This is a genomic window from Bradyrhizobium sp. 141 (genome assembly GCF_023074055.1).
GTDB lineage: Bacteria > Pseudomonadota > Alphaproteobacteria > Rhizobiales > Xanthobacteraceae > Bradyrhizobium.
Window position 1 is genome coordinate 1 of the sequence record NZ_JADPKR010000031.1, and the last position, 47826, is coordinate 47826.

The window sequence follows — 47826 nt, forward strand, 5'->3', positions numbered from 1 at the left end:
GGCAGATGTACGGGCGCGCTAAGCTCGATCTCCTTCAGGCAAGGCTGATTGGCGCGCCATAAAAACAATCACGATCATCGAATATGCGTCAGAGCCAATTTTGGACGCCGATCCCCCGGCTCAGGGGGTCAATATTGCAGGCCGAATGACACTCAAGAGCCAATTGGCCGTCGGCGGGCGGCTCGTCAGCCCCGTCGGAGCTCGCGAAGACGAACAGTCGCTGCTGCGGGTCACGCGCCAGAGCGAAGCGGAATACGACGAAGAAACCTTCGGTGCCGTCCGTTTCGTGCCGCTGATCGGAGAGCACGGATGGGCCGAGGACGGCACGCGCTCCGCCAGCAATCACATCCCCGGGCGCACACGCTTCCGCTCGCTGCCGGAGATGATCGGCGCCGCCCTCGAGCCCTTGCCGGCCCTCGAAGATCCCGCCTTCGGCGCCCTCCCTGGATCGCTTCGCGCAGTGCCGCGTCATCCTGCTGGGCGAAGCCAGTCATGGCACGTGGGAATTCTACCAGGCGCGCGCCGCGATCACGCGCCACCTGATCGAAAAGCACGGCTTTACGGTCGTCGCGGTCGAAGCGGATTGGCCGGACGCCGCCGCCATCGACCGCTACGTTCGCCATCGGGCGTCGCGCGGCTCCGACGAAAGGCCGTTCGAGCGCTTCCCGACCTGGATGTGGCGCAACACCGATGTCGCCGCTTTCGTCGAGTGGATGCGCAAACACAATGCAGGGAAGCCCGCCGGCGAACGGGCCGGATTCTTCGGCCTCGACCTCTACAACATGCGAAGCTCGATCGCGGCCGTTCTCGCCTACCTCGATGGCGTGGATCCCGAAGCCGCGGCGGCAGCCCGCGAACGCTACGGCTGCCTGACCCCTTGGCAGCGCGAACCTTCGACCTACGGCCGTGCCGTCCTGACCGAAGGCTATCGGAAATGCGAGGCGGAGATCCTTCGGCAGTGCCAGGATATCCTGAAGAAGAAACTGGACTACGCCGCGGACGATCCGGACGGATTCCTGGACGCAGCGCAGAACGCGCGGCTGATCGCCTCGGCGGAGCGCTACTACCGCATCATGTACTATGGCGGCGCCGAATCCTGGAATCTGCGCGACACGCACATGTTCGAGACCCTGGGCCATATCCTGGACACACAAGGTCCCCGATCCAAGGCCGTGGTCTGGGCGCACAATTCCCATATCGGAGACGCCCGCTTGACCGAGATGGGCGCGGTCCGCGACGAGCTCAACATCGGTCAGCTCTGCCGAGAGAAGTTCGGCGACGCAGCGTCCCTGATCGGATTCGGCACCCATACCGGCACCGTCGCCGCCGCGTCGGATTGAGACGGCGAGATGGAGGTGATGCAGGTGAGGCCCTCTCGGCCGGACACCTATGAGCGGCTGTTCCACGATGCAGGTGCGGCGAGCGGCATGGTCGAATTCCGGCGGGACGAGAGCCTTCGCCGTCGTCTGATCGAGCCGCGCCCGGAACGCTTCATCGGCGTCATCTACCGCCCGAACACCGAGTTGCAAAGCCACTATGCGGAAGCTTCGCTGCCTCAGCAGTTCGACGCGTTCTTGTGGTTCGACGAGACGCACTCGGTCCGTCCTTTGGAACCAGAGCATCGCCCGACCGGCGTTCCGGATACCTATCCGTTCGGGCTTTGATGGCGAGGCGGCGTACTGCGCTTCCCTGTCGCGGGAGGTCGTGAAGGCGACGGATTGGCGGGGTGCAATTACAACGATTCCAAAGGAACAAGGGCAGTCGCGGTCGAGTAGACGCTCCAGTGAGGACGGCCTTGAACGAACCGCTCAAGATTCTGATCGCGGAGGACGACTTCCAGATTCGGGAGATGCTGGAGGACGCATTGAGCGAGGGCGGCTTCCTCCCGGAAGTCCTTTCCTCGGCGGAGGACGCGGTCACCCTTTTCAAGGGCGAGGTCGCCAGTTTCCGGGCGCTGGTGACCGACGTGAACCTCAAGGGCACCATGACCGGCTGGGACCTCGCGCGCATCGCCCGAGAGCGCGACCCTGCCTTCCCCGTCGTGTACATGACCGGGACGGCCGCGGATGACTGGGCCGGGTTCGGCGTACCGAACAGCATCCTGCTCACGAAGCCGTTCGCACCGGCGCAGCTCGTCACCGCAGTCTCCCAGCTCCTCAACGCCGGCGGGCCGCCGGTCTAGCCGCCCGGTCGGACGAACGGGAACGTTCCGCCACGACGGCTGTTGCCCCACCGGTAGGCCCGGAGGCACCAGCCGAGCCAACTCATGACGACCGCAGCCAAGAGACACGTTGCAGCCGCCGAGCGGGAACGGTCGGCCCAGCCGGCCAAGTGGACCGTCATCTCGGGGATCGTTCTGCTGATGGCGGCAGCCCTGACCGCGGTACTCGCGCCGGAAGAGCGCCGCCCAGGCCAATCCCCCGGAAGAAATCCCTTGCGCGCGAGTGGCCGCAGCGAGATTGCGCCCCGCAAAGCAGCCGCGGAGATCGAGGACCGGGATGGCCCCCGGGCATGACCTACTACAGCCTTCTGGCGATCTTTCCCGCGCTCGCGGCCCTGTCGCGATCTACGGCCTGTTCTCCGATCCGACCGCCATCGCCAGGCATCTGGACCAGGTCTCCGGCTTCCTGCCCGGCGGCGCGGTGGACGTCGCGCGGGACCAGCTCACGCGGGTCGCCTCGAAGGACGGCGGGACGCTCGGGGCGACCTTCGTCATCGGTCTCGGGATTGCGCACGTAGCACCGGGGCTGGCGCATTTCAGTGCGGCAACGCATATTTCGAGCCGGTGGGCCGCCGAGAAATCGGCGGCCATTTCGCTTTCGGGAGGGCCGTTCCACGGCCGGGAGGCTCGTCGGCTCCGGTTCGGGCAAGGCTGCCGCTGCGCAGGCTTCCGGCTAGACCAGGCCGCCTCACTTCAAGCGACGGGAGCGGCTTCGGCAGCTTGCTCGCGTCGAACTTCGGGACGGCGCGTTCCATCCTGACCTCGGGCGACGGCTCCAAGCGAGGCGGATGAGCGTCGCCTCGAACGTCACAGCGGGCGCTGCGTCGGTCGTGCCGGTGCATTTCGCGATCTCGCCCTTCGACACGCCTCTTGAACCAGGGCGAATAGGTGCCGTCCTTGAACATGAGGACGCTCTCCGGAGTTCGAGGCTGCGGTGCCCGGATTCGACGCCCGTTCGGTTAAGGGTCGGTAAAGCGCGGATCGCATCCCTGCGAGAGGCGTCGGCCCGTTCAGGTCGGCGCCACACCCAAGCGAGCGCACGGCCTTACTCCCTTTCGTGCCCCAGCAGCTTGTGGGTGCTTCGATTCACGAAGTGCAGCTTGCCGCAAGCAGGACAGTCCACGATGGCGAACGACTTGCCGTCCCTTGGGGCTCGTCGGCGATCCAACGCTCGACGTTCTCTCCGGAGACGGGACATCGGAACAGGAAGTGAGACATGCCGGTACCCTGCTCCAGCACCGCACCGCCGCCATGAGGCAGATCAAGTTTTCGGCGCAATCCGCCTTCCCCTCCACATCGGACGGCCGCCAACGCCGCAAGCCGCGTTTCCGCCGACGACAGACGCCTCCGCCGGGCCTTTGACCAGACACGGCAAGGCTTGGGACCGGCTCCGGACGAGGTCGGGATGCTTCTCGGAACCGAAACCTTTCCGCGTCCCGGTGAATTGACTGCGAGGCTCGGGGCTTCGCAGATGTGCGAGGCGCGCCATGAATTCGTTTTCGCCGGGCGAGACGTTCTGCACCGTTGCCGTCATGACGGCCACGTTCCTGGTCGAGATCGCCTTTTTCGCCCTGATCGGGGTGTTCTGACTTCCGCTAGTTCCGTCACCATCAGGCACCCGACGAGAACGTGCGCGAAGCGGCCTTAGATTCCACCCGTCGGGTTCGCTGCCGGCCGCCGCGATCAGACCGGCCTCGTCCGGATCCAGCTTCATCTCCATCCCGAAGCCGTGCTCGCGATTGGCGCCGCGCTACGATCGGCCAGCACCCGATAGACTCGCGCCTCGCCCTCGACGCCGCGCAGCGGCGCGTCGAACTCTTCGACATTGTGGCCGGCCAGCAGTTGGCGAACGGCGGGGACCGTATAGAGCGCTTCCGTGAGACAGATTTCGCCGGCGTCGGCGAATGATTGCACCCGTGCGGCAATGTTCACGGTCTGGCCGAAATAGTCGAGATTCTCGTTGAGGGTCACGGCGATGGAGGGCCCGCAGTGAGCGCCCATCTTGAGAATGATGGCGGGCTGGCCGTGCTCGCGGTTGAACCGACCGATTTCCTGCAAGATGTGGAGCGCGGCTGCCATGGCATCGACCGGCCGGAAGAATGCTGCCATGACGGCATCGCCGATGGTCTTCACGATGGCACCGGCATGCCGATGGGCGATCGCGTCGAGGACTGCGAAATGTTCCCGGACCAGGGCATAGGCATTGAGATCCCCGAGACGCTCATAGAGCGCGGTAGAACCCTTCAAGTCCGTGAACAGGAACGTCACCTGCCGGACGCCGAGGCCCTCCTCCTCATCCACGCGCTCGGAGCGGAAGAGCTTGCGGAAGGTCTGACGCGTCAGCAGCATGCCGCCTGAGACGTAGGGGTCGAATTCGAGCGTCGGCTTCTCTGGCATGGCCACGATTTCGGGCGGCCAATTGATCAGGAGCAGCGAACCGCGCTTGGGTCCGGTGTTGCTGATCTCGAAGATCGCAGGTCCCGGCGGCACGGCCGAAACGGCGGGCGTGAAACGCTGCCCGTCATAGGCGATGCGAATGATCGTCGGAGTGTTCGGCATCTGCACGGTGGGAGGGAGCACGACCGCAAGCGTGAAGCCGGCCTGCGTCTGGACGTTGACGCCCGAGAGCGCGCCCGGCCCAATCTCGGCCTGCAGCGTCGTCGTCAGGCCGGATGGCAAATAGGTCATTCCGCGAACAAGACTGCGCAGGATATCGACAAATCGGGTTTTTCCGCCGGGCAGCCGTCCGCTGTTGGCGAATTTGAGCTTCCAGTGCAGATCTTCGATCGAGAGATTGTCGACGTCGTGCAAAGCGAGCCGCCGGACTTGCCGCGAGACGGAGAAGGAAACCTCGATGAAGTCGTCGAGCTCGGTCTGACCCTCGATATCGCACAGCCCGCAGACGAAATGACTCCGGAGCGCACGGAGCCTCCCGAAGCTTTCCAACACCAGGCCCGAGTGGGGGCAGAGGATGTCCCAATGCATGTCGACCAGTCCGGCGCGAGCCGCGTGGAGGAACAGATCGACCGACTCCGGCTCGGCCACGCCGCGATCGCGGGCGAACGCCAGCGGATTGGCGCGGTACAGGCTGACCTCGTCGCCGCCGCGGATCAGCGTTTCGAACTTTGAGATGACGCGCGGGCTCCAAGTGCGGGCCTGCTCGATCTGCGTCATCCTGTCTTCGAGAAGCCGTTCGTCAATGGATGTCATCGGTCAGCTCCTGACGACGACAATCTATCAGCTTCGCCGGGTTGTCGCGAGCCATCCGCTGCGGCCGGCCCGCTGCACTGCAGGATTTTCAATCCGCTCATGGGTCAGCGGTGGTAATCGAGCTGATTGTAAGATTTCCGCTCGCGGCTTCGCTGTGCCTGCATCCGGACGGCTACTTCTGTCCCGACGGGACCTGGGCGTTGCCCGATGACGCATCCCCGCCGAGCACCGAGCTTGCCGTGACCGCCATGTGGCCGGCGACGCCGCCGACGAAGGCGCCCTTGAGGCATCCCTTGGCTTGCACCGGCGAGACCAGGACGAGTGCGAACCGGCAGGCAATGGCCGAGATCGCTCTCATGATCCTTCTCGGAACAATGATGTGTCGGTGGGTCAAGTCGCCTGAATGATGACCGTTCCGTTCGCCCGCGGGTTGACAACAAACGCACCACTTCAATGCCGCGATTGTCCACTCGATAAAGCCGAGGTGTGCCGTCAGCTCCGACGACCACAAGTCCGGCCATCCTCAGTACCTGGAGATGCTGCGAGACTGCGGGCCGAGACACGTGCTCACGCGGCCTGCAGAGAACCCAGAAAACGCGCGACCTCGAACTTTAGCTGTTCGGATTGGGACGACAGCCCATTCGCCGCCTCGAGCAGCCGTGTTGTTGCGCCGTTGTTCTCCTCGGAAGCGCGATTGACGCTGACGATGCTGGCGTTGACGTCCTTAGTGCGGTCATTGGCCTGCTGCAGGTTGCCGGCAATATCCCGCGTCGCTGCACCTTGCTGATCGACTGCAACTGCGATCTCGCCGGAGATCTTGTCGATCTCGGCGATGGTACCACCGATCGCGCCGATCGCATTGACGGCATCGCCTGTGGCAGTTTGGATGTTCTGAATCTGCGATGCTATTTCCTCGGTCGCCTTGGCGGTCTGTTGCGCTAGTGCTTTGACCTCACTTGCGACGACCGCAAATCCCCGGCCATGCTCGCCGGCGCGTGCGGCCTCAATAGTCGCGTTCAAGGCCAACAGATTGGTCTGGCCGGCAATGTTCTGGATCAGGGTGACCACTTCGCCGATCTTCTGCGCACCCGTTGAAAGGCCTTCCACGACGGCATTAGTCCGCCGTGCTTCCGCGGCCGCCTTGCCGGTGATTCGGGCGGCGTGCGCCACCCGTTCGGCGATGTTGTTGATCGAAGCTGTAAGCTGTTCGGTGGCGGAGGCAACGGTTTCCACGTTCATGGACGCCTGCGTCGATGCGGCGGCGGCGGCTGCGGCCTGCCGCGCGGTTTCGGCGTTGCCGTCGTTCATCGATGCGGACAGACCCTGCATCTGGTTTGCCGCCACGGCAACTGCCTCGACGACATCGCTGATCTTGCGCTCAAATCCAACGGAGAGTTCTCGTCGTTTTGCATCCCGCTCGAGCTTGGCCCGTTCGATTTCGATACGACCGGCATTGGCCTGCGCTTCGGCAGCGCTCGCGATTTCGGCCTCCGCAGTTTTCTGCGCCGCCGTTTCGAACAATTGCGACAGCGTATGTGCGAGCCAGATCAATATGCCGGCTTCGATAAGCAGGATCGTGGCGTGGAGAACGACGCGGCCGAGGTCCGCACCGCCGGGATACACGGCCGCCGGCAAAATGTAGTTTAGCGTCAGATGATGCAGCGCCACTGCGACTGTGCCGGCCACTATTGGCCGGAAATCACAATAGGCCACCAAGGTTGCAAGCGCTGCAAAGAAGTACATGTGCATGTCGACTTGCCAATGATGCCCTGCGAACTGAAAGACCAGCATTGACACGCCGGCCATCAAGGCCACAGCAAAGACCAAGCGGGTTGAAGTGCCATTCCCTCCGATACGCCACGACAGCGTCGCCGTCAGGGCCATCGCGACCATGAAGGAGCAGGGCATAAGCCAATTGGTACCGAGCGTCATACCAATCATAGCAGCAAGCGGCACATGCACCCAGAGTACGGCGAGCAAGATCGTGCTGGCCGACTGGCGCAAGCGTCCCAATTCATTGCCTTCAAAAGTCATTCTCTGTCCTCAACCCATTGTCAAATCGTCTGCTTCAAATCATTCGCTCTTAGGCAGGCAGCCAGCGCCTGCGGGTCGAGCATCAGCCAGGCGCCGGCTTGGCGCAGCCGTGTCAATCCGTCATGGTCGTCGGGCCGCACCACCAAGAGAACGGGTATGGCGGTCGTCCGGACAATGGCGGCATTGGCGGATGCCGCGGCCAGGAAAACTTGCTGGGTGCCCCACCATGGCGGGAAAGCCACTGCCACCAGCGCGGCACCCGGTCGCACCTGCAGCGAAAGTGACGCGATGACGATCCAACTCGCGATCAGCAGCGCCGCCGCATTCAGCCACGTCGGCCACTGCGTTCTGCGATTGATTTGACCGGATACCATTTCAGAAGAATAACGCGACGAGCCTAATTGAGGGTAAACCCGTAGGTTGACGGATTACGCCGATGCTCGCCAGTAAAGGTCGTCAACTCCACTTACCGACCTGCCGTGGGAGGTTGTCAGCAGTGCCGCTACATTTTGTTGCCTACCTTTGAGCAGGTCTACTTTGCCGTCGAGGGACTGCTTCCGGCCTCGCAAACTTTCGCTTCACGCGCGGGTTTCAAGAAAGCGGCGCGTCCGGCGACCAACAGGCATAGCTGAACCTGGGGTCCCTGCTCCAGGTCGCGGCATTCATAGAGTCATCGCAATGCCTGGGACTGGCCATTCCGACTTTGTTTGCTGTGCCGATATGAGCTCTAACTTGCGATCACATTGCGCCAGCGATCTTCCTTAAGGCCTTTCCTCAACGCCAGGATCGTAGACGCGACCTGAGTATCAGGCACCGGACGACTGATCAGGTACCCTTGTGCCTCGTCGCAGCCTTCCGCCCTCATCTGGTTCAACTGCTCTATCGTCTCGACTCCCTCCGCTGTCGTGGTCATGCCCAGGCTCTTTCCAAGGCCAATGATGGATCTGACAATCAGCCTCGATCCAGTCATCGCGGCCGCATCCCGGACGAACGATTGGTCAATCTTGAGTTTGTCAAACGGAAAGCCGCGGAGATAGCTGAGGGAGGAATAACCTGTTCCAAAATCATCCAAGGCAATTCGGAGGCCGTGAGCCTTCAGCTTATGGAGCGTTGCAATCGTCTCCGCGCTGTTCATGAGGAGAACGGATTCTGTGATTTCGAGTTCAAGTCGGTGCGGAGATAGCTTCGAATTTGCCAGTGCGTTGACAATGATCTCGATGAGGTGCGGATTTCGGAATTGGACGGCCGAGACATTGACCGCGAGCTTGATCTCATCCGGCCACATGGCAGCCTGCTCGCAGGCGCGATTGAGCACCCACTGCCCTATCGGATTAATCAGACCAGTTTCTTCTGCGATCGGAATGAACTGGTCGGGAGGTACCTGCCCCCTTTCGGGATGAGCCCAGCGTAACAGGGCCTCAAAGCCACTGAGGCAGTCGCCTTGCAGGTCATACAGCGGCTGGTAGAACAGGGCAAAGTCCTCATTGTCCATTGCCTCGCGCAGATCGAGCTCCAACGCCCGGCGCTGCTGCAAGCTCGCATCCATGGCTGGTTCGAAAAACCGCCAGGTTGCCCGGCCATCGGCCTTAGCCCGGTACAGCGCCACGTCGGCATTCTTCAGAAGCTTGTCGCCAGTGGCGCCGTCGGCGGGCGCCACCGAAATTCCAACGCTGCATCCGACGATGACAGGATGTCCATTCAAGTCATAGGGTTCGGCGACCTGCTCGACGATGCGACGGGCGAGACGCTCGGTGTCGCCCGCATGCTGGATGCTCGCCTGGACGATCGCAAACTCGTCCCCGCCCAAGCGCGCCACAGTGTCGATCTCCCGGACGCATGCGCTCAAGCGGTCCGCCACTGCGCAAAGCAGCGCGTCACCGACGGGGTGGCCCAAAGTGTCATTGACCTGCTTGAAATTATCGAGATCCAGACAGAGCACGGCAAAACCAGAACCGCGGCCCGCCTTGGCGATAGCCTGCTCGATGCGCTCGGCGAACAATGATCGGTTGGGCAACTTCGTCAGCACATCATGGCGCGCCATGAAGGCGATTTGAGATTGAGCCCGCTGTTTTTCGGTCACGTCTTCGCAGGTGATGAGCCAGCCGCCGTCAGATGTTGATCTGTGGCCGATCGAGACAATACGTCCGTCGCTGAGGTGCTGGAAATAATTACCGCTCTGGCACGGCAGGAAACTCTCGCGCTCCGCCAGCAGATCGGCCAAGCTCTGGTCGCCATGGTTTCCGGCTGCGACGCTTAGCCGGAGCACGTCTTCGAAGCGCATGCCCGGCCGGAGCAGCTCGGGCATGATATTGAAGATTTCGCAGAACCGGCGGTTGACGACCTGGAGCCGTGCCAAACTGTCGTACAGGCATAGCCCCTGTGACATATGCGTGAGCGCCGCATCCAGCTTCAAATTGGTGGCATGCAGCTCCGCCTTCTTCTGCTTTAGAGCGGTGATATCGCTGAAGACAACGATGATGCCGCCTTCCTGGGTCGGGCTGCGACTGACCCGCAACCACCGTCCATCCGGAAGCTGGGCTTCGCTCGCCAATTCCTGGACCGCACCTTCCGCGATCTGCGTTGCCTTTGCTTCTGGATCGTGGACCATTGCAGACCACAAGGGGTCCGGTGATAGGAGCTGGGGCGCGCTTCCAATGAATTCGCTGGCCCGTGAGTTCGCTAGGGCGATCTGGCCGTCTCGATCCAGAAGTACAACACCTTCACGCGAGTTCTCAAGCGCATCAGAAAGCCTTGTTTGCGCGGAACGGCGCTGCGAGACCTCTCGATCAACCATCGCCCTGATATTATTCCGCATTGTCGCCATCGCGGTGAGAAGTGTCCCTAGCTCATCGATGCCGCCCTCGGGAATCTTTACGGTCAAATCGCCGTCGGCAATCTTCCTCGCCGCTCTGGATGCAGTAGCCACAGGCCCGATGATGCGACGGAGCAATAGCCATGAGAAGGCTGTGGATAGAGCGAGGGCAATGCTCAGCCCGATCACATTGAACTGCAGATCTCGCTTGATGGCGGAGAGCGCCCGCTGCCGGAACAGGAAACCATCACCGGCCGTATAGTTGACAAGCAACTCGACCTGCTGATTCACGGTCCTCGAGAGCTGATCAAGATGGTCGGTCAAGGGATCCCGGACATTTGCGTCAGGGTTCGTGCCATTCTCGACGGACGGCTCCATGCCATGACGATGGAGCGCCACCCAAGCGTCGGCCGCCTCCCGGACCTTGGCGGCGGCACCCGCGGCGCGCGCGGATTGTGACCGCTCCGCGGCGATGGTCAGGTCTTCCGAAAGCGACTTGGCCAGCCGCTCGATTTCGTCGTCAAGGCGGGCGCGGGTTGCAGGCTCCTTGGTCATGCGTCTTTGTACAGACGCCACGCGCATTGCGGCGAAGTCCGCGCCGGCGGCACGCGCGTAATTGATCGACATCAGCGATTCATCGAACGTCCTGGCGACCAAATCCCCCGCGTGGCGGATGCCAAGGGTGGCGTAGCCCCCAAGCGCGACAACGATCGCGCTCATCGCAAGACAAAAGATCAGGATCTGAGTTCGGATCGACCCGTTCGCGCGGGCAAGCCGCGAAAGCCATGTGGTCATGGACCGAAGCATCATGAGGCTGCCAGTCCTCCGATTTGCAAAGCGATTGATCACAACGCCCATTTCGGAATATCCGCGCCAATAAAGGGGCTGGCGAGGCGCCCTGCGCGCAGTCAAGTCTCTGCGCGAGGCATTTCGCCCATCTCAAATTGCTCTAACAATGCCTACAACCAATGCTGAAATCGTTAAGATCGGCTTGCGATAAAGGGCCGGGACAATTGGGTACCTAGAATCATCAGTGCGACGGTCCGCTTCAGTTTTAGGGCGCTCAGATTTTGAGGAGTATTGGATGTTTTCATTGTTGTTGCGCCGTCTCCCCCTCGGCAAGTTTGCGTTTCAGATCATGGGGGTAGTTGCTGCGGGATTGCTCGCTGGCGCCGCCTTGGGTGCAAATCCCTATCTGATCACGCAAAAGGATCAGGAATTCCGCCCGCGCGAGATCATGATAAAGCGCGGTGATGCTTTACGGTTCGTTAATGATGACGGCGAGCTCTTGCATCACGCCTACTTGAGCTCCGACAAGTTTGAGTTCGATTCCGGCGATCAACAGCCAGGCAGCCAGTTCGACGTCGTCTTTGCGGTCGGCGGTGACTATACTGTCTTGTGTGGCATCCATCCAAAAATGAAGCTCGCCGTCCAAGTCACCAAATAGCGCGCCTAGAGAATCGATGTATTGAAGATCGTCGCATGCGCGACATAGTAGGCAGAGACGGTGACGGTCAGCGCCGCGCCCAGCCCGACCGGCGCCAGCCAGGGCACGCGACGATCGCTCACCGCGGGCTGCCAATCGTCAGCGATGATCGCCAACAGAACGGCAATGATGGCCGAATGCCCGATCGCATCGAGCTTGCCGAATTCAAGGCACGCGCTGATGAACATTCCGGCAAGCACTGCAGCCGCCACACGCCGGGCCAGCGGGGTCCAAACGAGCGCAAACGCGAGCGTGAATTCCACGACACCGGAAGCGCGCATATAGAACTCGCTGTCGAACCCGAACGTGAGACCGGGGTGCTCGATCAGAAGCGGAAAACTCCATTCCGGATAGGCCCATTTTTCGACCGAGGCCCACATCAAGGTCACGGCGGTCGCATACCGAACGACATCGAGCGGCCGCATGCCGAAGACGTCCTTCTGCAATCCAACCAGCGCCAAGTAGGCCGCAACGCCCAGAAAGATCGGGTAGTCGGCGAGGTGAAACGTGCCGTAATCGCGCAGGGCGATCCCGAACAGAGCCACGATGCCGGCGGCAGACAGCGGCAGCGTGTGCCGCGACAGCACGCCGGCGGCGATGGCGAGCTGCAGGAATCCCACCAGCGGCGACGTCGTTTTCAGTTCGGGCGTCAGCATGATACCGCCTACGGCCCAGACCGAGATGAAGAAAAAGCCGCAGACGACGCGGATCATCTCTTCGGTGTGCAGCCGCAGTCCCTGCGTGACGCGATCGAGAGACCGGGTCATGGCCTCGCCCAACGAGGTGCGCTCAACCAGGCAGCCGGCAAACAGCCAAAACAAGGCAAGCCCAACAAGCAGTTCCAAATCCTGGCACAGGACATTCTCGAGGCCGCGGGGCTGCCCGGCAACGTCATAGGCGCAGAACCACTTGACGTGGGCGCTGGCGCCCTGCGTCCCTGCGACACAGATCGAAAGCCCCATGATGCATTTAAGGAGGTTTCCACGAAACGCCGAGCCGAGAGCTCGGCTCCGATCCCCAATCATTGCAATAACCGCCCGCCTTTAATTATCCGTTCAGTATACCTGAAGTTTTGATCGTTTCGCCACACCTACATCCGCGTGTTGCTTCGTGGTTAACGGCGGCTCTCCCCTGCCGTTTTGCCGAAGCTTCTCGCAAGTCCTTTCAAATTTTACCGATTCCAAGGAGGGCTCCTCAATCTCGCTGGCGTAGTCAACGACAGACCAGATCAGAGATTGGGAGCCGGGGCATGTTCGGGGCGATCAGTGCTGCAACTGTGGTGGTGGGCTCAGCACTTGCATTCGGGGCAAGATGGCGTCCAGCGCGCGCCGAAATGCTCCAGACTTGCGCCGGCGCGGTTATGATCCTCGGCTTCGGACTGCTGGGCGCGGCCCTGCCGCATCTGCCCTGAAGACGTCGGCACGCCTGCCCGGCAGTTATCGCGGTAGCCTAGGAAACGCTGTAAGTGGCGAGGAGGAATTGAGGCTTTGAAGCAAGGCGATGAGGTCCTTCTTCTCGCCCGGTGTCAAAGACAGAGGTTTGATCGAGGGGGAGCGGCTTGGACGGTCAATCCCACCCTTGTCGTAGAGTTCGATGACATCTTCCAAGGTCGCAACCGATCCATCATGCATATAGGGCGCGCGGCGGGCGACGTCGCGTAACGTCGGCGTCTTGAATGCATACCGGAGCTTTTCGGACCTCGGGAAGAGCCGTCCGCGCCCTACGTCTTCGTTCTTGGCGGTGCCGATGTCGTGAAACGATCCGTCCGTGAGGGAAGGTCCCTTGTGGCAGGTCGAACAGCCCGCCTTGCCGTTGAAAACCTCAAACCCGCGTTTTGCTGGCGTGCTGATGGCGGTCTCGTCGCCGATGATCCAACGGTCGAACGGCGACTCGCCGGCTACGATGGTACGTTGAAACGTTGCCAACGCCGCTTCGATCCTGGGCCGGTTGATAGCATCATCCCCGAACGCGCGAGCGAATGCCTCGCCATAGGTGGGGATAGCCGAGAGGCGCGCAATCAAGTCCGCTTCGGTGAGATTCATGTTCACTGGATTTGTGATCGGACCGAAGGCAACCGATTCGATATCCCTGAATTTCCCGTCCCAACCCAACGGCTCAATGAAGGCCACATCGATCAGGCTCGGCGCACGAAGCGGCAAGCCTTTCGGATCCTCGCCGATGGCGCGCGCGAGGCCGTCTGCCCAGGAAAGTGACGGGTTGTGGCACGTCGCACAGGAGCGCGTTTTCGATCCCGAGAGCAGCGGGTCGAAAAACAGCATCTCTCCGAGAGCAACTTTCGCTTCGGAATAGGGGTTGCTACCCGGAAATGGAATGGTTGCCGGCCGACGATAGCTGGCGCGGACGGCTGCGAGCTCTTCCGGCTCTGCCGTGGCCAAAGCAAAAGACAGGCCCACCGGCAAAAACGCCGCCAGACACGCCAAGCCGATCCAAAGCCTCAACGGACCCATCGGATGAGATGCTCGCTTATGACTCAAAAAATGCTAATGCGCCCGCGCATGCCGATTGGCGCTCCGACCGGACCGGCGGCGGAATGGCACAGAGGCCAGGAGCCGTTACGCGAGACAAGCGACGGCTCCGGCATTCTCTTGTAAACGTACTTACTTAATGATGCGCTAATTCGGGGGCGCGCAATTGCCTTGATGTCTCTGCACTAAACAGACGCCTGACGCGCCGCCGCCCGCGGGCATTCAGCCGAGATCGACGTAAGGAAGTGGAAAACTAAGCCCGGTCGAGACAAGCCCTGATCGTATTCAGAACAAACCCTGAAATTCGAGCATAATCGCAGCCGCCGTATTACTACGGTCCTACCTGCAATACGGGCGTAAATTGACGCAGATCAAGAAGCCGCCAAAGTTCTGCGTCCTAATCGCCAGCGCACGCGAACAGCTATGGCAGCGCGGACCATGAATAATGAGGCGCAAGTCCGTCTTGTCCCAAGGTTGCAAGTTGCAGGTAAATAGCCCTCACGCGACACTGTCGATTATGGACTCTGGTGATCATGGCCCATTGGATCGCAGGGGCCGTTCCGTTTCGCCCCGCGTCAGCGCTGGTGACCAACGCCGATGCCGAGCTGGTGCGCTTTCGCCCTCAGCGCGGGGACCGACCGCTTCAACTGCTTGGAGATCTTGGCGATCGGCGTCTTTGACTTCGAATGCGCCTTGAGAGCTTTCACGTCCTCGCGGGTATATTCGCGCCGCATCGCCTTCTTGGGCTTCGCCATGCTGTCCTCTCAGTGATGGTCGGGGTGCCCCCAGCTCGGCTGGTCTGAGCTGCGGGGCTGGCCGGATGCGCGCCGATCAAGGTTCGAAACCCGGCGACGCAAACGGCAAATGCCAGGCGGAGCGCAAACGTTCCGCGAATCCAATGCAGGGCCGGCGAGCGCGCCGCGCTTATCAGAAAACAAACCATCGCCGCTTTTCCCCGCCCGGCATGCCGAAAGGTATTGCCGGCCGAGCCGATGCACAATCCAAAGTCGAGGAGATGGAGCATGGCTTCGCTCAGAATGTCATGGCGGGCTTCTCGATCGAGGAGGTGCGCCAGCTGGTCGAACTGTGGGAGGAGAGTCAGGAGATCGCCAACGGCCCAGACCCGGAGTGGAGCGCCGTGGCTTCCTGGAGCGCCGCTATTGCGTCGATCGCCTCCGGCGCCTTAGCCCTGATCTCGAAGCGGCTGAACGCAGGGTGCGCACGGTTCTTAACCTTGACCCAGTCGCATGCCGCGGCCGGTAGCGCCGCTCGCGGTGCTTTGAGACAATTCCCTCAAGCTTCACCGGCACGCCGCCTCGAACAGGTGGCCCGAACCCGCCGGGCTCGAACGGCGCCACGAAGATATCCTCGGGCCTGCGGCGCCACAGCATACTGAGCTTGCCCTTGCGCCGAACGGCGGAAGCTCGCGCAAGTTATCACCGTCGACCACAACCAGATCGAACGCATAGAGCTGACCTCCTCATTGTGCCGGCCGGAGTGCGAACCAGCGGACAATTCAGGCGCAAGGCATTCCGTTCCCTGCCAAAGTACAAATCCCAGGTGCGCGACCGCGTCGGGAAGGATGTCTTCACAACCAACGCGGGCACATCGCAATTGTACTTCGGGTTCAACGTCAAGCTGTGTTCCGTCACCATCACGATTCGCCTCCATAAATCGGCCGCTAAGTTGCCGCTACCTAAGGCCTGGAATGCGGTTGGAAGTCCCCAATGAGGCTTGCTCGTGTCGTTATCGGCTTAGCGCTCCTGGCCGGCGGTCTGTACATTCTTATCGGCGAGCATTTTGCGGGAACATCGGCGGACGCCACTATCAACGCGCGGCTTTATGTCGTTCGCGCCCCAATCGAGGGCAGGGTAACGCTCGCCGTCAGAAGCATCGGAGCGCGAGTCAACCCCGGGGAACTGGTCGCCGACATCACAGATGAAAGATTCGACACGGCTCGACTCCTGAATCTCGAGCGCGATCGCGACAACCAGCAGATCGAGCTCAAGCGTATCGCCGAGCAGAGAGCAGCCCTGTCGCAGGCAAGAACCGGATTCGACGCGCAGTCGATTGACTACCAGCGCGGCCGAATCCGCCAGATTGAAGCGCGTATCGCCGAGACGAGAGCAGCCCAAGATGCCGCTGCCGCACGACTGCGCCAAGCAGATGCCGACTTCAAGCGCGCCAATGAACTGAACGTTCGCGGCGTGCAGACGGTGGCCAACCTCGATCGAGCTCGCGCGACATACGACGTCGCGCAACAGGACGTGGTGAGTGCACAGCAACGCATCAACTACTTCGAGACGGAACTCGTTTCGGCCCGTGACGGAGTGTTTATTGGCGAGTCCTACAACGACGCACCCTTTTCGACCCAGCGTATCCGTGAACTCGATCTGCGATTAGCCGAACTGTCGGTCGAAGAGCAGCAAGTAAAGGCTCGCACCGCCCAGTTCGATCGTCAAATTGATGCCGAGCGGCTCCGCGTCAATCGATTGACCTCTGCGGCACTCAATGCCCGGGTGCCAGGCGTGGCATGGGATTTTCTGGTAGACGACGGCGAGTTCGCGCGGCGAGGTCAAGACCTCGTCAAGGTGGTCGACTGCAATAGCCTGATCGTCACGGCCGGCGTTTCCGAAGCTCTTTACGACAGTCTTTCCATTGGAGCGCCAGCCCAGTTCCGGTTGTTCGGTGACGAGCGGATTTTCGACGGAACCATCACTCGACTTGGCGGATCGGGGGCGTCGTCGCTTTACGCGAATCTCGCCGTGGGGCCCAGCCCACAGCATCTGCAGCGTTTCGACGTTACGGTGACTATACCTGAACTTGCAGAACACCCTGACCTTGGCTGCGCGATCGGGCGGACCGGCCGCGTTATCTTCTCGAGCGGCCCCATCGCCCGGCTCCGTCGGTTGCTCACACGGTACGGCGTCTGATGCTGTTGCTCTCACCACTCCTGGCCGCCTTTGCGGGAGCCGCCGCCATAGTCGGGCTGCGCCTCGCCGTCCTGCCGCTGCTCAGCCCGACTCGATGGTACTGGCGCGCCCTGCTCCTCGGAGCGGCGGTCGTTTTGTCGTGGCGCTACGTGGAGTGGCGATTCACCGAAACTCTGGCACCACTCGGCTGGACAGCCGACGCGCTGTTCAGCTGGGGATTTGCCATGCTCGAGGCGTTGACCGTGCTATCCTCGTCGATCGCGTTCTTCATCCTTACACGGGTGAAGGAACGGACGGCGGAAGCAGACCGGCACATCGGATGGTGGTCGCGCGGACAGCCGCCGCTAGTGGATATTTTCATCACCACCTATAACGAGCGGCTGGAGGTATTGGAACGAACAATTGTCGGCGCGAAGGCCGTCCATTTTCCCAGGCTTCGGGTTTTTGTGCTCGACGATGGCCGCAGGGATTGGCTCCGCCAGGCTTGCGAGCAGCACGGCGTCGGCTACATGGTGCGCTCCGACAACGCGCACGCGAAGGCTGGAAACATCAACCATGCACTTGCCGAACGAACGCGGGATGCGGACCGCCCGGATTTCGTGGCCGTGCTCGATACGGATTTCGTTCCACACGTCGATTTTATAGATCGGGCACTCGCGCTATTTCACGACCCGAGTGTTGGGCTCGTGCAGACGCCCCAGCACTTCTTCAATCCGGATCCGATCCAGCATAACCTCGGCATCAGCTCAGCCTATCCGGACGAGCAACGCCACTTCTTCGACAATGTCGAGCCCGCACGTGATGCCTGGGGCATAGCGATTTGCTGCGGCACCTCATCGATGATGCGGGTTCAGGCGGTTGAGCAGATCGGCGGGCTTCCGACGGAAAGCGTGACGGAAGATTTCCTGCTCACGCTGAAGCTTGCGGGCAATGGTTGGAGAACCGTCTACCTCAATGAGCCGCTGACGGAAGGATTGGCTCCGGAAGGCTTGCGGGAATATATCGTCCAGCGTGGCCGTTGGTGCCTTGGTCTGATGCAGATTGTCCGCGATCTGTACAATCCGCTCGGCACGCATCGGCTCGGATTGATACATCGGCTCAGTGTATTGGATTCCTTCCTCTATTGGATCAGCACCTTCCCGTTCCGGATTGCCAGCCTGATCTGTCCCCTGTTGTTCTGGTGGGGCGGCGTTACGATCGTGAACGCATCGCTCGTCGATGTCATCAGATACTACGTGCCATACTATTTGGCGATGCTGGTGGTCCTGAACTGGCTTTCAAAGGGACTGTTCATTCCGGTCCTGAACGACGTCGCGCAGCTGATCGCCGCCGGGTCTGTCTGTCGGGCTGCCGCACTGGGCCTATTGACGAAGGGACCGCACAGGTTCTCGGTAACAACCAAGGGCGGGGACAGAACCAGGATCGTTGTCCAATGGTCATTGATGCGACCGTTCCTGATTCTGCTCGGGTTGACCGTCGGCGGCCTGGCCGCGCCGCTGAACTCCGATTTCATCTTCAATACTTCGTCGACAGCCGGCGACGGCGTAGCGATCGTCATGTTCTGGACGATCTATAATATCCTGGTCCTGCTGGTGGCAATCGCGGTGTGCATCGAACGGCCCCGGTACAACCGGCCGCAGCGACAAACTCCCGAACCCACCACGTTGATGATCGGGGACGAAAAACACCGCGGCTGGCTCGTCAATCTTGGTCCGGAAGGCGCACGAATAACCGGACCGGTCGGTCTTTCGCCGGGAACGACGGGGAAGCTGACCATCCCGGAGATCGGCGACATCGAAGCGCACATTCTCGCCCATACGCGCGATGGCTACCGACTGAAGTTCGCGCCTACTGCGGAGCAGCGCGCACAACTCATCGAGAAGCTCCATACCGCGCGAGCCGTGCCGGGGTCTGATCGGGCAGACATTGTTCGCATGATCCGCGAATTGGCACGAGCTCTAACCCATTAAGGAGGTGGCATGGCAGGTCGACGGTTGAGCTTGCGTACCATCGTCTTCTTCGGAGGCGCCACGCTTATGCTGGTACCCGCCATCGTAACCGCAACACTCTATGCCGCAGCCCTGCAGCAGAGAGGCGAGCAACTGGAAGCGGAGAAGCTGACGATTCGCGGTGACTTGAGCGCCGGCCTGCTGGCGCGCCGGCTCTACGGCGTCTGGATGGACGTGGCGCGGCTCGCCACCCTGATCGACCCGAGCAACCCGGCAAGCGCGCGCGACGAAATCCAGTTCATGAGCCGCCTGGACAACCGCTATTCCTGGCTCGGCATCACGGACCTGAAGGGCAAAGTGCTGGCTGCCAAGGATGGAATGCTTGAGGGCGAAAGCGTTGCCCAAAGGCAATGGTTCAGGCGCGGCCTCGATGTAACGTCCGCCATCGACGTTCATGAAGCGCAGCAGCTCGGAAATCTGTTGCCTGCGTCGCCAGATGCCTACCGCTTCATCGAAATGGCGGCACCCTTGCAGCGCGGCAGTTCCGTCGCTGGCGTGATTGGGGCGCAGCTGAACTGGAAATGGGTGGCACAGGGCCTGGAATCCTTGCAAGCATCAGGCATCGAGGTCCTTCTTCTTTCGCGAGATCGAGTCGTTCTGTTCGGACCGCCCGATCTCATCAACAAGCCACTCAACATCGGCTCCGCACATGCGGCCAATCGGGTCACGACGAGTTTTCTGAGCGAGCGGTGGCCGGACGGCAAAGAATACTTCACGGTGGTCGTCCCCACCATTCGCTATGTAGACCTCCCGAGTTTCGGCTGGTCTCTTCTGATCCGCCAGAATGCGAATGACGCCATGGCAGGAACCCGGGCATTGGTCCGGTCATTCTGGGTCATTCTCGGTGCTGGCGCCCTCACGGCATTGGCGCTGCTCTTCCTGGCGGCGCAATGGCTCGGGACTCCGCTGCGTCGTCTCTCTGAAGCGGCCGAGGCGCTTCTCCACGATCCAAAATCCGGGGTGCCTTACTCGGAGACGCGGTTTGAAGAAGCCGCGAGATTGAGCAATGCGCTGATTCGAATACAATCACGCCTGATGGCCGCATTTCACAATGAGAAATGATGCCGTTGCGCACGGCATGACGATAGCTTCGATCGGCGATGAAATCCCCAAACTGGGCAACGATCCGCCTCGCTGGCGAGCGGCCTCGACATCGTGCGCAAGACCCTGAGCCAGCAGGAGATAGCCACCATCCAGACCACCCGGGTCGAGGCCAGCACCGGCCATATCCACCTCACCACCCTGCTCGCCCATTCCTCCGGCGAGTGGATTTCCTCGGACTGGCCGGTCTGCGCCGCAAGGGACGTCGAGGCGCCGCACCGCATGGGCGCGGCGCTGACCTACGCCCGACGCTATGCCCTGTTCGCGCTGGTCGGGATTGCCGGCGAGGATGATCTGGACGCCCCGGACGCGGTGGCCGGCCCCCTGCCCGCAGGGCCGCAAGCAGCCCCTGGCACGCCGCCCAAGCCAGCCAAAGGCGTTCTCAACCGTGCACCGCTGCTGGGGCCGCCACAGTCCGCCGAACTCCGCGACCACCTCTTACACCAGCTCGCATTGCTGACCGCGAGCCCGGACCTGCTCGCCTGGGCCAAGGCCAGCCTGCCGCGCAAGAATACCCTGCTGGAAGCCGACGCCCGGGTCGTCGAGGCCGCCTATCGGGCCAAGCTCGAAACTGCCTCAGATCGGGCAGCCAGCACGGCCGAACCGCTGGCCACCTCAGATGGAAATTCGCTCCCATCGGTCCAAGCCGCCGACCTGAACGCCGAAGCCGGGCTGCAGCCGACGCTGCCTGAAGCCGGGCTCGCCCATCCCAAGGAGCCGCCGCGCAAGCGCAGCAAGGCGCACCTGTTATTTGTCCGCGAGCAGCCCTGCCTGGTGTGCCGGCAAACCCCATGCGATGCCCATCATCTGAAATTCGCCCAAGCCAGGGCGCTCGGCCGAAAGGTCAGCGATGAGTTCACCGTGCCGTTGTGCCGCACCCATCACCACGAGCTGCACCTGCACGGCAACGAGCGCGCGTGGTGGGCGAACCTGCAGATCGCGCCATTGCCGGTCGCCCAGGACCTGTGGGCCGCAAGCCCGGTCCACGCTGCGGCCGAGGCCGCGCCGCTTGCCGCCAACCTGGGTTCGGAGGCAGCCGGATGAACGGTCTATTCCGATCCACGCGCGAGCTCACCGTCTCACCAGTGCCGGTCGAGTTGGAAGCCTTGGCGCCGCCGCCCCTGCTGCTGCCGGGCGAACAGCTCGAACACTACCACGCACTCCGGCAGGCGATCTTTGCCGACCTTGCGCCGCAATCCGCCATCGAGTGGTTGCTCGCAATCGATGTCGCCGAGCTGTCCTGGGACATCCAGCGCTACCGCATGTTGCGGCATAAATTGCTCGAGACCTATCGCCACAAGGCGGTTGAGGCGACGTTGCGGCGCATCGATTTGGTCGGGATCGATCCCGAGTTCGAAGCGGAGGCCGAGTACCATACGCTGCAAAATGCGTTGAGCTGGCGGTGTGATCCCATCGCTGCGGCCGAGATCGACGCGCGGCTTGCGACCTATGGCTTTGACCACCATGCCATCAGCACCGAAGTCTATGTGCAGGCGCGCGAGGTCCTGGTCCTGTTCGAGGGGCTGCTCAATGCCGCACAGACCAAGCGCATGCTGCTCCTGCGCGAGATCAGGAATCAACGCTTCCTCAGTGGACCGCTGCGCCGACCGCGCGTCTGAGGGAGACCGAGCTAGATCGCCAGCGCGACTGAGACCCGTGCAAAAGCCCGCAGCCGAGCAAGCTTCCCATTGCGCATCTCTATCAAGCGAGCCGGCACGACGCGGCTGCGTTGCTTGGCCGGCTGATCGCGGTGGAGAGATAGAGCCACAAAGCAATTCGCAAGCGCAGCAATCCAACCGACCCGTTCACCTGATTCATGCTTGAACAGCGACAGACCAAGTAGTTCTATGTCTTCGCAACTCGAGCTCTGATGAGGTGAAGCATGAGCAACGAGCTCATCGTTCACAAGGCTCATCTGCCAAGATCGCTCCTCCTTCGCGCAGCCCCATATGTCCGCATGTCAACCGACCGGCAACAATACTCGATTCAAAATCAGGCCGCCGTCATCGCGGCGTACGCCCACGCCCATAACTTTACGCTGGTTCGCTTCTACAAAGACGAGGGCTAGAGCGGACTCCTCATCAAGAACAGGACCGGCCTGCTTCAATTGCTTGACGATGTCGAGAGCAACCAGACCGATTTGGCCATCTCCTGGTCTACGACGTCAGCCGATCGGGCCGATTCCAGGACCTTGACGCCCACAAATCGCATGCGCAACGGCGGCGATTTTACCTAGGAAGTATTGGCGCAAGAAGAAGCAGGACTTCACATGATTGAGACGAAATTCGACAGAGCCATGAAGGATTTTGTCTGGAATATTATCGAGATCCACTCCCAATTGGGGGACATCCACTCAGTGTGGGCACGGCTGCTGGGTATAACTGAGCCTCAGTGGCTCATGTTGATGGCCATAATGGACTTGGACAAAGGACTTGGCGTTGCGGGAATTGACGTTGCCAAGAAGCTTAGGGTCCATCCGGGGTTTGTAGCAAGTCAGACCAAGAGCCTCGCAAAGGCCGGCCTTCTTGAGCGCCGAACTCGTTCGGATGATGCCCGCTTCGTGCAGATGTCATTAACCGAGCAAGCGACGACTGCAATCGCAAAGCTATCTAAAAAGAAGGCAAGCCTGAGCTCAACGATGTTCGCCGACCTTGGTGAAGGAAGGCTGGCTGAGTTGAACACTGCGCTTTTCGCAATCGCCAAGAATGTTCGACTGGCCGCCCGACTGTTGGCAATCGAAATCTCGTGACCATTCGGTCTCTACCGAAGACGCCAAAGCCCTCGGCAGTCTCCCGCCGAGGGCTCTGAGGAGCTCTCGGCGGCTTCCCGCCAAGAGCTCCAATGCGCAGTCGTTAGACCGAACTTACCAGTTGCGCTGAGCGCGGAGGAGCAGGGTGATGGTGTCCTGATCCTTCAGCTCGTACGCAGCGGCCGGCTTGGCCGTTGTGCCCGCACCGGCGTAAGCGAAGACGCCCGCGTACTTCTGGTCCAGATGGGTCCAGTTGAGGTCAGCCGAGAACGTGAGGTTCTTGACCGGGGTCCAGCGGGTGATGATACCGACCTGGCCAATGGCGAAGTCGGGGTTGCACGAGGTCACGCCAGCGATCGCGAACGTACCACCGACACCGCAAAGGCTGGTCTTAGCCAGCGAGCCGAACTGCGCCTGAGCGTAGGCACCGTACAGCGCGGTGTTCCAGTAGGGATCCCAGTTGTGGGTGTAGGCACCACGGAAGCCCCAGGTCTTCACGGTCTCCTGCGAGGAGCCACCGCCCGCCGAGGTGAACACGGTGTCCGGAGCATAGGCAAAGCCGACGCTCTGGTAGGCAACGCCCGAGCTGCCGAACATCGAGTAGCTGCCGCCCGCCAGGTTCTGGAAGTTGTAGCGGGTCGCACCGTCGGTGTAGACGCCCGAAATGTTGATCACGTCACCCGCACCAGTCGGGATGTTCTTGATCGACAGAGCGAGCTGAACAGCCCAACCCCACTTGTCGTCGGGGTGGCCAGTGACTTCGGTCGGGCCATAGTAGGCAACGTGGTTGTCATGCGCAGCGACCGACGCCTGGAACAGACCCCAGGCCTGGTCGACACGAACCATACCGACGAGGTTCGGCGAACGCGAGCCGCCGATGTTGTTCGTGCCATATGCGCCACCGACGATACCGGCAGCAGACGCGCCTGCCAAATTGACGTTGCCGGCCTGGTAGTAAGCCGTCGCGTCTTCAGCCGAGAACGACGCCGTCACGCCCTGACCGAAGTCAGCGGTGTAGGTGAACTGGTTGACACCAGTGACCGTGCCGCTGCCGCCGACGAGGCTGTCGAAGTTGTTGCCGGGATAGTTGGTCCAGGGCGCGTCGAACTGCGACACGGCCTTACCCATGGTGAAGCCAGCGAACTGGATGAAGGCGTAGTACACGCCGAGCGAACCGCCGGAGGTCGCGCCGTCGGTGCCGTTGATCGACGAACCAACGAGCGCCGGGCTGACGCCGGAGGTGTTGAGCGCCAGCGTGCTGCTGTAGGCAGTGCCACCGAACGCGCTGCCGGTGCCGGAGTAGTTGCCGGTGGTCCAGGAGAACACGCCGTCAAAGAAGGTACGGACAACGCCGTACTCGGTCGCGGTGCGCGTGTCGATGTTGAGATCTTCACGAGCGCGCATGGTGTAGTAGTTCGTCAGACGGTTACGCGCACCGTTATTGCCGGTGAGCTGACCGCTGAAAACCGAGTTGCTGTTCAGCGCGACTTCAGCGCGCAGATAACCACCCAGCTTGATGCAGGTGTCGGTGCCCGGGATGTAGTAGAACCCGGCTCCGTACAGCGAGCAGATCTTCACGTATTCGACCGCCTTGGCCTTCACGGGCAGATCGGCTGCTTGAGCTCCGCCCACGGCGATCAGACCCGCCGCTGAGCCGAGCAAAAGGCTCTTAACCAACTTCATGTTAAACCTCCAAGTTGCTCTTCAGGGAAGGTCACTGACCGGACGGCCAATTCCCCAACCCCCTCTAAATCACCGCTTTGGGCTCCTTCGCGTCTTCGGACACACCCGCATGAACGCGAGGGACTTAAGCGAATGACCTAAACGGGACGACCTTGGGATGCCCCCCTCCGTCGCGCAGTCACCATGCTTGATGCCCCGTGCACACACAACAAGAGAACGCTTCGAAACGGGACCATGAAACTTGTTTTCGGACAGGTGTTGCACAAAAATCACGCAACTTCTTGAGGGGCATGTTTGTTTAAGCTATTGTTAGGGATGACAATTTTGGCGCTCACAGCTGCGTGAGTGCTTCGCCAACGAACGGGTCCCAGCGCGGGAACATGCACCTCCGGCGCCCTGAAAGGCGGGAATCGATTTGCTCTTAAGGACGAATCGAGTGTCCGCTTCGACGGCGCAGCCACCCATTCGGGACCCAGGATCACTATGTCTAAAGAGAGCAGCAAAAAGATCTCAGCGGCGCCAAGTTGGCTTGGCCTTACTCAAGACCGGTTGTCCTTCGTGTTCCTGCCGGACCGGGCCGAAACCGTGCGAAAGATTTTCCAACTCGCAATCGGCGGGATGGGCAGCTACGCCATCGCGAATTATCTCGACGAACAAAAGGTGCCGGCCTTCACCCAATCGCTTAACTGGGACAACACCACCATAGACTCCATGCTCAGGAACCGCGCGACCTACGGTGAGTACCAGCCGAAGTCCTTCGCCGGGGGCCATAAGAGGGGTATCCCGAGCGGCCATCCCATTTCCGGCTATTACCCTGCAGTCATAGACAAGGCCACTTTTGATGCTGCGCAGGCGGCACGCCAACAGAATCTGGCGCATCGTGGGCGCAAAGGAAATGATCTCGCTAACATCTTCGGTGACCTATGCTTGTGTGCCCATTGCGGCAGCAAAGTCATCTTCCATCGGATTTCGAATGTGCAGGTCCTCGTATGCGAGCAGGTCTTGAGTGATGGCGCCTGTAGCCGCTCCGCCTGGACATACAAAGACTTTGAGATCACCGTTCTTGCTTTTCTGGCTCACCCAGCATTGTTCGACCAAGCAGGCGACGAGCTAAAGGCAGGGCTGCTCGATCTTGTCCAAGAAATCAAAGGCCTCTCTTCCGATCAGGAGCGACGCTACGCTAGAAGAGTGAACATCACCGTTCTTCTCAAGCGGATTGTCGCTGGCCTCGTGATTCACAGTGCAGGAAATCTGACCCTGCCTAGACATTCTTCGGCACAGATCCGGAAGGACGTCGCCGGGAGGTTTCTCGAGATTCAGCTGCAAGGGGGTCTGGTCTACCCCTGCATTTCCATAGGCTGATAAAACCGCCGGCAGCCTTCGAAGAGAGTTAACAAGGACCAGGACCGTCCAAGGGCGGCGCTGATCGAACGCATTTACAAGAAAGCTCCCATAAGCTTCCCGCGGTTCCCAAGCTGCTCGCCTTGGCCATGTGGCACTCCGCCGGCTCGATGATCAATCGCCGGCAGCCTGCAAGGTGCCGCTCGCGTTGCCACCCGGATGCTTTGCGATACACTCTGCAATGGAGGCGGACCCCCCGCTCGGATACTCCTGCCCTGCGCTTGTGAGGATTGAGCTGCTGCCGGTTTGCTGGACACCCGGTTAAGCTAATCCCACCTTGCGCTCGAACTCAACTGGACTGACGTACCCGATCGTCGAATGACGGCGGATGCTGTTGTAGATAGGTCATGCAGAGACGGAAGTTCAGTCGAGAGTTCCAGGTCGCGGCGGTCAAGCTAGTCAGGGAACGCGGGGTGTCGTGGCGCAAGCGGGCCGCGACCTTGGCGTTCATGAGAACGTGCTGCGCAAATGCTCGCTTCAGGTTTCGCGGAACGCCCGGGAGAAGCTGTCGAGGACAGGCTTCATGATGTACTCGAAAAACGTACGCTCTCCGGTCTTGATGTAAACGTCCGCGGGCATCCCGGGCGTCGGGATGAATTCAGGCATTTGCCTGAGAATATCGTCCTGATCCAGGCGCACCCGGACAACATAGAATTCCCGACGCGTGTCGCCGTCGGGACGGGTTTCTGTCTTCCCTTGCACCTGCTCCGCCAAGGCGTCCGCTGACACGTAGATGACGCTCGCCCCGACCATGGGCGTGATGCGCTGGTTGAGCGCCGACAGCCGCACCAGCGCCTCCTGGCCGACACTCACGTGCGAAATGTCCTTGGGGTTCACATGTGCCTCGATGATGCGCTCGTCGCCAATCGGCAGGAGCTCAAGGATCACGGCACCAGGAGAGACGACGCCGCCCGGTGTATGGAAGTTGTTCTTCACCACAATACCTCGAACCGGCGACCGGACATCGACCCGATCGACCACATCCTGAGCGGCGCGAATCTGCTCCTCTCCGTCGTCCAGCTCCGCCTCGGTCTCGCGCAACTCCTTGATCGCCTCCCGAAGCGCCGTCGTGTGGAGCTGCGCTATTCTTTCGTTCGCCTGAGCGATCCGCTCCCTCGAATCGGCGATGCGGCCGAGATATTCGCCTAGCTCACCCCCGAGACCCGCCTCTGAGCGTCGCAACGCAAGCACATCCGACTTGCGGACCAACTGCTGGCCAAGAAGCGAATTCTTGTCCTTCAGCTCTTCGGCGAACAAGGAAATTCGCTCTTTGGTGGACTGAACTTGCGCCTGATATCCGCGGATGCTTTCCTCCAGCCCAGCGATTTGCTTTAGGAGTACGCTTTCGTCGGTCACCAGACTTGCCCGGCGGGCCTGAAGCTCGGCACGTTGCCGCTCAAGAATCGCTTTGATTTCTGGATCACGTGCGTTCTCGCTGAATGCGGCCGGGGTTTCGATTGCGTCAGAAGAGCTCATTTCAGCTTCCAGACGCGCCTTCATCGCGAGCAGTCGATACTTCTTCAAAACCAGCCGTTTCAGCTTGGCGTTGGCAGCGGTATCGTCCATGCGAACCAGGACCTGGTTGGCCTCGACGGCATCCCCGTCCTTGACCGCAATCTCGCGGATGATGCCGCCCTCGAAGTGCTGGACAAGCTTGTTCTGCCCGGTAGCCACGAACGTGCCCGAGGCGACGACCGCACTGTTGAGGGGAGCGACTGCGGCCCAAACGCCGAAACACCCGAGCCAAACAACCAAGATGGCGAGGCCGGTGAAGATGGGCCATTTGGCGCTCAGCGGAACACCGCGATACCACTCGCCGATGTCGTCCGTTACCGCTCTCATGCTGTCCTCCCGCGCTGGTCACCCGCCCGAGGATTCGATGGGTTGCGGCTGCTCCGGCGCCTCTCCGCCGACCCTGGCGGGCGACCGAACCAGCCGATGCAACACCTCACTCGGAGAGCCGAATGCTTCCGCGCGTCCGGCCCGCAGTATGAGCACTTTGTCAACGCTGTTCAGTAGCGCCGGGCGCAGGGTTACGACCACTGCGGTGACCCCCCGCCTCTTGGCGCGCTGCAGGGTTTCGGTCAGAGCCTGCTCGCCCGCTGCGTCGAGATTCGAGTTGGGCTCGTCGAGCACGACGAGGGACGGATTGCCGAAGAAAGCTCGGGCGAGCGCGATGCGCTGCTTCTGTCCTCCCGAGAGCGGCCCGCCACTGCGGTCAAGCACGGTCTCGTATCCTTGCTTCAACTGGCAGACCATGTCGTGAATGCCAGACAAAATCGCAGCCTCATAGATGCTCTCGTCCGGCAAGTCATCGCGCATGCGGCAGATGTTCTGCTTGATGGTGCCGGGAAATAGCTCGACCTCCTGAGGCAGGTAACCGCTATATTCCCCGAACTGGCGGCGATCCCAGTTGCGCAGCTCCGTTCCGTCCAGCCTGACCTTACCGGCGGTCGGCACCAGGCACCCCACCAGAATACGCGCGAGCGTCGACTTGCCCGAGCCTGACGGTCCGACAATGGCCAAAGACTCGCCGGGCGCGAGCTCGAGCGACACACCATTGAGCACCGGCTCCTTTGAGCCGGGCGGCAGATACAAGACCCGATCAACGCTCAGGCGCCCTTGTGGTCTCGGCAAGCGCAGCTTGGGCGCCTCACGCTGGAATGACTCAACCGCCTGCTTGACACGGGCATAGGCCGATCGCGCCTGCACGCAGCTGCGCCATCCCTCGATCAAACCCTCGAGCGGCTGCAGGGCGCGGCCGGCGATGATCGAAGCCGCGATCATCATGCCCCCGGTGATCTCGGCGTGCAGGGCCAGATAGGCACCGGTACCGAGGATCGTAATCTGGGCCACGAGGCGGACGAATTTCGACGCACCGCTGATCCAGAAATTCCGGTCAAGGGCCTGGCTCTGCACCGTCAGCGCCGGCGCCTGCCGGCGCCCCCAGTGGAGAATGCTTTCGCTGAGCATTCCCATCGCATTGATCACCTGCGAATTTCGCGCCAGCGACTCCGCCGCCGCATCGGCTTCGGCGGCATGCAGGCCAGCCTCGCTCAGACGCTCCGAGGTCGCTTTCTGGTTGATCAGCGCAATAAGTGCCAGGACCAAACCCGATAAGACTGCGATCCAGCCCAGATCTCGGTGAACGAGGAATATGACTGCGAAGTAGAGGGGCGAGAGGGGCGCGTCCATCAGTAAAAGCATGATAGGGCTCGAGATGAAGCTCCGCACCTGATGAAGGCTGCGGATCGCCTGGATGGTTCCGCCCTCGCCAGCCCTGGCGTTGTTGATGCTGCTCGCCAGCACGGCGCCGCCGAGCACCGCCTCCATCTTGGTGGCGAGACGCCCCAGCACCTGCCGACGCAGAATGTCGACGATCGCGAGGATACCGATGAATGTCAGCGCGAGAGCCGAGAGCATCAGCAGTGTCTCGAAACTACGGCTCGTCAGCACGCGATCGGATATTTGAAAGAGGTAGATCGGCAAGGTGAGCATCAGCAGATTCACAACAACCGAAAATGCCGCGACCGCTATCAGGTTGGTGCGCGCGACCGAACGCCAGGTGGCTAGCGCGTCGACAGGTCCGACATAGTCGCGGGCCACGCCGCGGGGTATGACGCGAATTTGAGTTCCTGAGTGGTTGCGCGGCGGATCGTCCAGTGTCTCGACAGCTGCCATGGTTGCCCCCACTAGAGGATGGCATCATGAGTTCCAACGTGATCGATCGGAGTATTATCCACAATGTCGGGCGGCGGCGGCGCCACTTTTTGGACATCGGCAGCCACCGGCGCGGAAATGTCTTGAGCCGATGCGGCGTCCGCCTGAGACACGGCAGTCTGAGGGGGCGCGATGTCGCTGCTGAGCGTGACGCCATAGTCTGTATACTGGGTTCCGTTGAACAGCGAATCTGCCGCGGGCGGTGGCGCATCGTTCAACGCGATCACATCGCTCGCCGCGGTGGTCGTCGCCGTGGCATTCGATGTGTCCGTCACGACGTTCTCCGAGGCAGTGGTGGCGGATCCCGAACTCTCGATCGGTGTGTCAGCGGTGGTGGCGAGCGCAAGGAGCGTGTCGGCCGATTCAGAAGTTTGAGCGCTGCTTGTGTCCGGCACGGCCGGCTCTACCGGTTCGGTCACGGGGTTGCTGAGCGAGTCTCCAGCGCTGCTGAGCACCGGCTCGGTGGTGTCAGCGACCGGCGCCGCACTCGCCAGAGCGTCGCTAGTTACACTGCCGGGGTCGGCCGGATGCGACACGTCGCTGCTCGGATTGGTCAGAGCGGCAGCCGTTGTCGCGAGCACCGGCTCGCTCGTGTCAGGGACTGGCACCGTACTCGCCAGAGCATCGGCAGCCACACTACCCGTGTCGGCAGGTTGCGACACGTCGCTCGGCGCATCTGCCAGAGCGGCAGCCGTTGTGGCGAGCGCAGGCTCGCTGGTGTTAGCAGCGGGCGCCGCACTCGCCAAAGCATCGCCAGCCACGTTGTCCGTGTCGACGGGATGCGACACGTCGCCGGCCGGATCGGTCAGAGCGGCAACTGTGGTGGTTAGCACAGGTGCGCTCGTGTCAAGGACCGGCGCGCCACTCGCAACGGCATTGCCAGCCACATCGGTGGCCTGTGATACATCACCAGGGGCATCGTTACCCGTGGTCAGTTCCGCCTCCGCGATCTCAAGGGGTGATGCTGAACTATCAAGGGTGTAAGTTCCCGTGCTGTCCGATGCAACCGTTTGCGACAACGCGGTCGACTGAGTGTCTGGACCCGTCGTCTGGCCAACCACCTCGTTGCTTACCGTGCTCACGGTGTCGGTCGCCGTCGCAAGCGCCGGCGGAACCGTAGCCTCGAGCGGCGCAATTGTTCCAACCACGTCATCGGGCAGCGTGCTCGCGGTGTCGGCCAGAGTCGATAACGTCGGCTGCGCCGCCGACTCGACCGGCGCAATCGCGCCGACCACGTCGTCGGGCAGCGTGCCCGAGGTTTCGGCCAAGGTCGTGAGCGTCGGCTGCGCCGCCTCCACCGGCGCAATTGCGCCAACCACGTCGTTGGATAGCGTGCTGACGCTGTCGGTCGCCATCGCCAGTGCCGGCGGGACCGCCGCCTCGACCGGCGCGATCGCGCCAACCACATCGTTGGGCAGCGAGCCCGCAATGTCGGCCAAGGTCGTGAGCGTCGGCACCGTCGCCTCGACCGGCGCAATTGCGTCAACCACGTCGTTGGATAGCGTGCTGACGCTGTCGGTCGCCGTCGCCGGTGTCGGCGGCACCGCCGCCTCGACCGGCGCGATCGCGCCAATCATGGTGTTGGACGACGTGCTGACGCTGTCGCTCGCCGTCGCGATTGCCGGCGCTACCGCCGCCTCGACCGTCTCAATCGCGCCAACCATGTCGATCGGCGCAATTGCGCCAACCACGTCGTTGGATAGCGTGCTCACGGTGTCGGTCGCCGCGGCGAGTGCCGGCGGTACCGTCGCCTCCACCGGCGCGATCGCCCCAACCACGTCGCTGGGCAGCGCGCTGACGGTGTCGGTCGCCGTCGCCAGTGCCGGCGGCACCGCCGCCTCCACCGGCGCAATCGCGCCAACTACGTCGTCAGGCAGCGTGCTGACGCTGTCGCTCGCCGTCGCCAGCGCCGGCGGCACTGCCGCCTCGACCGGTGCAATTGCGCCGACCACGTCGTTGGGCAGCGCGCTGACGGAGTCGGTCGCCGTCGCAACCGCCGCCTCGACCGGCGCAATCGTTCCAACTACGTCGCTAGGCAGCGTGCTGACGCTGTCGCTCGCCGTCGCCAGCGTCGGCGGCACCGCCGCCTGCACCAGCGCGACTGCGCCAACCACGTCGTTGGATAGCGCGCTGACGGTGTCGGTCGCCGTCGCAAGCGCCGGCGGCACCGCCGCCTCGACCGGCGCGATCGCGCCAACGACGTCGTCAGGCAGCGTGCTGACGCTGTCGGTTGCCGTCGCCAGTGTCGGCTGCGCCGCCGCCTCGATCGGCGCAATTGCGCCAATCATGTCGTTGGATAACGTGCTCACGGTGTCGGTCGCCGTGGCGAGTGCCGGCGCTACCGCCGCCTCGACCGCCTCAATCGCGCCAACCATGTCGTTGGGTATCGTGCTGACGCTGTCGGTTGCCGTCGCCAGTGCCGGCGGCGCCGCCACCTCGACCGGCGCAATTGCGCCAACCGCGTCGTTGGATAGCGTGCTGACGCTGTCGGTCGCCGTCGTCACCGCCGCCTCGACCGACGCAATCGTTCCAACTACGTCGTCAGGCAGCGCGCTGACGCTGTCGGTTGCCGTCGCCAGTGTCGGCTGCGCCGCCGCCTCGATCGGCGCAATTGCGCCAATCATGTCGTTGGATAACGCGCTCACGGTGTCGGTCGCCGTGGCGAGTGCCGGCGCTACCGCCGCCTCGACCGCCTCAATCGCGCCAACCATGTCGTTGGGTAGCGTGCTGACGCTGTCGGTTGCCGTCGCCAGTGCCGGCGGCGCCGCCGCCTCCACCGGCGCGATCGTTCCAACTACGTCGTTAGGCAGCGCGCCGACGGTGTCGGTCGTCGGTGCCAGTGCCGGCGGCACCGCCGCCTCGATCGGCGCAATCGCGCCAATCACGTCGTTGGGCCTCGTGCTCACAGTATCGACCGCCGTGGCGACCGCCGGCACCGCCACCTCGACCGGCGCAATCCCTACTGCCACGTCATTGCTTAGATCTCCAAGCAGAGGAAAGGAGCTGACGACCGACGGATTAAACGAGTCGTAAAACACATAAGAGCGAATGGATTCGAGCGTTGCCCCACCAGACAATTCAGTGCTTCCGAGGTCGGAATCTGCTGACAGCGAGTTGATGCAACTGACGCGACTAACGTCGGCCGAGGTGTGGGCATGGTGCTTGCAAGAATCTGCATCTTCGCCACCTCCGCCCTCACCCCCATAGTTCGCAGCGGCGACTGCTTCGCCACGAGCGGTGCCCGGTCTGGGCGTGTGTTCATGCGGCTCCGCCAGGAGACCGACGCGATCGAGCTGAGTCACATGCGTTTCCGACGAAGCGGCCAGCGCTCTGGGCCTCTCATCCTCCGCGCCCGGCTTCGCGGGATCGCTCGCAAACAGCTCGTCATTCGTCCGTTGCGGCGTCGCACTTGCCTGAGGCGCTGTCGCGTGTTCTTGCTCGGCCAGCGCGGATCTGAACGGGGCGGCAAGAAACTCCTCGCAGGCAATCAGCGGGGCAACGAAGAACGACCAGGTCAAGAAACTGAAGGAGCCGGATCGCTTATCAGCACGCTGCACTCCGGCTTCGAAAATCCTCCGCTCTTGTTCGAACAGTTCGCGCTTTTCTACCTGGTGCATCACCGCCGCCTTTCAGGTTCAAAAACCATTCTCGCCCGGAAGCACTCACCGCCAGGCGAGTCTCTTCGGCATGTCAGGCGTCCGTGTCGTGCGACGTATCCGTCGCCGTGTCGAAATGCCCTACGTCGAAGTGATCCGTTGGCCCCATCAAATCGATGGCGTATTCGAGCGCATCGTCGCAAGACATCGAAGCGAGCGCGCCGTGTATGTCACCCGAATGATCGGGACCCTGCGAGCTGAAATCACCCGCGAACTCACCTTGGGAGAAGTCGAACTTGGCCAGCGCATCACCCGGAGTACGATCGGTGTAGCCCCTGCTGCCATCGTCAGCCGGCTCGAGGTGGTCCTTGGGCTGGCCGTCGTTGGCATCCTTGCTGTCATCGTGCTCCGGGTAGTTGCCCTTGCCGCTAAGCTTGGAATAATTGTCCTTGCCGCCGCCGTTCGAATACGCGTCGTCATCGCTGTCATCGTCATTCCTCTTTGACTGCTTACCGTCGCCACAGTCGTCAGGCTTGGTTGACGTGCATTGCTCGGGTGGGACGCCGGTTCCCGCAAGCTTTATGAGCCCGAGAATGCTCGTAACACCGCTCAGGATAGACATGGCTTCGCTCCTCGCTTCAGCGATGGTAACGGGGCGTGCGTCCGTGCGCGTGCCCTGTCACCACGCCGTCACCCCTATTGTCGCCGAAGCACGCCTATGGATGCAGCGGCGAAAAATAGTTCACGCCTTACTCAAGCTGCCGGCGCATGGCCACGAGCTCTCTCCGGATCCACGCCTTGACGGTTCCGACAGGAACCCGGAGGTATTGGGAAATCTCCTCGTGCGTGCGCCCGTCGACAATCGCCAGAAGCAGGCTCGCGCGGCGCTGTGGCTCGAGTTGATCGAGCATTGTTCGCAGCGTCATGCTGTCTGGGATACAGGCCGCAGGGTTCGGAACGATCTGCTCCCGCGCGCAGATGGCATTCAATGCATCGTCCTCGAGCGCGAGTTCGCGCCTGGCGTTCTGCCGCATCTTGAGCGCCGTGTTGCGGACGATCGCGTAGATCCAGCCCCGGGCGGATCCGCGTGCAGGATCGAAGTTCTTCGCATATCGGAGAATCTGCGCGAATGCATCGTGGATGACGTCCTCGGAACGCGATCTGTCGCGCACGATACGGTGTGCCATCGCGCGCAACTGCTCCTTCTCCCGAGCGTAGATCTTGCCAACGGCCGACTGCGATCCGGAAGCGCACTCAAGCAGAGCCGTTTCATAATTAAGTGCCGTCTCGCGATTGAAATAGCTGTCATGCCGCGCTGCACCGGTGCGAGGCTTCGCGTTCGTTAAAGCGACGCATTGATGGGGCATGGTCGAAGTCACCCCTAAATGGCAGAAAACCTGCCGCTTACACCCGCAGGGCCACCGCTGCTGCATTTAATGCCCTGCATTAACATTCATTTAAATGATCTACTTTTAAAAAAATACGAAATCGGCTGTCGGCGAACTCAAGTTAACAGCATCGACTTCGTTCCCGAAGTTTTCGAACTTTTTTCGCGACCGCCAAACCGGCGACGCGATCGCCAGGTGCAGGCGGGACCATAACGAACCCTAAGTCCCGTCTATAACTTCAGAGCACGCATCGGACCCAACTACGTGTAACGCCATCGAGGGTCATTCGAAGTACCTTCAAGAAAACCACGCCCCAATCCCCCACATTCCCCCCTCTATCCAACCTGCCTGCAATCAGCTGCGACGGCTCTGAGCCTTGTCGTGCCCAACGGGCGCTGCGAGTTGCGCAGCTATCGTGATGAGGTCAGCCATCGAAACAAGCTAAGGCGCTTCTTGGAACGAGCTCGCGTCCCTGGAGTACCACACGCTTTCCTTCGGAAGCCGCGATGTCACATCGCAGCCGTGATGAACATTCAGCAGATCAGAACGTCCATTCACTGCGACGAAGCTGCCACTGATTCCCACTTTAGAGCGCGCCTTGCATACGACGTTGTAAACATCACAATGCAACAAGCGTCAAACGTGCCACTCACAAAATTTTTGCGCGACCGTGCATCCAGATTGTCATCTGGCCACCTAGTGATGACGTGGCAACAGTTACTCAATGTTCCGCCACTTACATCGAAGGGAGACCAACATGCTAGAGATGACCAATTTTGCTCAGCCTATCGAACTGTCCGATGAGGAGCTCGACCTCGTGGCTGCCGGCACCAGCCAGTGTGGCGGTTGCCATGATGGCGGATCACTGATCCGAACTGGCGACATCAATGTTCTCAGCGGAAACCAGGTTCAGGTTGGCTTGTTCTCCAAGCAGTCCCAAATCTTTGTTGGGTAGAGACAAGATGCGTCGGCGAACCGCTTCTCCATGTGGGGAAGCGGTTCTCCGGTATCCATCCGCAGCCTCGCTGTGGCGGAAAGATACTCCCCGCTACGCTAATGAATAAGAGCACATCAAGGTGCGCCCATGGCGACTCGGCCAGCTCTATTTCGCGAGGAAGCTGTCGACTTTTTGCATCAGCGCCACAGCTGGGGTGAGGTCGTGTTGCTGCAGCCGCTGTCGAGCACGCTCCTTAGCTGGAGCCTGGTGGCGCTCGTTGTACTCATTTTGTGCTTTCTCTCTATCGCGCAATACGCCCGCAAGGAGACCGTCTTCGGGTATCTGACGCCGACCTCCGGCACGGCTAAGATCTTCGTACCACAACAGGGTTTCATCAAAGCGATACAAGTGAAGGAGGGGCAAGAGGTTGCGGAAGGTGACCAGCTCCTGACCGTAGTCACGTCACAAATCAACGCCAATGGCGATGACGTCAATGCCACCGTGCTTGCAGTGCTGACGCAGCAACGCAATGTGGTCGAGCGCCAGATCGACGCGGAAGATCGCCGAACCGCCTCGGAACAGGATCGCCTCGCTTCCACGATCAGCGGGATAGAAGGAGAGATTTCTCAACTCGAGGACCAGCGAAACATCCAAAACGAGCGCTTGAAGCTTTCAGAGAGTTTCGTAGCAACCGGCGCTAAGCTAACCGCAAGCGGTACATTGCCTCCGATTGAGCTGAAGCGCCGCGAGCAGGCTGCACTTGAGCAGAAGCAGAGCGTGGTGTCGCTCGATCAGCAGATCACCGCGCGACGCACCCAATTGACAGACGCTCGGCATACACTCGAGCAACTCCCAACAGTTGCCGCAGAGAGGATCCGGGGACTGCGCAATGAGCTCTCCTCGATCGAACAGCGCGTGGCCGAGGTAAATGGGCGGCAGGCTTACGTTATCAGGGCGCCAACGAGTGGGCGCGTGTCCACGCTGCAGGCGACCGTGGGCAAGATCGCGGACCCACGGCATATGCAGCTCGAAATCATCCCGCTGGATGCGCACTTGCAGGCCGAGCTGTTCTTTCCGACGCGCGCGTTTGGGTTTGTGCGCCCCGGCCAGCCAGTTCGGATTCTTTACGATGCATTTCCTTATCAGAAGTTCGGCACCTACCGCGGCAGCGTGACAAAAGTCTCCCACACGATTCTGACTGGCAACGAAACGACCGGGCCGATCTCCCTCAAGGAGCCGGCTTACCGTGTGACTGCGGCTCTCGAACGGCCCGACATCGACGCCTATGGCCGTAAGATGCCGCTTCAACCGGACATGCTGCTGAGGGCCGACGTAATCCTTGAGCAGCGTTCCCTGATGAAATGGCTGCTTGATCCGGTGTTAAGCGCAAGGATGTAGCGCATGCAGGGACTGTTGAATTTCAGCGGACGCAAATCTCTCCCGGTCATCAGGCAGACGGAGGCAACGGAATGCGGGCTCGCATGCCTCGCCATGGTAGCGTCATATCATGGTCATCGAGCTGACTTGAACAGCCTGCGGCGGCGGCATCCAGTGTCCCTAAAGGGCGTCACTCTTCGCGATCTCATGCAGATAGCAGCTCACCTGGGGCTGGCATGTCGGCCATTGCGTATCGAGATCGGCCATCTCTGCCAACTGCGCGTGCCCGCTATTCTGCACTGGGACATGGCCCATTTCGTTGTACTGAAAGCATACAGGAGGAAAGGGATCGTGGTGCACGATCCGGCAGCCGGCGAGAAATGGTTTCCCCTCACTGAAGCATCGAGACATCTGACCGGTGTCGCGCTCGAACTCTCGCCCACCGAAAAGTTCTGCCGCACAGATGAGAGAGTGCGTCTGCCGTTCTCGGTGTTCTGGAGCGGAATGAACGGAAACAACTATGCTCTCGCCCAAATACTAGTTCTGTCGGTGGTCATCGAAGTTCTTCTGCTCGCCGCCCCTTTCTATATGCAGCTCACCGTGGACGAGGTCATCGCCAGAGGGGATGTCGATCTCCTGATCGTACTCGGGCTCGGATTCGCGCTCCTTCTCCTGATACGGGTCGCGTCGACCGCAACCCGCTCGTTCATTATTCTTGTTCTGCAGAACACGTTGAGCTTTCAAATTGGCGCGCGGCTGTTTCATCATCTGGTGCGCTTGCCACTCTCATTCTTCGAAAAGCGACACATCGGCGACATCCTGTCACGCTTCAATTCGATCGAGCCCATCCGCAACGTGCTCGCGGAGGGATTGATCACGGGGTTGATCGACGGTCTCATGTCGGTGTTGATGCTGGTGTTGATGTTCACCTACAGCATCCAGCTCGGACTTGTCGTCCTGCTGGCGTTCGCGTTGTATGCCGGCTTGCGGCTCGCTCTCTTCGGGATGTTCCGACAACGGAGCGAAGCGGCCATTCACAGCAAGGCAGACGAGAACTCCACCTTCATCGAAACGGTGCGAGCGGTGCAAAGCCTAAAGTTGCTCAACCGAGAGAACGAACGGGAGGGCCAGTGGCTGAATCGCTATGCTGCGTATATTAATGCCAACGTGCGGCTAGGTCGGGCGAGGATCAGCTTCAAAGCGATGAACGACACGATATTTGGCTTGGAGAACGTAATCACGATCTACCTCGCCGCTCGCCTCGCACTGGACAACCTCATCACGGTTGGCATGATATTCGCGTTCGTCAGCTACAAGCTACAGTTCGCTGAGCGGACAGCGCTGCTGATCGAGAAGCTGGTAGATGTCCGCATTCTCGGACTGCACCTGGAGCGTCTCGCCGACATAGCGCTCACCCCGATCGAGCGCGGGCACCACCTGGACCTGTCGTATATCCGGCCGATTCGCGGCGCGATCGAATTGCGCAACGTGTGCTTCCGGTATGCAGAAGGAGAGTCCCTGATTCTTAACAACGTCAATCTGTGCGTTGCTCCCGGACAATTCGTGACGATCATGGGACCCTCGGGCTGCGGCAAGTCAACTCTTGTCAAGGTTATGCTTGGGCTGCTCGAGCCGACGAGCGGAGAGGTGCTGATCGACGGCCTTCCGCTCGGCCAGATCGGACTGCGCGCCTATCGCGAGCAAATTGGCGCGGTGATGCAGGAGGATCAATTGCTGTCCGGATCGATTGCCGACAATATCTGCTTTTTTGACACAACATTCGATCTGCAGGGGATGATCGATTGCGCGCGAACTGCTGGAATCCACGACGACATCATGGCAATGCCGATGAGCTACAACAGCCTCATCGGCGACATGGGAAGCTCGTTATCCAGCGGGCAGAAACAGCGAGTCCTGCTTGCGCGTGCGCTCTATCGCCGACCTAAGATCCTGTTTTTAGACGAGGGCACGGCACATCTCGACACCGAGAAGGAAAGAGAAATCAATGCCAATCTGCGGCACCTAAATATGACGCGCGTGAGCGTAGCGCACCGGCCCGAAATTACCCAGGGAGCGGATATGATCATCCATCTTGGCGCGGCGGCGGAGCCATTTCGGGTCGGAATGTCGAGCGACAGACCAGCCGCGGCGCCTGAGCGAGATGTCGGACTCAGCGGTTTTGCCGCCCAAGGTGCGAAATCGACCGAGACGGCGCACGCCCACGATGCCTGCCCCGGGGATGCCGCGGGCGACTGCGCGAAGCGCGATCCTGGCTCGAAGGACGCCAAGGACGACGACGACTGCCATCCACACAAGGACTACGGCCAGCCGCCGAAAGACTGCACCTTCAAGCCGTCAGATGACCGCGGCAAAGCCGATAACCCGGGTGAAGCGCTGGCCACGATCGACTTCTCACGATGCTGATTTCGTCTCGCGCACTCCGGATCTTCGGGTGAAATGCACGGCGCACTCGCTGTCATTCAAAGACGCGCTCGGATGCATCTCGGCCGGCCAAACGCGAGACGATTAATCCGGCAATGGTCACATTCCGGGAGGGCAGTCGCGATAACGCCGCGGCCAGAGAAGATGAGGCTCGTGCCAAGCAAGAGCTCGGTCCCGCCATGGAAGATCACCAGCACGGTCCCTTAATAGAGTTGGGCTGCGAAAGGCACGACCGCCGCAGCTTCAGCATGCGGTTGCGGAATTGGCGCGGCGGTGCATCCAGATTGTCGGCTTCCGACTAGGAATAACATGGCAACCGCCACAGCGAGTTCGTTCGCCGGGTGGCCGAAAGCAAGAGAGGATGCCCACCGCGTAGGTCGGCCGGGGAGCGAGCTAGGCCTGAGCTTCTCCGAGCAGTGGGTCAAGGCTCTAACCGGTAGAGAACCACAGACTAGTAGTGGCTGTCCATAACAGGTCGTTCCGGCGAGTTCTACCGTCCTAAGACCCAGGCTAAGCATTCCCCTCGAGACACGCGTTCCAGAGCAATGATTGACCGAGAGCAGCTTCAGGATATGTCCATTGACGAGTTGTGGGAGCTGCACCAAGACGTCGATTCAGTGCTGGGCGCAATGATAGCGTAGATCCGCTCGCCGTTCCTGCGCGATGACGACCGCACCTTTCGCTACGCGCACCGACAGACAGGACAAACCCGCCGTGCACTTCGAAAGTGGTGGACGTTTCGAAGCCCACCGCGCCGATCGTGGAACTTACGTGAGCGCGCACGTCAAACGGTCCGAGACCGATGCCGTCAAGCAGGAGCTCCTCGACCGGGCCGCCATGCTGGTCAGCTCCGGATCGAGAAGGGTTTGGCTGCGCATGCTTCCGGTTAGAAAACTCAGCCGCCTCATGCGGCGCCGTCATCGCGACGGGGGCGGCTTCGGCAGCTTGCTGGCGTCGAACTTTGGTACCCTGCGTTCCGTCCTGACCTCGGTCGACGGCTCCGAACGACAATGGATGAGCGTCGCCTCGAACGTCAGGCCGGGCGCCGCGTCAGCGGTGCCGGTGCATTTCGCGAACTCGCCCTTCGCCACGCCTTCGAGCTTCAGCTCAAGCTCATCGATGCCGACGTCGCATGCCCTTCGGCGTGCCGCTCCGTGACGACCGTTGCCGTAAACGGGTCTCCAGCTACGTCGTAGGAGCCGCTGTAGCTCATGATGCTGTCGCCGCCCGAGACCCTACCATCCTGGAAGTGGACGATGCCGGTCCCCTCGCCGCGCGGCGTCTTGAACCAGGCCGAGTAGATGCCGTCTTTGAACAAGGCGGCGCTCTCTTTCGGAGTTGGATGTGTTCGGTACCTGGATTCGACGCCGGTCAGGTTAAGGGACGGCGTACGGGATGCGTCGGCATCGGGCAGGTGCGGCCCCAGGCGAGCGCACGGGCCTACTCGTTTTCGTGCCCGAGCAGCTTATGGGTGCTTCGGTTCACGAAGTGCAGCTTGCCGCAAGCGAGACAGTCCACGATGACGTAGGAATTGCGCGCACCGTCCGGATCGTCGTCGATCCAGCGCTGGACGTTTTCTCCGGAGACGGGACATCGGAACATGTAGTGAGACATGCCTGCACTCTGCTTCCGGACGGTGTGGTCGCCATGAGGCAGATCAAGGTTTCGACTGCATCCGGCGGCGTTGGCGCGGAGCCGGCTGCCCAGACCGGGCGAGAGCTCGATCGAGGCTTCGCCTGGTTTCTCGCGGCAGGCGCATCATCCGTCCTTCAGCGCGGACTTGACCTCGCGCACCGGCCAGCTTTCCCCGGCGGTCTTGCGCGCACCATGCCGTCGTCGCCGACCCGCGCGTGCGAACTGACGTCGTCTTCGATCGGAACGACGGCAAGTTCGGTCTCCGGCGTCCAGCCGAGCGTGAGATCGAGATCGCCCGGAAAGATCTGCCAGCGCGACCCGTCGTCGAGTTCGACGATGTGGTTCTCGGAATGCGATCGGATCTTCATGGCGCGGCTTCGCTGAGCCTCCGGTGGCTACTTCCGACCCGACGGCGCATGGGCGTTCGCGTTGTTGGGGTTCTGCTTGTTGGCCTGGTGATGCCCGATGACGCACCCTGCCGCGGCGCCGAGCTTGCCGTGACCGACCATGTGGCCGGCAACGCCGCCGACGATGGCACCCTTGATGCATCCCTTGGCTTCCGCCGATGAGACAAGGGCGAGCGCGAACAGGCAGATGGCGGCCAAGGTCGCTTTCATGATCCTTCTCCGAGACAATGGTGTCGGTGGGCCAAGTCGCCTGATGGCCGTTCCGTTCGGCCCCCTGTAGACGGGATCGGCGCGCCGCCGCAGTCAATCGAATCGCTGGATGGGCGCAGCCCCGCCTTTGGGGGTTTTGGGGCTTGGGGGGCGGAGCCGCGCAGGCCGCGCATTTGCGCGCAGACCCAAGGAATTAACCCGGGTGAAGCACGCTCGTTCCTCACCTCGAGGACGGGAAGAATTCCGATCATGAATATTGAAGACTCTGGCTGCGGACATCGTATGATCCGCTTCCAGGGGGTTCAGGGGATGACTGCCTCGATCAACGAACGACCGATGCGTCCGGTCTGCAAATACCGGATGACGTTGGCGCGCATCTCTCCCGGCCAGCGCGGATTCGAGGAGCGCACTTTCGAGTGCTCGACCTGCGAGCGCACGGAAGTAACCCGCTTCACGGTGGACCCGATGCAGACGGATGCGGTCGGCTGGCTCGCCGGCGAACTGAGGGCGCCGCGGTGAAATTCGAGGAAGACTTGCTTGAGTGGAAGGAGCGTGATGGACGAGGACTTCTGCAGAGAACAGGTGCAACGCATCCGCGCTCTGGCCGAGCGGGCCGATCCTTTCACTCGGCGTCGCCTGCTCGCGCTGGTCGGCCGATACGACGCCAAGCCGAGCGGTCCGTCGCGCCCGTCGAGGGTCGCGGAGCGGCCGCTGCCGGCGCGCACCACGCCGCCTGCATCGATCCTCTCAGGGTCGGGCGAGGCATGATGAAGGGGCGGCGCGGCCGAGACGATGCCACGGCGGCAATCGGGGGTCGCCATGAAACTCGAAGACATCTACGCCGGTGCGGTTTTGGAGCTGCCGCGGCGCAATCCGTGATCGAGGTGTACGACTGTGCTTAAGGAGGGGACTTCGTCCTTGCGCGAAGCGGACGATGGATACGCGCCTCAGGCCGTCAGCGTCAATTCTAGCCGGCTCGGGCCGCGGCGACGGTCCGATCCGGGGAGCCGCCTGCTGGCGTAGCCTCGGGCTCGCCATGCTCAGCGACCGGGGCTCCTCGGACACAATGAAAGAGATGGTTTTGTCGGGCGAGTTCCGCCGAACTGCCATTTTTTCCCGTTTACAGCAGGTGAAATCGAACCCTGGACGAATCGACGAAACGCAACACTCCCCTTTCCAAAGGGCGAATGGGGATCGATGCCGGACAAGGTGACAGAGCAACTTCTAGGTCTTCCCGGCGTTGACGAAGCCGTCGGGCCTTGGCCCACTGCATCGGCTGGATCTTAGCGGGATCAAACGCGGCAGCCACCAGCAACGTGAGCGCGTCACCGCCCGTCAGGATCTTAGTAATGCTCGATCTTTGGTACAAGAATGCCGTGATTTACAGCCTCAACGTCGCCACCTACCGGGATAGCAACGGAGACGGCATCGGTGATTTCAAGGGCCTGGCTGGGCAGCTCGATCATATTGCTCAGCTTGGCGTAAATTGTCTGTGGTTACTCCCTTTCTATCCGAGTCCCGGGCTGGACCACGGCTACGATGTGACCGACTACTACAACGTCGCTCCAGCCCTCGGCACCCTGGGCGACTTCGTCGAATTCAGTCACCAGGCGAGGCTTCGGGGATTGCGGCTGATCATCGATCTCCCCATCAACCATACATCAGAACGACACCCCTGGTTTCAGCAGGCGCGCGCCGATCCGTCATCGCCGTTTCGCGAATACTACGTTTGGTCTGACACCGAGCCAGAAAACAGCACGGATGGCGTTGTTTTTCCTGGCTTTCAGTTGAGCGTGTGGAACTACGATCTCTGTGCGCAGGCATGGTATTATCACCGGTTTTACCAGCATCAGCCTGATCTAAATATTGGCTGCGCTGCGGTTCGCGAAGAGATCTTCAAGATTTGTGGTTTTTGGCTCGAACTGGGCGTGTCAGGATTCCGCATCGATGCTGCCCCGTTCGTGGTTGAGGAAGTCCGGCCGGATCGTCCGGCGACTCGCCGGTACGAATTTTTTGGAGAGCTTCGCGATTTCCTGTCCTGGCGCAAAGGTGACGCCGTCTTGCTGGCCGAAGCCAACGTTCTTCCGGCAGAGCTTGAGCACTATTTCGGCGACGGATCGCGCATCCATCTTCTGTTCGCGTTCTTGTTGAACCAACACCTGTTTCTTGCACTTGCGCGCGAAAGCGCCGAACCGTTGCAGCGCTGTCTGACCGCGCTGCCTCGGTTGCCGCAATTCGCGCAATGGGCCCAGTTCCTTCGCAACCACGATGAGTTGGACCTTGGACGTCTGTCGTCCGAAGAGCGCGAAGAAGTCTACGCTGCGTTCGCTCCCACTCGCAAAATGCAGCTCTACGGACGCGGAATTCGCCGCCGGCTTGCAGCCATGCTCGAAAATGACCGCCGCCGCATTGAGCTCGCATTCAGCCTGCTCTTTAGCCTTCCTGGCACACCGGTTATCTACTACGGGGACGAGCTGGGGATGGGTGACGATCTCGCGCTTCCCGAGCGATGGCCCGTGCGTACTTGCATGCAATGGAGCGACGAGGAGAACGGCGGATTCTCCTCGCAACCCACGCGGTTGCTGCATCACATGATCCGCGACGGCGAATATGGTCCACCTAAGGTAAATGCCATCGCTCAGCAACGTGATCCGGATTCGCTATTCAACTGGATGCGTCGGCTGGTTGAGATGCGCCAGTCTTGTGCAGAGATCGGTTGGGGCGAGTGGACCCTTCCTCAAAGCGATTGCCCCTCGGTTCTGATCCAGCATTTTGTCTGGGAGGGCCGGGCGGTGCTTATCCTGCACAATTTATCGCAGGACGAATGCAGCACACATGTCAACGACCTTTCAAAGGGAAGGAAACTGACCGATGTATTTGGCAACCGGATTTATTCATCGAAGCCCAACGCGGACGGCACGATCGAGCTTGATGGTTACGGGTACCGATGGTTTCGGGTCGATTAGATCGGTTCGGAGGCATGGTCGAGGAACACGATGGTCTATCGCCTAAGCAGCGGCTGTGCGTCGCCGCGGTTGGCTCAACCGGAATGAAGAAGAGGCCCGCGGTCTTAGCTTCACTTGGAAGGTCTACATGAGAATAGCCCAGATTGCGCCCTTGGCTGAGAGCGTTCCGCCGAAACTTTATGGCGGCACGGAAAGGGTCGTCGCCTGGCTCGTGGATGCACTCGTCGACCTTGGGCATGAGGTCACGCTCTTTGCGAGCGGCGACTCGAAGACAAGCGCTACGCTTCATCCGGTTTGGCCACGTGCGCTTCGCCTTGGGCGACCGCGGACAGACCCGAATGCGGCCATGGCTGTTCTGTTGGAGGCAGTATCGCGTAGGGCTCATGAATTCGAGGTCATTCACGCCCACATCGACTGGCTGCACCTGCCATTGCTCAGCCGGTTGGGCATTCCCTTCGTGACGACGATGCATGGTCGATTGGATCTTCCAGGTTTGCCGGCTCTGATTGACGAATTTCCGGGGGCCTGTCTTGTCTCAATCTCCGATGATCAACGCATTCCGCTCGCGAACGCGAACTGGTGCGGAACGGTATATCACGGCTTGCCCGTCGAGCAGTTTCGCGCCTCGTTTACCTCCGGTTCGTACTTGGCCTTTCTGGGCCGGCTGAGCCCCGACAAAGGCCCCGAAGACGCCATTCGCATTGCGCGCGCAGCAGGAATCCCGCTGCGCATCGCGGCAAAAATCCCGCGGGCCGAGACAGGCTATTTCAAGGAGCGCATTGAACCTCACGTCGACGGCGAGCAAGTCCAGGTCGTCGGGGAAGTGAATGATGAGACGAAACAGCCGTTCCTCGCGGATGCAGCGGCGTTGCTATTCCCGATCCGGTGGCCCGAACCTTTCGGACTGGTGATGATCGAGGCCATGGCCTGCGGCACGCCGGTCATTGCCTATCGGTCCGGATCGGTGCCGGAGGTGATTGATGAAGGCGTGACCGGCTTCATCGTCGAAAATGAAGGCGAAGCCGCTGCAGCCGTGGCACAACTCGCAAGCCTGGATCGGCGGCGCGTCCGCGCAAAATTCGAGGAGCGCTTCACCGCGCGGCGGATGGCAGAGGATTACGTCCGACATTACCAACAGATGTTGGGCGCACACTAGCGTCCTCTCTGTGAGGTCCGCCGATCGCTGCATCCGGCGCTTGAATCGCGTCCTCCTGTTGGCCTAGCCATAGACCTGGATTACGCCGACCTCGGTTGCTGTCTGCCGGCCGACTTCTTCGCCCCGACTCTCTCCTCGGTCTCCTGCCCGCGATCGGCACGAAAGGAGTTGGGGGTCCAAATTGGACCGCGCTCGCCCCCTTGAAACTGAAGAGGGATTTCTCCGTTGCTATACGCCGCGAGGACGCGGCGCCGGTGCTCAATGGGCCCGGCGAGCCCCGGGGCGTCGGACAGGTGTCCAATGCTGCAAGTCATCCGCGTCAGTGGACCGCTTGCCTATATTATTCTTTATGTCGCCTTGTATGCCGCGTTTGGCGTGGCGTCGCCTTATTGGCCACAATTTTTCGAAACGAAAGCTCTGTCCCCGCAGCAAATCGCCCTGATACTGGCTGCTGCTATGGCAATGCGCCTTGCCGCCGGCCCATTAATTGGAGCGTTCGCCGATCTTTTGGGATCATTGCGCCTTGTGCTCGCAACCTGTGCGGCCGTGGCGGCTGGCGCGGCCGCTGCATTGTTGTGGTCCACTAGCTTCTCGCAACTGCTTTTGCTGGCCTTGGTTCAAGCTGCAGCGCTTGCTCCCACGACGTCGATTGCCGACGCGTTGGCAGTCAATACAGCAAAGCCCCAGATAGGGGCTAGACCCTTTGAATACGGCTGGATACGAGGTTCAGCCTCGATGGCTTTCGTGGTGGGTACGTTGTCCGTCGGACAACTGATCAGCCGCACTGATCTCACGCCAATTATCTGGCTGAATGCATCCCTACTTGTGGTGGCGGCTGCCGTAACCGCGTTAGTGCCCAAGATCACTACTCGATCTGCGCCATGCGCCAGCGCATCGCCTATCTTCGTTCCAGTGCTCAGACTTCTTGCCATGCCGCAGTTTCGGATTCTGATCTTGGTCTCAGCCTTAGTCTATGGGAGTCACGCGATGCAGGACGCATTTGCAGTGATTCGATGGAGCGAGGCCGGACTAGCGCCATGGGCCATAAGTCTGTTGTGGTCAGAAGCGGTAGCAGCGGAAGTCGTCGTCTTTTTCCTAATCGGTCCCGGATTAGTTAGCCGGATTGGCGCGCGTGGTGCGGCAACCCTGGCAGCCGCGGCTGGAATAATCCGCTGGTCTATTTCCGGCGTGACCACCTCCGTTCTGATCCTCTCGGTTCTGCAGCCACTACACGGATTAACTTTCGCGCTGCTCCACCTTGCCTGCATGAGCACGATGAGGTCTCTTATTCCAGTCGGACTGGCCGCAACCGCCCAAGCTGTCTATGCCTTTGGTTCAGGTCTGGTAACTGCCGCACTGACTCTGTTATCAGGGATGCTCTATGCCACGTATGGAGGGGCAGCATTCTTTCCGATGGCAATTCTGTGCGGCCTCGCAGTCCCGTTTGCCTGGTTCGGTTTTACTGATTTACGGACGCGGTTCGTTTCCTCATAAGCAGGCACCTCGGTGTATCGGCCTTTCGCAACGACTTGAGCGCAATATCGGATCGTGATGACGATGCTCAGCGCGCCCAACCTCGGGCGCATCGGTCCCGCTGATGCACACTGCTGGCCGAAAATCGAGTACCCTGCGAAATGCGCGGAGGAAAGGTCCGCCACCCGTTCTTCAAGGGACTTCGGGAAGACCGGTAACGGATGCCTTCCGCTTGTGGCAGGGGGCAGACAAGCCGCTGGATATCCTGCTGACTATCCCCGCTGGCCTTCATCGATGTCATTCGGCCTGCAATATTGACCCCCTGAGCCGGGGGATCGGCGTCCAAAATTGACCCCCTACAGATTGGTCTGTTGCGCTGCCTGCTTCGTAACAA

General features: G+C 61.2%; 38 protein-coding genes and 3 pseudogenes. 22 read left to right on the forward strand and 19 right to left on the reverse strand.

All coding sequences use genetic code 11. From position 1 onward, the window contains the following. Window positions 1-151: 151 nt before the first annotated feature. From IVA81_RS11015 to IVA81_RS11025, 3 genes and pseudogenes are all read left to right on the forward strand, one after another. Window positions 152-1664: pseudogene (locus IVA81_RS11015) on the forward strand (erythromycin esterase family protein); the annotation flags it as partial. Between the two features lie 131 nt (window positions 1665-1795). Continuing rightward, complete coding sequence (locus IVA81_RS11020; protein ID WP_247316148.1) at window positions 1796-2182, forward strand: response regulator; 387 nt, start codon at window positions 1796-1798, stop codon at window positions 2180-2182. Between the two features lie 316 nt (window positions 2183-2498). After that, window positions 2499-2981: a hypothetical protein gene (locus IVA81_RS11025; protein ID WP_247316150.1), complete on the forward strand. Its 483-nt coding sequence runs from the start codon at window positions 2499-2501 to the stop codon at window positions 2979-2981. 950 nt (window positions 2982-3931) lie between these two features. On the opposite strand, the gene IVA81_RS11030 is transcribed toward IVA81_RS11025, so the two are convergent. From IVA81_RS11030 to IVA81_RS11055, 5 genes and pseudogenes are all read right to left on the reverse strand, one after another. Further along, entirely contained in the window at window positions 3932-5431 is a 1500-nt protein-coding gene (locus tag IVA81_RS11030; RefSeq protein ID WP_247316152.1) for an adenylate/guanylate cyclase domain-containing protein, read from the reverse strand. A gap of 104 nt (window positions 5432-5535) precedes the next feature. Then, window positions 5536-5789, reverse strand: a pseudogene (locus tag IVA81_RS11035) (hypothetical protein). 209 nt (window positions 5790-5998) lie between these two features. Beyond that, on the reverse strand, window positions 5999-7465 hold the full coding sequence (locus IVA81_RS11045) for a methyl-accepting chemotaxis protein (RefSeq protein WP_247316154.1): 1467 nt from the start codon (window positions 7463-7465) through the stop codon (window positions 5999-6001). Window positions 7466-7485: 20 nt separating this feature from the next. Next, window positions 7486-7839: a hypothetical protein gene (locus IVA81_RS11050; protein WP_247316156.1), complete on the reverse strand. Its 354-nt coding sequence runs from the start codon at window positions 7837-7839 to the stop codon at window positions 7486-7488. 353 nt (window positions 7840-8192) lie between these two features. Beyond that, the gene (locus tag IVA81_RS11055; protein WP_247316167.1) at window positions 8193-11135 is read right to left on the reverse strand and encodes an EAL domain-containing protein; all 2943 of its coding nucleotides are present in this window, start codon (window positions 11133-11135) and stop codon (window positions 8193-8195) included. A gap of 226 nt (window positions 11136-11361) precedes the next feature. On the opposite strand from IVA81_RS11055, the gene IVA81_RS11060 reads away from it, so the two are divergent. Next, entirely contained in the window at window positions 11362-11724 is a 363-nt protein-coding gene (locus IVA81_RS11060) for a methylamine utilization protein (RefSeq protein ID WP_247316177.1), read from the forward strand. Window positions 11725-11729: 5 nt separating this feature from the next. On the opposite strand, the gene IVA81_RS11065 is transcribed toward IVA81_RS11060, so the two are convergent. From IVA81_RS11065 to IVA81_RS11075, 3 genes are all read right to left on the reverse strand, one after another. Further along, complete coding sequence (locus IVA81_RS11065) at window positions 11730-12725, reverse strand: hypothetical protein (protein ID WP_247316179.1); 996 nt, start codon at window positions 12723-12725, stop codon at window positions 11730-11732. Between the two features lie 474 nt (window positions 12726-13199). Beyond that, complete coding sequence (locus tag IVA81_RS11070) at window positions 13200-14222, reverse strand: cytochrome c peroxidase (protein ID WP_247316181.1); 1023 nt, start codon at window positions 14220-14222, stop codon at window positions 13200-13202. A gap of 602 nt (window positions 14223-14824) precedes the next feature. Further along, window positions 14825-15004 carry a hypothetical protein gene (locus tag IVA81_RS11075; protein WP_247316184.1) on the reverse strand — a complete coding sequence of 60 codons (180 nt, stop codon included), beginning with the start codon at window positions 15002-15004 and terminating at the stop codon, window positions 14825-14827. A gap of 65 nt (window positions 15005-15069) precedes the next feature. Between IVA81_RS11075 and IVA81_RS11080 the strand changes: the two genes are divergently transcribed. From IVA81_RS11080 to IVA81_RS11105, 6 genes are all read left to right on the forward strand, one after another. After that, window positions 15070-15645 carry a hypothetical protein gene (locus IVA81_RS11080; protein WP_247316186.1) on the forward strand — a complete coding sequence of 192 codons (576 nt, stop codon included), beginning with the start codon at window positions 15070-15072 and terminating at the stop codon, window positions 15643-15645. A 331-nt stretch (window positions 15646-15976) separates the two neighbouring features. Beyond that, window positions 15977-17182 (forward strand): HlyD family efflux transporter periplasmic adaptor subunit, encoded by a 1206-nt coding sequence (locus IVA81_RS11085; RefSeq protein WP_247316188.1) that lies wholly within the window; start codon window positions 15977-15979, stop codon window positions 17180-17182. After that, window positions 17182-19152 (forward strand): cellulose synthase catalytic subunit, encoded by a 1971-nt coding sequence (locus IVA81_RS11090; RefSeq protein ID WP_247316190.1) that lies wholly within the window; start codon window positions 17182-17184, stop codon window positions 19150-19152. The genes IVA81_RS11085 and IVA81_RS11090 overlap by 1 nt, the downstream gene beginning before the upstream one ends. A 9-nt stretch (window positions 19153-19161) precedes the next feature. Beyond that, window positions 19162-20253: a hypothetical protein gene (locus IVA81_RS11095; RefSeq protein WP_247316193.1), complete on the forward strand. Its 1092-nt coding sequence runs from the start codon at window positions 19162-19164 to the stop codon at window positions 20251-20253. A 93-nt stretch (window positions 20254-20346) separates the two neighbouring features. Next, complete coding sequence (locus IVA81_RS11100; protein WP_247316194.1) at window positions 20347-21336, forward strand: ERF family protein; 990 nt, start codon at window positions 20347-20349, stop codon at window positions 21334-21336. Then, complete coding sequence (locus IVA81_RS11105) at window positions 21333-21911, forward strand: hypothetical protein (protein ID WP_247316196.1); 579 nt, start codon at window positions 21333-21335, stop codon at window positions 21909-21911. Before IVA81_RS11100 ends, IVA81_RS11105 begins: the two co-directional genes overlap by 4 nt. An 11-nt stretch (window positions 21912-21922) precedes the next feature. On the opposite strand, the gene IVA81_RS11110 is transcribed toward IVA81_RS11105, so the two are convergent. Next, the gene (locus IVA81_RS11110; protein WP_247316248.1) at window positions 21923-22207 is read right to left on the reverse strand and encodes a hypothetical protein; all 285 of its coding nucleotides are present in this window, start codon (window positions 22205-22207) and stop codon (window positions 21923-21925) included. Between the two features lie 42 nt (window positions 22208-22249). Between IVA81_RS11110 and IVA81_RS11115 the strand changes: the two genes are divergently transcribed. Further along, on the forward strand, window positions 22250-22360 hold the full coding sequence (locus IVA81_RS11115) for a hypothetical protein (protein WP_247316246.1): 111 nt from the start codon (window positions 22250-22252) through the stop codon (window positions 22358-22360). A gap of 201 nt (window positions 22361-22561) precedes the next feature. Beyond that, window positions 22562-23041: a MarR family winged helix-turn-helix transcriptional regulator gene (locus IVA81_RS11120; protein ID WP_247316198.1), complete on the forward strand. Its 480-nt coding sequence runs from the start codon at window positions 22562-22564 to the stop codon at window positions 23039-23041. 114 nt (window positions 23042-23155) lie between these two features. On the opposite strand, the gene IVA81_RS11125 is transcribed toward IVA81_RS11120, so the two are convergent. Continuing rightward, the gene (locus IVA81_RS11125; RefSeq protein WP_247316200.1) at window positions 23156-24724 is read right to left on the reverse strand and encodes a porin; all 1569 of its coding nucleotides are present in this window, start codon (window positions 24722-24724) and stop codon (window positions 23156-23158) included. Window positions 24725-25207: 483 nt separating this feature from the next. Between IVA81_RS11125 and IVA81_RS11130 the strand changes: the two genes are divergently transcribed. Both IVA81_RS11130 and IVA81_RS11135 read left to right on the forward strand, forming a co-directional pair. Beyond that, window positions 25208-26086 (forward strand): recombinase family protein, encoded by an 879-nt coding sequence (locus tag IVA81_RS11130; RefSeq protein ID WP_247316202.1) that lies wholly within the window; start codon window positions 25208-25210, stop codon window positions 26084-26086. Between the two features lie 386 nt (window positions 26087-26472). Continuing rightward, window positions 26473-26594: pseudogene (locus IVA81_RS11135) on the forward strand (transposase); the annotation flags it as partial. Between the two features lie 8 nt (window positions 26595-26602). Here the strand turns inward: IVA81_RS11135 and IVA81_RS11140 are convergent. The 5 genes from IVA81_RS11140 to IVA81_RS11160 form a co-directional block, all read right to left on the reverse strand. Further along, window positions 26603-27967: an HlyD family type I secretion periplasmic adaptor subunit gene (locus IVA81_RS11140; protein WP_247316204.1), complete on the reverse strand. Its 1365-nt coding sequence runs from the start codon at window positions 27965-27967 to the stop codon at window positions 26603-26605. An 18-nt stretch (window positions 27968-27985) separates the two neighbouring features. Then, on the reverse strand, window positions 27986-29806 hold the full coding sequence (locus IVA81_RS11145) for a type I secretion system permease/ATPase (RefSeq protein WP_247316207.1): 1821 nt from the start codon (window positions 29804-29806) through the stop codon (window positions 27986-27988). An 11-nt stretch (window positions 29807-29817) separates the two neighbouring features. Beyond that, the gene (locus IVA81_RS11150) at window positions 29818-32814 is read right to left on the reverse strand and encodes a hypothetical protein (protein WP_247316208.1); all 2997 of its coding nucleotides are present in this window, start codon (window positions 32812-32814) and stop codon (window positions 29818-29820) included. 721 nt (window positions 32815-33535) lie between these two features. Then, entirely contained in the window at window positions 33536-34063 is a 528-nt protein-coding gene (locus tag IVA81_RS11155; protein ID WP_247316210.1) for a hypothetical protein, read from the reverse strand. A 127-nt stretch (window positions 34064-34190) separates the two neighbouring features. Next, window positions 34191-34808: a sigma-70 family RNA polymerase sigma factor gene (locus tag IVA81_RS11160; protein WP_247316212.1), complete on the reverse strand. Its 618-nt coding sequence runs from the start codon at window positions 34806-34808 to the stop codon at window positions 34191-34193. A gap of 778 nt (window positions 34809-35586) precedes the next feature. Between IVA81_RS11160 and IVA81_RS11165 the strand changes: the two genes are divergently transcribed. The 3 genes from IVA81_RS11165 (at window position 35587) to IVA81_RS11175 (ending at window position 39567) form a co-directional block, all read left to right on the forward strand. Beyond that, window positions 35587-35784: a hypothetical protein gene (locus tag IVA81_RS11165; protein WP_247316214.1), complete on the forward strand. Its 198-nt coding sequence runs from the start codon at window positions 35587-35589 to the stop codon at window positions 35782-35784. 129 nt (window positions 35785-35913) lie between these two features. After that, window positions 35914-37164, forward strand: coding sequence for an HlyD family efflux transporter periplasmic adaptor subunit (locus tag IVA81_RS11170; protein WP_247316216.1), 1251 nt, complete (start codon window positions 35914-35916; stop codon window positions 37162-37164). A 3-nt stretch (window positions 37165-37167) separates the two neighbouring features. After that, window positions 37168-39567: a peptidase domain-containing ABC transporter gene (locus tag IVA81_RS11175; RefSeq protein WP_247316218.1), complete on the forward strand. Its 2400-nt coding sequence runs from the start codon at window positions 37168-37170 to the stop codon at window positions 39565-39567. 1120 nt (window positions 39568-40687) lie between these two features. On the opposite strand, the gene IVA81_RS11180 is transcribed toward IVA81_RS11175, so the two are convergent. The 4 genes from IVA81_RS11180 to IVA81_RS11195 all read right to left on the reverse strand — a co-directional run bounded on the left by IVA81_RS11180 (window position 40688) and on the right by IVA81_RS11195 (window position 41837). Continuing rightward, entirely contained in the window at window positions 40688-40903 is a 216-nt protein-coding gene (locus IVA81_RS11180) for a hypothetical protein (RefSeq protein WP_247316220.1), read from the reverse strand. 122 nt (window positions 40904-41025) lie between these two features. Beyond that, window positions 41026-41199, reverse strand: a complete 174-nt coding sequence (locus IVA81_RS11185) for a hypothetical protein (protein ID WP_247316221.1) — start codon at window positions 41197-41199, stop codon at window positions 41026-41028. Window positions 41200-41354: 155 nt separating this feature from the next. Further along, on the reverse strand, window positions 41355-41588 hold the full coding sequence (locus IVA81_RS11190) for a hypothetical protein (RefSeq protein WP_247316230.1): 234 nt from the start codon (window positions 41586-41588) through the stop codon (window positions 41355-41357). A gap of 27 nt (window positions 41589-41615) precedes the next feature. After that, window positions 41616-41837 carry a hypothetical protein gene (locus tag IVA81_RS11195; RefSeq protein ID WP_247316232.1) on the reverse strand — a complete coding sequence of 74 codons (222 nt, stop codon included), beginning with the start codon at window positions 41835-41837 and terminating at the stop codon, window positions 41616-41618. Between the two features lie 249 nt (window positions 41838-42086). On the opposite strand from IVA81_RS11195, the gene IVA81_RS11200 reads away from it, so the two are divergent. The 5 genes from IVA81_RS11200 (at window position 42087) to IVA81_RS11220 (ending at window position 47453) form a co-directional block, all read left to right on the forward strand. Further along, a complete protein-coding gene (locus tag IVA81_RS11200; RefSeq protein ID WP_247316236.1) occupies window positions 42087-42356 on the forward strand; it encodes a response regulator in 270 nt (89 codons plus the stop codon). A 36-nt stretch (window positions 42357-42392) separates the two neighbouring features. Then, window positions 42393-42605 (forward strand): hypothetical protein, encoded by a 213-nt coding sequence (locus IVA81_RS11205; RefSeq protein ID WP_247316238.1) that lies wholly within the window; start codon window positions 42393-42395, stop codon window positions 42603-42605. Between the two features lie 581 nt (window positions 42606-43186). Next, window positions 43187-44803 (forward strand): alpha-amylase family protein, encoded by a 1617-nt coding sequence (locus IVA81_RS11210; RefSeq protein ID WP_247316239.1) that lies wholly within the window; start codon window positions 43187-43189, stop codon window positions 44801-44803. A 127-nt stretch (window positions 44804-44930) separates the two neighbouring features. Then, window positions 44931-45959, forward strand: coding sequence for a glycosyltransferase family 4 protein (locus IVA81_RS11215; protein WP_247316241.1), 1029 nt, complete (start codon window positions 44931-44933; stop codon window positions 45957-45959). Window positions 45960-46259: 300 nt separating this feature from the next. Beyond that, complete coding sequence (locus IVA81_RS11220; protein ID WP_247316243.1) at window positions 46260-47453, forward strand: MFS transporter; 1194 nt, start codon at window positions 46260-46262, stop codon at window positions 47451-47453. The last annotated feature ends 373 nt before the right edge of the window (window positions 47454-47826 follow it).

Excerpts from the sequence above, each read along its gene's own strand:
- IVA81_RS11025 (WP_247316150.1), top strand. The coding sequence starts at position 2,499 with ATGGCCCCCGGGCATGACCTACTACAGCCTTCTGGCGATCTTTCCCGC.
- IVA81_RS11030 (WP_247316152.1), bottom strand. The coding sequence starts at position 5,431 with ATGACATCCATTGACGAACGGCTTCTCGAAGACAGGATGACGCAGATC.
- IVA81_RS11045 (WP_247316154.1), bottom strand. The coding sequence starts at position 7,465 with ATGACTTTTGAAGGCAATGAATTGGGACGCTTGCGCCAGTCGGCCAGC.
- IVA81_RS11050 (WP_247316156.1), bottom strand. The coding sequence starts at position 7,839 with ATGGTATCCGGTCAAATCAATCGCAGAACGCAGTGGCCGACGTGGCTG.
- IVA81_RS11055 (WP_247316167.1), bottom strand. The coding sequence starts at position 11,135 with ATGGGCGTTGTGATCAATCGCTTTGCAAATCGGAGGACTGGCAGCCTC.
- IVA81_RS11060 (WP_247316177.1), top strand. The coding sequence starts at position 11,362 with ATGTTTTCATTGTTGTTGCGCCGTCTCCCCCTCGGCAAGTTTGCGTTT.
- IVA81_RS11065 (WP_247316179.1), bottom strand. The coding sequence starts at position 12,725 with ATGGGGCTTTCGATCTGTGTCGCAGGGACGCAGGGCGCCAGCGCCCAC.
- IVA81_RS11075 (WP_247316184.1), bottom strand. The coding sequence starts at position 15,004 with ATGGCGAAGCCCAAGAAGGCGATGCGGCGCGAATATACCCGCGAGGAC.
- IVA81_RS11080 (WP_247316186.1), top strand. The coding sequence starts at position 15,070 with ATGCGCGCCGATCAAGGTTCGAAACCCGGCGACGCAAACGGCAAATGC.
- IVA81_RS11085 (WP_247316188.1), top strand. The coding sequence starts at position 15,977 with ATGAGGCTTGCTCGTGTCGTTATCGGCTTAGCGCTCCTGGCCGGCGGT.
- IVA81_RS11090 (WP_247316190.1), top strand. The coding sequence starts at position 17,182 with ATGCTGTTGCTCTCACCACTCCTGGCCGCCTTTGCGGGAGCCGCCGCC.
- IVA81_RS11095 (WP_247316193.1), top strand. The coding sequence starts at position 19,162 with ATGGCAGGTCGACGGTTGAGCTTGCGTACCATCGTCTTCTTCGGAGGC.
- IVA81_RS11105 (WP_247316196.1), top strand. The coding sequence starts at position 21,333 with ATGAACGGTCTATTCCGATCCACGCGCGAGCTCACCGTCTCACCAGTG.
- IVA81_RS11110 (WP_247316248.1), bottom strand. The coding sequence starts at position 22,207 with ATGAGCCTTGTGAACGATGAGCTCGTTGCTCATGCTTCACCTCATCAG.
- IVA81_RS11115 (WP_247316246.1), top strand. The coding sequence starts at position 22,250 with ATGTCAACCGACCGGCAACAATACTCGATTCAAAATCAGGCCGCCGTC.
- IVA81_RS11120 (WP_247316198.1), top strand. The coding sequence starts at position 22,562 with ATGATTGAGACGAAATTCGACAGAGCCATGAAGGATTTTGTCTGGAAT.
- IVA81_RS11125 (WP_247316200.1), bottom strand. The coding sequence starts at position 24,724 with ATGAAGTTGGTTAAGAGCCTTTTGCTCGGCTCAGCGGCGGGTCTGATC.
- IVA81_RS11130 (WP_247316202.1), top strand. The coding sequence starts at position 25,208 with ATGTCTAAAGAGAGCAGCAAAAAGATCTCAGCGGCGCCAAGTTGGCTT.
- IVA81_RS11140 (WP_247316204.1), bottom strand. The coding sequence starts at position 27,967 with ATGAGAGCGGTAACGGACGACATCGGCGAGTGGTATCGCGGTGTTCCG.
- IVA81_RS11145 (WP_247316207.1), bottom strand. The coding sequence starts at position 29,806 with ATGGCAGCTGTCGAGACACTGGACGATCCGCCGCGCAACCACTCAGGA.
- IVA81_RS11155 (WP_247316210.1), bottom strand. The coding sequence starts at position 34,063 with ATGTCTATCCTGAGCGGTGTTACGAGCATTCTCGGGCTCATAAAGCTT.
- IVA81_RS11160 (WP_247316212.1), bottom strand. The coding sequence starts at position 34,808 with ATGCCCCATCAATGCGTCGCTTTAACGAACGCGAAGCCTCGCACCGGT.
- IVA81_RS11165 (WP_247316214.1), top strand. The coding sequence starts at position 35,587 with ATGCTAGAGATGACCAATTTTGCTCAGCCTATCGAACTGTCCGATGAG.
- IVA81_RS11170 (WP_247316216.1), top strand. The coding sequence starts at position 35,914 with ATGGCGACTCGGCCAGCTCTATTTCGCGAGGAAGCTGTCGACTTTTTG.
- IVA81_RS11175 (WP_247316218.1), top strand. The coding sequence starts at position 37,168 with ATGCAGGGACTGTTGAATTTCAGCGGACGCAAATCTCTCCCGGTCATC.
- IVA81_RS11185 (WP_247316221.1), bottom strand. The coding sequence starts at position 41,199 with ATGTCTCACTACATGTTCCGATGTCCCGTCTCCGGAGAAAACGTCCAG.
- IVA81_RS11190 (WP_247316230.1), bottom strand. The coding sequence starts at position 41,588 with ATGAAGATCCGATCGCATTCCGAGAACCACATCGTCGAACTCGACGAC.
- IVA81_RS11195 (WP_247316232.1), bottom strand. The coding sequence starts at position 41,837 with ATGAAAGCGACCTTGGCCGCCATCTGCCTGTTCGCGCTCGCCCTTGTC.
- IVA81_RS11200 (WP_247316236.1), top strand. The coding sequence starts at position 42,087 with ATGAATATTGAAGACTCTGGCTGCGGACATCGTATGATCCGCTTCCAG.
- IVA81_RS11205 (WP_247316238.1), top strand. The coding sequence starts at position 42,393 with ATGGACGAGGACTTCTGCAGAGAACAGGTGCAACGCATCCGCGCTCTG.
- IVA81_RS11210 (WP_247316239.1), top strand. The coding sequence starts at position 43,187 with ATGCTCGATCTTTGGTACAAGAATGCCGTGATTTACAGCCTCAACGTC.
- IVA81_RS11215 (WP_247316241.1), top strand. The coding sequence starts at position 44,931 with ATGAGAATAGCCCAGATTGCGCCCTTGGCTGAGAGCGTTCCGCCGAAA.
- IVA81_RS11220 (WP_247316243.1), top strand. The coding sequence starts at position 46,260 with ATGCTGCAAGTCATCCGCGTCAGTGGACCGCTTGCCTATATTATTCTT.